We start from the raw sequence: 44,775 nt of genomic DNA on the forward strand, positions 1-44,775 counted from the left end.
TAGCCAGGGTGGTCCTGGTACTGATTGATAAACCTGAGCTCTGGCAGATAATCTGTTTGTTGAAGGCTGCGCGCCACTTTATCAAACACAGCAGCGGTAGTCGTGCGCGAATACTGTGGATAGAGCGGTAAGACAATCACCTTTCGGCAACCCTGATCATTGAGCATCGACAAGGCTGACTGAATACTGGGGTTACCGTACGTCATACCGAGTGCAACCGGTATGTTCAGCCTTTCTTCCAGCGCGTCGCGTTGTCGCTGCGAATAGACCATCAGCGGCGAGCCTTCCTCAAGCCAAATCGACTGATACAGTTTCGCAACCTTAGGAGAACGGATAGGAAGAATTGCCCCGTACAACGCCGGTCGCCATAGCCATTTAGACAGATCGACAACACGGGGGTCACTCAAAAATTCACCCAGAAAACGCTTTACAGCCGCTGGGGTTGCTTCATCCGGTGTACCCAGATTGACCAAGAGTACGCCAATGCCTTTATTCTCCATCATCACCTGCAGTTCATCTTGTTATTCAATGACAGTGATAGTGTACCATTAAGCGGTTGATTTGCCCTGGGTATCGCAGTCTTCAGCATAAAAAAAGCGGAAGGCTGTTAACCTCCCGCTTTTTGACCATACAGTCTGCTAACCCGATTCGGTTAATCGCATTGACTGTGGAACATCACTGATATTCGATTAAGCTAAAGCTTTTGCCAGCTCTGCACTGACATCAGCCACTGGCTGTGTACCATCAATTTTGATGTAGGTAGTGTTGCCAGCATCTGCTTCTTTGCTGTAATAGCTGATCAGCGGAGCAGTTTGATTATGGTATACACCCAGACGTGCACGAACTGTTTCTTCTTTGTCATCTTCACGGATAACCAGTTCTTCGCCAGTGACGTCATCTTTACCTTCCACTTTCGGCGGATTGTAAACGGCATGATAAGTACGGCCTGACGCCAAATGTACACGGCGGCCCGCCATACGTTCGACAATTACGCTGTCTGGAACGTCAAATTCAATGACGTAATCCACTGCCACGCCAACTTCTTTCAGGCCATCAGCCTGAGGAATAGTGCGTGGGAAACCGTCCAGCAGGAAGCCTTTTGCACAGTCGTCTTCAGCAATACGCTCTTTGACCAGACCCAGAATAATATCGTCAGACACCAACTGACCTGCGTCAATCACGGCTTTCGCTTGTTTACCCAGCTCAGTACCCGCTTTGATTGCCGCACGCAGCATATCACCCGTCGAAATCTGAGGAATACCAAATTTCTCCATGATGAATTGTGCCTGTGTGCCTTTACCTGCACCTGGAGCGCCCAGAAGAATGATGCGCATCTTGATCCCCTTTTCTAGTAATTAGCCGGAGTTTTTGGAAAGTCAGAAAAATACACTGATTAGACCATACTCGCAAGTCCGCGTCTCTGGAAGCTAAACGATTACATTCTTTATCAGCATACTCTTTGAAGCAAAACGGGCGCAGATTGCCTCTGCGCCCGTGGTTTATTATGGCTGCGCCAACAGTTTATTGACTGCCGCCAGGAACTGGGATGGATCTTCCATCGAACCCCGTTCAGCAAGCATCGCCTGCCCCAGTAACATCTCAACCCAGCGGCCAAATGCATCTTCGTCTGCTTCATCGGCCATACGATTCACTACCGGGTGTTTCGGATTCAGCTCAAAAATGTACTTCACTTCCGGCGCTTCGTGACCAGCCGCAGCCAGCAGTTTCGCCATCTGTGTTCCCATTTCATTTTCATCCGTCACCACCACAGCCGGTGTATCCTGCAGCTTGAACGTTGCCCGGACATCTTGCACACGATCACCCAAATAGGCTTTGGTGCGCTCGATAACCGAAGCAAATTCTTCTTTTGTCTGCTGCTGCGCTTCTTTCTCTTCTTCGTTTTCAAACTTAGAAAGATCCAGACCAGCCTTGGTAATTGACTGGAACGGCTTACCGTCAAATTCCGGCAGATGACCCATCAGCCATTCATCAATGCGGTCGTACATAAGCACCACTTCCAGGCCTTTGGCACGGAACTGCTCCAGGTGCGGGCTGTTTTTCGCCGCCTTGAAACTGTCTGCGGTAATATAATAAATCTTTTCCTGACCTTCTTTCATCCGGCTGACGTAATCTGCCAGAGAAACGCTTTGTTCAGACGTATCGTTATGGGTTGAACTGAAACGCAGCAACCCGGCAATTTTCTCGCGGTTGGCAAAATCTTCCGCCACACCTTCTTTCAGCACTTGGCCGAACTCTTGCCAGAACGATGCATACTCATCTTTCTTCGCCAGTTTTTCCAGCATGGACAAGGCACGCTTGGTACAGGCTTTGCGCAGCGCCTGAGTCACCTTGTTGTCCTGCAGAATTTCACGGGACACATTTAACGGCAGATCATTCGAGTCAATCAGACCGCGCATAAAGCGCAGGTACATCGGCATGAACTGCTCGGCATCGTCCATGATAAACACACGCTGAACATACAGTTTCAGGCCGTGCTTGCTGTCGCGGTTATACAGGTCAAACGGCGCTTTGGACGGAATATACAGCAGACTGGTGTAGTCTTGCTGGCCTTCCACACGGTTATGGCTCCAGCTCAGTGGCTCAGCAAAGTCATGGGAGACGTGTTTGTAGAATTCTTTGTACTCATCATCTGAAATATCAGATTTACTGCGGGTCCATAACGCCTGTGCTTTATTGACCTGCTCCCACTTTTTACCGGTCTCCTTGCCTTCCTCATCGTGCTCAGCCGTTTCCATCAGCACAGGAATGCCAATGTGGTCTGAATATTTACTGATGATATTGCGCAGGCGGTACTCGCTGAGGAATTCTTTTTCTTCTTCACGCAAATGAAGAATGATCTCGGTACCACGGCCCGTTTTCTCGATATCCTCAACCGTATAGTCGCCTTCACCGGTTGAGTGCCAGCTTACCGCCTGCTCGACGGCCGCACCGGCGGCACGGGTATTGACAGTCACTGCATCGGCAACAATAAACGAAGAATAGAAGCCGACGCCAAACTGACCAATCAACTGAGAATCTTTGCTCTGATCTTCACTCAGCTTCGAGAAAAAGTCTTTAGTACCGGACTTGGCAATAGTCCCCAGGTGCTCGATCACCTCATCGCGGGTCATACCGATACCATTGTCACTGATAGTGACAGTGCCCGCTTTTTCATCAAACGACAAACGCACTGCCAGCTCGCCATCATTTTCATACAGCTCAGGAGCTGAAAGGGCACGAAACCTCAGTTTGTCAGCCGCATCAGAAGCATTGGAAATCAGCTCCCGTAAAAATATCTCTTTATTTGAGTACAATGAGTGGATCATTAAATGAAGCAATTGCTTCACTTCTGACTGAAAACCACGTGTTTCTTTATTTTTCTCTAAAGTTTGCTCGCTCATTTGAACTCCGTAATCCAGGTTTACCTCATTACTGATACCTAGATATGGTCAGTTCAACTTAAATCAAGCCTTAGCGTGAAAAAATCTAAGATTGCCCTCAAGTCAGCATCTTAGCTATTCAATGAACGGTCGGACGACTATGATATACGAGTCACAAGTCACCAAAAGGCTGGTAATGGATCATACGCATTGTAAATTTCTGATTGGCAACAGATTTACTTTCTCCCCCCAACACAACAGCCTGGCTGACAATCTTCAGCCGGAAGAAACCATTTATTTAGGTATCAATGAAAGCCGGGCATTGCATTTGCTGCTGGATGAACCGGGCACCATAATCTCCCGTCAGCGTATGCATGATTTTATCTGGCGCGAGCAAGGGTTTGAGGTGGATGACTCGAGCCTGACTCAATCGATTTCAACCTTGCGTAAGTACCTGCAGGACTCAACCCGCTCGCCAGCCTTTATCAAGACGATACCCAAGCGCGGTTATCAGATGATAGCCAGTGTCGATCGTATTGACGCAGCCCCTGCCCCTCCAGCCGATATCCCCAATGGTGTACAGACTGATAACAATGATGGCTTCATTGATTCGCCCAAACCATTTCCGGTATCTGCAAGCCTGGCTGAGGATACACCTGACACAACGTGTATACAGCCAGCGACACAGATAACGCACGCCCCGGCAACACGCCGGTTTTTCCAGCCCAGGTACATGATCAGCGCCCTGGCAACCTTCATACTGTGTATTGTATTACCGCTCTGGGCATACCTGGCACCGCCACCTTCATCGAGCGCCTTCTATAAAGCCTTTATGATCAATGATATTCCCGTGCTGATTCCCAGTGAGGTAGAGGTTACCGGGAAATGGCGTCCACTCATCAGGCAATGTGTCTCCGCCCAGATGCTGAACAATGACAACAAGCCGTCAGCAGCACCGACCAAAATCATTGTCACAGGCGGGGCGCATAATCAGCTGTGGATTAATCTGATTTATACGCGGGCTGATTACCGGAAAAATATGACACTGACGATAGTGACACTTGACAGAGAAAGGGATCTGCCATGTTCAGTACACTAACCCAGCCGGGCAAAACGCACAGATATTACTTGTTCATCATCATTGCATTAACAAGCCTGGTGACCCTGGGCAGCCTTTACTATTTCTTCAGCAGTGACCATAAGATTTCCCGTTTTCTTACTTCGCATAACTGGCAGTCTTACGCGGTCACAGATGTGGCTTCAACAGAGGTGCCCGGGCTCGAAATTCTTAAAAAGGTCATTGAAACCAGCCATATTGTCTATATGCCTAACCAGTCATATTCCCGGGTAACCCGGGTGACTCTGATTAATGAGGAGCAGGGCCAGCTTCACCTGACGATTACTGAATATGGCCGGTGGGAAGTCAGTGGTGGTTATCTGCAGATTCGGCCGACGCACTTTAATGAGCTGAAAACAGGTAATGAAAGCGCATTCAGCAACAAGCAGATTACCGCTATCAACCAGTATTTTCAGCTCAATGCGGAACAAAGTAACCGGATTGATATCATGAGTGAAAAAGCCGTGCTGTTAACCGGACTGAATACCCGCTCTCAGGTGCTGAACGCCAACCTTTAACGAAAAAAACCGACGGTAATCGTCGGTTATTCATAACAGGTCAAGAATATGGCAAAGCGGCTTTAATACAGTTTCTGCCGGCCTGCCAGAGAATGCGACAGTGTTGTCCCATCCACCAGCTCCAGCTCACCACCCACAGGTACACCATGTGCAATCCGGGTCGCAGGTACCTGATAAGCCTGACAAAGCTCGGCAATGAAATGCGCAGTAGCCTCACCTTCAACCGTGGGATTGGTGGCCAGGATCAGCTCGGCAATGTGTTCATTTTGCAAACGGTATTCCAGCACATCTAACCCGATATCGCTCGGACCGATGCCATCTAATGGCGACAGGTGTCCCATCAGCACAAAATATCGGCCTGAAAACTGACCTGTCGCTTCAACGGCCATAATATCTGCCGGACTTTCCACCACACAAATCTGGCCATTTTCCAGACGACGGGGATTTTCGCAGATAGCACACACGTCTTCTTCAGTGAAGGTACGGCAATCGCGGCAATGGCCTATTTCGGTCATGGCTTTTCCCAGCACATCAGCCAACTGCAACCCACCCTGACGGTTGCGTTGCAACAGGCTGAAAGCCATACGCTGCGCTGATTTTGGCCCAACACCGGGCAGGCAGCGCAGCGCGTCCATCAACTGCTCAAGTAACGGACTGGTACGCATTGATTAGAATGGCATCTTGAAGCCAGCAGGCAAGTTCATGCCGCCGGTAACACTGGCCATTTTTTCTTTCTGCGCTTCTTCAATACGACGTGCCGCATCGTTAAAAGCAGCCGCAATCAGATCTTCCAGCATTTCTTTATCGTCTTCCATCAAGCTGTCATCCAGCTCAACACGACGAACGCTGTGACCGCCGGTCAGGGTCACTTTTACCATGCCGGCACCCGCTTCACCTGTCACTTCCATGTTGGCGATTTCTTCCTGCATTTGCTGCATACGCTCTTGCATCTGCTGCGCCTGCTTCATCATGTTCGCCATACCACCTTTACCAAACATATCTTCTCTCTCTATCGGTCTGGTTAATTTATAAGGGTCTTACGCTCTCTTCATCAAGTACAGCACTGAATCGCTGACAGATGAAAGTCACGTGAGGATCCTGCTGCAGACTTGTCTTAGCCTGATCCAGTTTCTGTTGATAAATGTATTCCCGCCATTCCAGGGGAGTACGTCCATTATCACCAGGCTTGATGTGTAATTCTATCTCTTGTCCCAGTATCTCAGCCAGTGCTGTGCTTAACTGAGCCCTGGCTTTTTGTGTATCCAGATGCTGCTGAGACGGACGCAGATACAAAGTCAGGTCACTACCCTGCTGCTCCATCGCAGAATTTAATGCTAATTGCTGTACCAAACGATCGGTATTTAACCGGGTCACCAGTTCTGACCAACTATCCTGCTTTGCCGCTTCACTGACAAGCAGTTCCGCCATTTCAGGTGTTTTTTCGTGCTCCAGCGCTTGCTTCAGATCAGTGGGCGCGATCGCCTCCGGCAATTGCGTGTCAGGCTCGGGCTGACTCGTCGGCTGCCACTGATAATCCTCAGCTTTGGCTGGCTCAACTGGCTGTTGCTGAGCGACCGGCGACACGTGATTTGCGCCTGCTGGCTGAGAACGGCGACCAGCATGCTGGCTCGTGATCCGTTCCAGCACACTGGAAGCAGGTTTCTTCACCGACGCCGGCTCAGTCTTTTTTGGCTCGACAGGTTCCTGGCCTCGCCGACTCTGGCTACGCAAGCGATTTCTTGCCGCCAGTAGCCCGGACGCCGGTGATGCAGCCTGTGTCATTGCCGCAGGCTGAGGTGCCGTTTGCGGCTCAGGAGCATGATCAGGCGCCATTGCTGGCTCACGAACTGATGCAGGATCGTGAACTGTTGCTGGCTCGGAAGCCGCTACAGGCTGCGAAGGTGAGTCACCTTCAGATACAGGCCTTACCGCTTCTGACTGCACTGCCGGTCGAACCGCTGAAGTGTCCGGAGGTGCAGTTCTTGGCTGAGATGCAGCCGGACGACCAGCTGGTACTGATGCCGGTACAGGAACCGCCTGAGGAGTTAATGCGCCCGCCGCGACAGGACGGAATGCCAGCATACGCAACAGCACCATTTCCAGTCCTGTACGGCCATCCGGTGCCAAAGGTAAATCCTGCCGGCCCTGCAATGCGATCTGGTAGTGCAGCTGCACATCCTGCGGCGACATTGATTTGGCCAGCAGAACGATTCTGTCGGCATCAGGTGCGGACAGATCCAGCGCGGCAGGTAACACCTGATACATAGCCACACGATGAAGCTGCGCGGCTAATTCACTCAGCAGGCTATCCCACTCCACACCAACAGTGGCCAGCTCTGCCAGGCAAGCCATTGCAGGCTCGACCTGGCCCTGAGCCATTGCTTCCAGCAAATACAGCGCCTGCTCTGTATTGAGCGTACCGAGCATAGCCGCAACTGAGTCTGACTGTACCTGGCCGTTACCCAGAGCAATCGCCTGATCGGTGAGGCTGAGTGCATCTCGCATGCTGCCTTCTGCAGCACGTGCCAGCAGACTCAGCGCTTTGCTGTCGAAGGTGACACTTTCTTCGGTCAGGACATGGCTCAGCTGTTGCTGTATCTGGGCATTATCCAGATGTTTGAGGTGAAACTGCAGGCAACGGGACAGAATCGTCGCAGGCAGTTTTTGAGGATCTGTGGTCGCCAGAATGAATTTTACGTGCTCTGGCGGCTCTTCCAGCGTTTTCAGCAAGGCGTTAAAACTGTGACGAGACAGCATATGCACTTCATCGATCAAATAGATCTTGAAGCGCCCTCGCGCCGGTTTGTACTGTACGTTATCCAGCAGTTCCCGGGTATCTTCGACCTTTGTTCTGGAGGCGGCATCTATTTCCAGCAGATCAACAAAACGTCCCTGCTCAATTTCCAGACAAGTATGGCACTTGCCACAGGGGGATGCTGTGATGCCCTGTTCACAGTTGAGCCCTTTGGCAAACAGGCGGGCAATGGTTGTTTTCCCCACGCCACGGGTACCACTGAACAGGTAAGCATGATGAAGTCGGTTATGTGTCAGCGCATTGGTCAGGGCTGTCAGGACATGGGATTGGCCTACCACATCATCAAAACGATGCGGCCGCCATTTCCGAGCCAGAACCTGGTAACTCATGGTGATAAATCCTACAGAATCCGATCAATCAGTGACGGTGATCCGCCAGACTGAATCCAGTCGACCATGCTAGCACAGGGAGTGAAAAGGCGCGAGAGAACTCAAGGGGATGTTTCCTTTCCAGATTGTTACTGACAACATTTTAACCTGAAAATCCACATCCCCCAGATTTAAACAGAACGGGTCAATCAATGACCGTCAAAATCGCAGATACTAAAGACATTGAGGCCAATATTACGCAACCGCTGCTGACCACCAATCTCAGGCAGGTTAATGACAAAAGCCGCATCTTCCACAATACCGCCCAAACGGCGAACCAGTTTCGTGGTAGCTTCAATGGTGCCGCCGGTTGCCAGCAGATCATCGACCAGCAATACTTTATCGCCTTCAACAATGGCATCTACATGGATTTCCAGCGTGTCCTGGCCATATTCAAGCTCATAACTTTCGCTGATCACATTGCGCGGTAATTTACCCGGCTTGCGTACCGGCACAAAACCGACACCCAGCGCCAGCGCCAGCGGGGCACCAAACAGAAACCCCCGAGCCTCGGTCCCAACGACCTTTGTTATCCCTTTGTCACTGAACTGCTGAAGCAAAACTTGCATCGTTGCACCATACGCGGCCGGGTCTTCCATCAGGCTGGTAACATCGCGAAACAGTATGCCTGGCTTAGGATAATCCGGAATCGTTTTGATGCTGTTTTTGATCAAACTGAAATCGTCTTGGACAAGGGTATCTTGGCTCATAGTCTTTTCCACCGGCTGCATAATTACAGCAGTTTGTTTAGGTATTTGACGCCTGTTATCAGGCAGTTTAGGCGCAAATAGTAGTGATTTTTACGGTAAGGGGCAACTTTCACTCTGAAATGTAAGAGCTCACAGGGGTTAACGGCTTTCACCACGTCCGGAACATTGCGTTTCCCTGACAGGTAAACGGTTAAACCAAATCAGCAGAACGATAGCAATTACAAACAGTAAAACTTTGACCCAATAGACAGGCACGATGAAGATAGATAAAGCAAAACTGAGGGTTATGGTCAGATTGGCACGCCGTTTGACTGCCCGGCTGATGGCATGATGCTGATGCCAGTTATCCAGTACGGGACCCAGCTTAGGATGACTGTGTAACCAGGCGTGTATTCTGGGGGAGCCACGCATGAAACAGGCGCTGGCTAACAATAAAAAGACAGTGGTAGGTAAAAGAGGAAGGAAAATGCCCAACACGCCTAAGATTACGAAACACCAGCCGGAAACCAGCAACAGGGTTCGCCAGATCAGTTGTTTCACATTCCCTCTCTTTTACTTTCAGCCTGTTTCAGGCTTTCCGCTACTGACGGATTAATTGCTCAGAATACCCAGCCAGGTCAGGCTTGCAGGTAATGTCGGCAGCAGCATAGCAATCAGAAAACCGATAAAGTAATTAAGATTATACGGTTCTTTGAAATCATGTTCCATTGTATCTTCCTTTTCCAAAATTTAACGTACTGAAAAATAGAAAAAAGTGGCAAAGTGGCCACATAAAAACAGCAAGGAACTATAAAGCATTCTATTGACAACAAAAACCGACAAAAAGAAGGGTTATTCTGCTGTTGCTTTGACATAAGTCAGTATTGGCGTGACGTTTAGGCATACACTGTGACTCAGTTTACCTAGGAGTCTCTCTATGAATAGTGATTACCTGCAACAGCAGTCCACTCGACTGGAGCAAGAATATGAGGCACTTTCAGTGGAACTCTATTCAGCGCTGAATGCTATTCGTGCTGACAGCACAGAAAAAAAACAGCCCGAAAAAACCATCAATGAATTGCTGACGCTGGCAACGCATAGCACCGAACCGGCACTGGGACGCAAAGCACGGCGCCTGGAAGCCATTGATGCCGCATTATGTGCAATACGGTTAGATTTGTACGGCATTTGTACCGACTGCGAAGAACCGATTGATACAGCCACCCTTGAGCAGGATCCCGCGCAGCCCCGCTGCCATCAGTGCCAGTCACACAGTAAATACCACCATCAGCGCTCATAACCTGCCCCCTCACCTGATAGTGGTATTGTCCCTAGCGTTTCGCCTTTATGGCTGGTTAGCCATCCATGCCTTGAAGGCGGCTTTCTCTTCGGGTTTCGCTTTGCTGTACCACAACTTAAGCTGCGCCAGCGAATCACCGGTAATTTCCACTTTGCCATCTTGCCCGACTGCCACAGCCGCTTGCTGCAAATCAACGGCATAACCCTGCTCAAAGGTGATAGCGTGCTGCCGGTTGTACTCAGACACCAAGGCTTCCATATCACTGAATGCCGCGACGCCATCGCCCTGCAATTCAACAAAAGGTAAAACACGCTTGCTGCCATCGGCCATCACCAGCGTCCATTCCGGGCCGCGTTGGAAATAAGCCTGAGCCTGACTGAGAGCAACCATGGCAGGCAGTTCAATACGGGCATCCTGCGCCGGCATAGTTAATTCAAATAAATAAGGCCGGGTAGTATAAATGGTGTTCTTGCTGCCATTTTTCAGTTCGGCATCGTAGCGCAAGACTACCTGATGCTTACCCGCAGGCAGCTCTACCTCTGTCGCGCGTGACCACAGCGATGTGCTCACTTCTTTACCATCTACCACCAACAACTCAATACCATTGCTTACCGACAGGGTTGCTGCCTGCACATGCGTCGCCAGCAGCGATGCAAATAAAATAATTTTTTTCATAGCCAATCAGTCTTGTTGTGTTGTCAACCAAAACAAAAAGCCGCCCAAACGGCGGCTTTTGCAATATCTGTTGTATCAGGTAAGAACCGTTCTTAGAACAGTACTTCCATACCCGCTACGTAGCCCAGATCATAGTCAGTGTTGTCACCGTCAGCCCAACCCAGCTCTGCGTACAGCTTCACGTTGCTGTGCAGCTGGTGAGTTACGTTTGCGTAAACGTTGTTGGTTTCATCAGCTTCAGCATAGACATAACCCAGGGCAAAAGTGTTTTTACCCATGGTGTATGAACCAGCGGCTTCAATCAAATCAGAATCAGCGTTGTTTACTTCGACATTACCAAAAGAGGCTGCCAGAGCAACAGCACCGAATACATATTCAGCTTCGATGTTGTAACCGTCAACTTCGTTACCAACTGCGCCTACATCATCAGAGGTGTAGTAGTAACCACGTACGTCCAGACCGGCGAAACGCGCACCCAAGCGTGCATCAGTGATGCCACCGTTGTCGTCTTTGTTAATGTCGTGAGAAGCGCCGAAGTAGAACTGGCCGTTGTCGTAAACATACTTAACAACTTCACTGCCCTGAGTTTTACCCAGATCCAGTTGCTCCAGACCCATTTCGTAGTCTTTACCGATACCTGCGTCATCAGAGATCAGGAACTGACGACCGAAAGTCAGCGTACCAAAGTCAGCGCCCTGGAAACCAGCATACAACTCGTCATTGAAGAAATCATCAGGCTTGCCGTTACCTCGACCTTTATCATCAGTGTTAGACAGGTCAAAGCTCAGACCGGCAACCACGTTCAGGTTGTTGTTAACCGGGATAGTGGTGTTCAGTGTAATGTCACCATCATCCAGACGGATAGTTGGATCTTCATCAGAACCTTTTGCCGCGATGTCTTGGATGAACTGAACTTCAGCAGAACCAGACAAGTCGACGATAACGCCGTCTTGGTCCAGCAGGTTTACAGAAGCGTTTGCAGAGCCTGCAGCCAGTACAGAGAGTGCAATTAGCGTTTTTTTCATGATATCCACTGCCTTTTCTTATGGATGGAATTCCTATTTCCAGAATCCCTATTGTTTTTTTATATCCCTTCCCGGCAGCCTGTGTTCGGTTCAGAAAACCTGACCATACAAAACCATGCCGGGATGGCGTAACTTGCGGAACTCATCCTGACAGAGAAATTATTACCATGTCAAATTCTCACTGTGTAACAACAAATTTTTCATACACCCTTAATTTTCAATTACTTAAGATATTTATTTAGCAGAAATTTAACAAAGATACACTTAGCACACGCAATTTAATGGTTACTTAATAGAATCAAATAAAAGAATTTATAGCCACAAAAGTATTTAAATACACATAAATGCAGAATATTACACCTTAAAACCCACAACTTTAAGGTGATTGAATCAATCAAGTAGTTAACAGCACACCATTCAACTGGGGTTCAATCTTATTTCGTGAGGAGAATCCCATTTCAAGTTAAAAATGCGCGAGGATCAGCGAGAAGCTCCACGGCCAGAGCTTCGTGTTATAATGACGGCCCCAATCCAGATTAAGTTTCAATCATGCTTCACAACCAGATAAAAAGTGATATTAAACAGTGCTATACCAACCTGAGTGCACAACTTGAGCATTTTATACCCCGTCGTGCGCAAAACTATCTGGTTGCTGAAATCGCTAAAACGCTATCGGGCGAATACCATGATAAACAGCGAATGCTGGTTGCAGAGGCGGGCACGGGCATCGGCAAGTCCCTGTCGTATCTGATTGGCTGTATCCCGTTTGCACTGTTCAATAACAAAAAAGTACTGATCGCGACGGCAACCGTTGCCTTGCAAGAGCAGCTGGTTCATAAGGATTTACCGCTTTTCAGGCAAATTTTTCCGAAAGAATTTAGTTTTATTCTGGCAAAGGGCCGTCAGCGTTACTGTTGCAGTCATCGTCTTGAAGCCAGCTGTGCCGGTCAGGACGACAGTCAGCTGGCGCTCTGGCAGGAGAAACCGAAAAAGTCTGACCTCAGTATGCTTAAACGCATGCTTGCCGCCTGGCAACAGGGAAAGTGGGATGGCGACAGAGACAGCTGGCCGACTGTGGTGCCGGATCGCGTCTGGCAGCAAATCGTATCGGATAAGCACAGTTGTAATTCCGGCATGGCCAAACACCGCAGCTGCCCTTTTGCGAAAGCCAGAGAGCACATGGATAAAGCCGATGTGATTATTGCCAACCATGCGCTGCTGATGGCCGATCTGGAATTAGGCGGCGGCATTATATTGTCAGAGCCTGAACACACCATTTATGCGATTGACGAAGCGCACCACCTGCCACAAGTGGCAAGGGACTTCTCTGCCGCGGCAGCCAGCCTGAAAGGTGCCAGTAACTGGCTGGAAAAGCTCAATCAGTCGGTCAGTAAGCTGGCTGATCTGGCTGATGTCCAAAAGGCCGGCCGTTTTCAAAATACGCTGCAGGAATCTATCCAGCACTTAGTGCCGACGTTACGCCAGCTGGCCGGTCAGGTCGACCCTGCGGTATTCAGCAAAGACGGCAGTTACCGTTTTCCACACGGCGAACTGCCTTCCTGGCTGACAGAAGAGGCTCAAGGATGCCGGGATGCCAGCAAAAAAGCCAGGCAATCTCTGGCAAAAATGCATGACATGATCACTGAACGTCTGAAAGATGACGAAGTACCGGCACGTAGCGCAGAACCGGCTTTGGCAGAATCTGGCCACTATCTGCAGCGGCTTGAAAATCTGGAGAAAGTCTGGTCGCTCATGGCACAGCCCATCAAAGATCAGGGCGCTCCGTTAGCGCGCTGGCTGGAAAAAAATCCGGAACAGGACGGGGATTTTATCGTTCAGGTGTCACCGCTGGAAATCGGCTATCGACTCGATCAGCTTTTGTGGAGCCGGGCAGCAGGTTCCATTTTAGTGTCGGCGACACTCAGGGCTCTGAATCAATTCAGCTACTTCTGTCGTCAGGCCGGTATCAGCGAAACGGAGGGGACACGCTTTCTTGCCCTCGCCTCGCCGTTTGATTACCAGAATAACGGCCGGTTGGTGATCCCGCAGATGAAATGTGAGCCGCAGGCAGAGCAGTTCACTGACTTACTGATAGAAACCCTGCCTGAGTATTTTGAAGGGGAGACCGCCAGCCTGGTGCTGTTTTCTTCCTACTGGCAAATGAACAAGGTCGCGGAAGCCTTAAAGCCGCTTTGTCAAAAAAACAGCTGGGAACTGCTGGTACAGGGAGAAGAGTCACGTACAATCCTCCTGGATAAACACAAGAGCAATTGCGAACAAGGAAAAGCCAGCATTCTGTTCGGCACCGGCAGCTTTTCCGAAGGCCTCGATTTACCCGGGCATCTTCTGAGAAATCTGGTGATCACAAAAATACCGTTTGCGGTGCCTACCTCACCGGTTGAAGAAGCGCATGCGGAATACATTGAAAGCCGGGGTGGTAATCCCTTTTTACAGATTGCCGTACCGGAAGCCAGTAAGAAGCTGATCCAGTCTGCAGGCCGACTGCTGCGCAAAGAGCAGGATTTTGGTAGAGTTGTGCTGCTCGACAGACGGATCATCACACGGCGCTACGGCAAAGCACTGCTCGATTCCTTGCCGCCATTTAAGCGCGTAATTGAACACACCATCAAAGAAAAATGAATAATTAATGATTGAAATGATAGATCCGGGCATGTGGCTCATTCTCGGTCTGGTAGCCCTGGCTGCCGGATTTATTGATGCGGTCGCCGGCGGCGGCGGCATGCTGACAGTCCCGGCCTTGTTGTCGTTAGGATTGCCACCGCACATCGCATTAGGGACCAATAAACTGGCGGCGACTTTTGCCTCCTCTACCGCCGCGCTGACCTACTATAAAAAGCAGTTGTTTTCCCCGGCTTTCTGGAAAGCCTCATTTGTCGCGACCCTGATTGGCGCCGTGACAGGTACGCTGGTTGTTAACATCATCAGTACTGGCTGGCTGGAGAAAGTGCTCCCGCTGATCATTCTTGCAGCGGCAATTTATACGATCTGGCATCCGCACCCCAAAGCCGACAGTCACAAGCTGCCTGAACCCAACGCCAGTCTGAAACGTAAACAGTGGCTGCAGGGCACGGGGCTGGGCTTTTATGACGGCTTGGCCGGACCGGGAACCGGCGCGTTCTGGACGGTGTCGAGCATGGCGCTCTATAAGCTGGACATTTTGCTGGCATCCGGCCTGGCCAAAGCCATGAACTTCACCAGTAACCTGACCTCACTGATAACTTTTGCCATACTGGGTCATATCAATGTTGCCCTCGGGCTGACCATGGGCGTCTGCCTGATGCTCGGCGCCTATATTGGCGCGCACTCTGCCATTCGCTTTGGCAGTCAGTTCATTCGCCCGGTATTTGTGACCGTGGTGGTTATTCTGGCCATCCGGCTGGCCTGGCAAGCCTGGTTATAAACAGGTAAGAGGAAAAACAGCTATGACAAACGACCTTCATCGCCTTTCTGATCTGGTCGACAAGCTGCTCTCTCCTGCCGAAGCACTGGATCATCAGCGCAGAGAAAGCAGTAAACCCCTTTTTGACAAACAATTATTTCACGGCCAGTCGCGCTTGCTGGTTCCCTGTATTCGCGAGATTCAGCAAGAGATTGCGGCACTGAAAAGCGAGCAGGCATCAGGCCGGTTACACGCCACCAGAGCCAGTTATGTCTGCGAAAAAATTCTGGCTCAGATCCAGGCAGTACAGCGGGAAATGGCCACCAAACAGATTCGTGAGTCCGAGCCGAAATACCAGGTCAAACAACGTAAAAGCCTGCACGAGCTGTACGATGAACTGGCACAGCATCAGGACTGGGAAAGGCGGCTTGCCGCTATGGTGAAAGATAAGGCGTTTGCGCTGGAGCAGGCACCACAGGCCAGTTCACGCCAGCCTTTGCAACAACAACTGCTCGCGCTGGAAGGCCGGCTTGCCCGCTGCCAGCAGGCAATGACACGCCTTGAAAAGGCGATCCTCCAGCTTGAGCGTAAAGGGTAACTATGCTGCCACTTGTCTATCATCCTGTGTACTCTGAGCTGGTTCTGCCAGCAAAGCACAGATACCCTATTACCAAATATCAGCGCTTGTTCCTGCACCTTACTCAGGAAAAACAGATTGAGACATGGGCCGATGTGGCTTTTTTCCAGCCGGAAGCTGTCACGCCCGACGCCCTCAAAACGCTGCATCAGGCCAACTATATAGACAGCCTGATAAACAACACTTTACCGGCAGCAAAAATGCGCCGTATCGGCTTTCCCTGGAGTCCGCAGCTGATAGAGCGGACCCTGACATCGGCAGGCGGAACCAGAATGACTGTGGATTTGGCCTGTCAGTACGGTATCAGTCTGCATTTAAGTGGCGGTTATCACCATGCGCACTATGACTTCGGCAGCGGTTTCTGTCTGGTCAATGATCTGGCATTTGCAGCCCGTCATGCCCTGACGCTGCCCGGTATTGATAAAGTCATGATCATTGACTGCGATGTCCACCAGGGTGACGGCACCGCCACCTTGCTGGCCGATGACGACAACATCCTGACCTTTTCTGTCCACTGCGACAAAAACTTTCCGGCGCGCAAACCTGACTCTGACATTGATTTAGCCTTACCGCGCGAAACCGGCACCGATGAATATTTATCGGCCTTTAAGGCTGTGCTGACACTGGCGCTGGCACAGCACCGGCCTGATCTGGTGATCTATGATGCAGGGGTGGATATCCACCAGCACGATGCACTCGGCTATTTTAACGTCACCACTGAGGGTATTTTTCAGCGGGATCATTTTGTCATCAGCCAGTGCCACGATAACAACATCCCGCTTGCCGCTGTGGTAGGAGGCGGATACCGTGACGATCACCAGCAATTGGTTAATATCCATGCCCAGCTCTTCTGGGCAGCGCTGGCTGTCCATCAACCCGATAAACAAATCACTGCGCCAGCTGGCACTGTCGACTTTCAGGATGCATGATGAACAAAAAACAACAGCAACAGTCAACCGGACAACACACAGTGAAACATTCGCTCACCGACGCCCCGAAAGAGGTTCAGCTGGCAGTGGATTTGATCTATCTGCTGGAAACCAACAAGGTTGACCCCGAACTGGCACTGGCCGCGCTGGAAATAGTAAAAACCGATCTGCAGGCGAAGTTGCAGCGAAAAAGCGATGAGTAAACTTACCCGTCAAAATAATGACGAAACATTAAATTAAACCCGTCGTTTAATGATCCCGCTTTTTATTTATCCTAAAACGTAATATATCAATTCAGATTCATTGTGTTCTTCTCTAAGATATCTGCTCAGATTGATAAAAATAATGAATCAGCCAGTATCAGAACGGATACCTGATGATGGTTTGCTTTTCCAGGGATAATTAAGAATGACCAAACTATGCAACCTGTCTATTGTTAATGGACTGAAACTCACCAGTATTGCCAGCCTGCTGCTATTAACCGGCTGCGCCTCAGACTCGGCATCTGTTGCCAGCCCAAAAACTGAAACCAATGCCAGCGCCACCAGCCTTGAGCCATTAAAAGACATACAAGCAAAGATCAAAGCCGCCGAACAGACTTTTGCGCAAAACCAGGCGCTCAGCTGGTTTGCAACTGACAGTATGGATGAGGCCAGACAAGCGCTGGATGAGGCCCTGGAATACTTCAGTGAATATGGCTTAGATTCAGGTAAAGCGAACGACAGTATCGGGATTTTCACCTCAACAACCTACCTGCAGGCCACACAGGAAGCCTTAACCCAGTTCAATCAGCATATTGAAACCGCCAATCACACGCGTGCTGAAGCCACGAAAATACTAAGTGAAGCGTTCAGTAACCGCACTGAGTTAAACAGCATCAGTGCTGCTGCTTATTTCCCTCAGGCAATGGCACAAGCAGAAAAAGAACTGAAAAAGCTCGTTGATTACATCGCTGATAATAACAATGACAAAGCCATTAACGGTCAGGCGGATTTATTGCGAAAACAACGTGCTTTAGAAGTGGATACCGTGACGACCATTTATCTGGCTGACAGCCAGAAAGAGCTCAAACGCCTCCAGGCCGAACAAGCCGGACAACATGCCCCCGAAACACTGAGACATGCCGAGACGACGCTCAAAGCAACAGAAGCTTTCATTACCGCAGAACCTCGCGCGAAAGACGCTATTCAGGAAAAAGCGGACGCAACAGCTTTTGCACTGGCACACGCCAGACATATCGCGCATGTTGTTAAACAGCTCAAAGCCATGAAAACCAGTGATTACGAGCGCCACATTCTGAGCTATGAAAACATTCTGCTGGCGTTCAGTCAGGAGCTGGGGACGGAAGATCTGCGTAATCAGCCCATTTCAGAGCAGGGCAAAACACTGGTGTCCGCTATTCGTGACACGCTGAATGAACAAGGCGATGAAGCCAGACACTTAGCAGAAGCCAAAAACAAACTGGCAGAGCAAACTCAACGCGGTGATGAACTGGCAGTCTCACTGGTGGCAGCAAAACAGCAGATTGCAGCACTTCAAAGCCAGTATGCAGTAGAAAAAAACCTGTTGATACAACAAATTGCCCAATTGACCGTCAATAACCTGCCGGCAGAAAAAACGACCCAGTCGCCACCATCTCCGGCCACCGCTGTTCAGCCCATTCAGCCGGTAAAACACGCTGAAACCTCGCCACAGCTGCCCAGTGACAACTCTTCCACTACCTCCGGCGAACTTGTTTCGCCTGCGGTACAACAGGATCAGCCCGCCGCATAATCCTTCAGGATTGACGGATAAAGCCGCTCAGTATGAGCGGCTTACCCGCAACGAGATGATCGGCTAAGAGCGAATGAACTTGTTATAAACAAGCAAGACAATAAACGCCCCTAAGGTCGCGGTGATCAGGCTGCCAATATTCACCCCAGTAACCGGCCCCAGGCCAATTAAGCTGCCTACCCAGCCCCCGACAAAAGCACCGACAATCCCCAGAGCCATAGTCACAATCCAGCCCCCGCCGTCTTTACCCGGCATCAGCCATTTGGCCAGTGCACCTGCTATCAGGCCCAGAATAATCCAGGAAAAAATACCCATTTTTCACTCCTCTCGTCGGAATTCACTATGTTCAAAAGAAGCTTAGCTGAGTTTACGAGATATGATGTATTGGAATTAATGCAGATTAAAAAGCGATCCTTTCATAAAATAAAAACCCGATAATCGCTTACCGGGTTTTTTCGTTAGTCTCTCAAGGAATACGTTTATTTGTTATCAATGACCGATCAGTTACAAGGACCAATCAATGCCCAAGGGCCACCCTGATCAGGCTGATTGCCATCCGTCCACCATTTGGCTTCATAAATATTGCCTTCATAGATCGCCTGCTGGCCTGCGGTATAAATCTGTCCATTAACCCAAGGGGCAGGGCAAGATGAACCCGGCTCAAAGCTCACGACCAGAGTCTGATTTGCCGTCACAGCTGTGAAGGTGTAACTGCTGCTCACAGGCTGAGCGACACCATTAACAGTCACTGAACTGACGGTATAACCGCTGTCTGGTACAAAGTTGACAGTAAAGTCATCACCACCTTTAGCAGACAGCACACCGGATGCATCAGGAGCAGGTGAAATTGTACCACCGCTGCCACTGACACTTGCGCTGATATCAAAGTAAACAGGGATATCAATGGTCGCCTCTGTATAACTGCCAGTGAAACCGGCGAAATTGCTGGCAGACAGCGCAGTCACATCCGTATTGTTGAGTACCAAACGCTTCTGATTTCCCTGAGCAAATGGATCCAGTAACGTTATTACAGTGTTTGCGCCTTCCTGAGTCAGCTTCACTGCACTGAACGGAATCGCTTCATTGCTGGGCGTAGTGATGACAGTTTTCGCCGCATCAAAACTATTTACAACCAGCTCAACATTCCAGCCCCAGGTAACACTATTGATTGGCACAATGTAGCCCAGACGGTCATAACCTCCTGTCACATTAACAAACATATACGGGGTTAGATCAGCCAGGGTCAGTCCCACCAGCTCGTAAGAGGCATAAATACCGCCATCTTCGGCCTGAGGCCCGATAACGACAGAGCTTGTTGTCTCAAAAGCTTTCAGGTGCTTAAAGCCGATACCCGCTGTACCTTCAATCTTATCAACCGCCGGATCAAACCCGGTAACCACTTGCTTGCCTGAGTTCCAGGCCAGCGCATAGACATCCGATTTAACAATAACCTGCTCTGTATTGGCCTGGACATCTGAGGCATTAACTCCGGTTAAGATCACTGTCTGTCCGGAAAATTGCAGCTCAGTGCCACCAGCAACCGACGACACGACCAAACCAGCCAATGGATCCGCAGCTTGCCAGCCGCGCAGCACGATAATGTCATCACCAACGGTAAAATCGTTCACTGTTGTGACCGCACCCGTTTGCTCATTCAGCAGAATCTGATCTTTACCGCCACCGGTAATCACAGTGTCATTACCTTCACCGGCAGTCAGCACTTCATCGTAAGGTGAACCCTCGATGACATCGTTCCCCGGGGTATCAAAAATTGTGTTATAACCGCCGAACTTATGCACATATTTGGTAATACACGTTCCCAGCTCGTCACAGGTAATCTGATCATTGGTCAGTAATGCGGCAGTCCCCCAGGCGCCACGTAAGTGGGCTGCAGCCAGAATACCGGACATTGTTGCCTGAACCTGAATCGGATTGCCGTCATCGTCTGTACCCGGCCAGCTTTTTGCCAGAGCCTGTCCCCAGCTCATGTTCGCGTCATCAAGTAACTTGCTGATCACTTTCACGTTAAAGTGCATTGCATCGCGCATTACCAATTCTTGCTTTTCAGGCAGACGCAAATCAGCCAGAGAGTTCACACCATTTTTACCGACAAATGTGCCTTCCCAGCGGTTATTATCTGTCACATAAACCTGATTGCCCCCTGAACCTTCGATTTCTGCTAAGGCTTCGGTTTTACAGCCAATCCAGGTTGAATCAGGGACAAACATATAGAAACTGTCGTAGTCAGTACCATCAATGTTTACCACATTAGGGCTGTAATAACCGGCATCAATCAGCACCGCCTCACCTAACTGATAACCGATGAATCCCCATGCATTCATGGAGTTATACTGCATCTGCCGGAACATTTCCGGATCGTTGGGTGTGTTCGGGTTATAAATATTATCAATACCCAGTTTGGTAAAGAACTGGCTGATAGTCGTTGGCTCAGAGATCATCACACCTGTAGAGCAATCACGCACCAACCGGCCTGGTACTGTCACTTGCGCATAGGTATACACTGGATTATCAAGGTTCTGGGCATAAAAATCTGCCAGAGCAGGATTAATCCCCGACTCAAAATCACGCAGTGAATCCAGAAACCCCTGAATTCCGCTTGCTTGTGCCTGTCCACTGAGTGCTGACGCCACCAGCAAAGTGACGAGTCCATATTTCGTGTTCAACATATTTTCCCTTTCTACTTTTCCTACGAGGCAAAACCTCTCCCGAATCTCCTAATCGCAAAGCGCTAGGAGGCCACCCCGCTGGCTCACGCCAGCAGGAAACTTAATATGTGTAAATTCGATTAGACAGTGAGCAGTCAGCTCACCCGGCTAACAGCACAGCCGTGTCCGGCTGCGTGATCACCCGCCAGTACCCTGGCTGCAGCGGCAGCACTTTCAGGGCGGGAAGAGTGAGCACAGAGGTAGTGAGAGACGGTGGGATAACGCAGCAAGTCATAAGGGCTGCGCAGCGCCACAACGATCAGATTACTGAAGTCCTGACTGAGTTGCTGAACCAGTTGCTGAGCCTGCGTCTGGTCAAAGTCTTCACCGGGTAGCGGATGATTTTCTGTGACCACCACCAGGTAACCATCGCTACAGTTGTCAGGGAGCTGTTCGACACTGACTTCCTGCCACACGGCTTCCGTCTGGCGCAGGGTTTGAATGAAAGCCTCATAAGCAGGCTGAGACTGGTTAGGGCCAATCCCTCTGGGATTCATCAGGTTATGATAGCTGGCATCTGGCGTGGCATTGACAACATACAGCTTCTGACCACTGATATCTAAGCCACCACGCACCCAGGTCACTGCCGATTCTGCGGCCTGCCTGGCCACTATCTGGCCGGCTGGCATAGAGACTTTGTGAAATAACGGCATGGGCAACAGCTTATCCAGTTTAAAGCGCACCACTTTTTGTAATGCCTCATCAATCACTTGTTCTGGAAGTTCGCCAGATTTCACGGCATCTATCACACCGTGAATCATCGCCAGTTGCTTATCCAGATACGCCTCTGAGTGATCATAGTGCTCTTCAGAGAGCATGATCATGGTAATCCCTGCCTGCATCGCTCTGACAGCAGCCTCGACCGGCGTATAATGATGCTGGATAGCGCCCATGTTCATGCTGTCGGAAATAATAATGCCTTCAAATCCCATATCCTTGCGCAGCACCTGCTGCAAGATAATTGATGACAATGTCGCCGGGTATGTGTCATCGAGCTGCGGATAAAGAATGTGGCTGGTCATCACCAGATCCACGCCGGCATTGATCGCCGCCTGAAACGGCGCCAGATCGTTGGCTTTCAGCTCGTCGTAAGATTTACCGACGCGGGGGATATCTCTGTGGGTGTCCCCTTGCGTATCACCATGGCCGGGAAAATGCTTGGCGCAGGCTGTTATTTCGCCTTGGTGTAATCCGCGAACCGCGGCGGCAGAATGCGCGCTGACTTTCTTCGGCTGATCGCCAAACGAACGGGTGTCAATAATCGGCGATTCAGGATTAAAATTCACATCACAGCAGGGGCCAAGGATGCAGTTAAAGCCGGCATAGCGCATTTCATCACCGATCACTTTATACATACGCTCCGTCCCCGCCACCGCATCCGGTACCCCCAGAGCCAGATTGCCCGGCCCTGTTGTCGACTCTCCCACCAGGACACCCCAGGCACCTTCCTGATCCACTCCCAGTAACAAAGGTAAGCGATGATGGTGCTTGACGATGACATCCAGAGACTGATTCAGCTGATGCGCTTCGGTAAAGGTTTCCGCGTTGTCCTGACTTAAGTAACAGCCGCCCAGGTTATACTCTGCCACCATCTGGCGCGCCGCCTCGGCAGATTTGCCGGGAAACGCCAGAATAAACAGCTGGCCAACTTTTTCCTTGAGCGTCCAGCTGGCAATCAGCTCTGCCACTTTTGTGTCTTCAGCCATGTTTCTCTCCCTATCATCCTTAATAAAAATCAAATCATTATTTCTTACGTAACTGACGTATCTGGCCCATAGTGAAAGTCACCGCCACGATCACAATAATGCCGCGCAGGATCAGCTGCTGATCGACATTCAGGCCCATCAGAATCAAGCCGTTGTTCACCATTCCCATAATGAGCGCCCCGATCACAGAGCCGATAACCGTCCCTTTACCACCAAACAAGTTGGTGCCGCCTATGATCACGGCAGCAATCACCAGCATCAGGTCGTTCTCACCTAAGGTGTACCGGGCACTGTAAAGGCGGCCTGAATACAAGATACCGGCCAGTGCCGCCAGAAAGCCGTTCAGCATCAGCACATACAGCTTGATACGGTTGACGTTGATCCCCGAATACATGGCAGAGACTTTATTACCGCCGGTCGCCAGTACATGTTTACCAAAAGTGGTATTACGCAGCACAAAGGCGCCGATAACGGTGACGATAATGGTCCAGATAAACAGGATGGAAAACGGGCCTATGTCGCCGGAGCCAAAGATGAAGGTATAGGTATCATTATCAATCGGAATCGACTGCAACGATGTAGACCAGCGGGCAATACCGGTAATAATGCCTGTAGTACCTAACGTGACCAGGAAAGATGGAATACCCACCTGAGTAACAAAAACCCCGTTCACAAAACCTATCATGGTGCCCACCATCAGAGCGGCAGACATTGCGAGCAAAATACTGTCGGTTTCCTGCAATGTCAGGGCTGACACTATGGCGGCCAGGGCAACCGTGGCACCAAAGGACAGATCAATCTCGGCGGCACTCAGCACAAAAGTCATCCCCACTGCCATGATCGCGATAGTCGCAGTCTGGCGGGCAATGTTCATCAGGTTCATCGAGGTCAGAAATCCTTTGTCATGCAGCATCACCGAAAAGAAAATGAAGATGCCGATAAAGACAAAGTAAATGATGTAATCGCGCCAGTTAATACGGCTTGTACGTGGCGGCTGAAGTGTTTTCTCGTTCATTCGCAATCCCTTATCCTTACTGCACTGCTGCCAGCAATGCTTCTTCCGTCATACGCTGGCCACTGAAATGGCGAACGATACGCCCCTTATTGACCACATAAATTACATCGCAGAAACTGCCAACTTCGGCATATTCACTGGACACAAAAATCACGCCATTACCCTGAGCGACATACTGATTCACAATTTTCATGATTTCGTATTTCGCATTGATATCAATGCCGAAGGTCGGATCATCAAGCAGTAGCACTTTAGCGTCTGTAGACAGGCATTTGCCAATCACCACTTTCTGCTGATTACCGCCGGACAAAAAACGTACCGGCTGAGACACGCCAGTGGTCTTCACGCCCAGCCTTTTAATGGTCTCTTCCACCATTGACTGGCCTTTGGCTTTATCCAGCACCATAGATCGTGAAATCCGGTCAAACGACGCCATCAATACGTTGTCTTCGACAGAAAAATCCAGCACCAGCCCCTGCGAACGGCGCTCTTCCGGCACCATGTTGATCCCGTTTTCTATCGCCTGCCGGGGGGAGTGAATATTCGCTGTCCGGCCGTTCACCCGTACTTCGCCGCTCTGTATCGGTGTTAAGCCATAAATGGCTTCCAGAATTTCCGTTCTGCCGCTACCCAGCAAACCCGCTAGCCCCACTACCTGGCCCGGCATCACCTTGAGTGATACCGCATCAAGATCGCAGGTCGTAACATTGCGCAGCTCTAATAACGGCACTGTCTCTGATGTGGATGTGGCCGGACGGTCCCAGATAAAATCCGTGTCGGTTTTACTGCCCAGCATGGCTTCGACCAAGGCATCAACCGAGGTGTCAGCCGTTTGGGTTTCCAGTACGGTATAGCCATCCCGCAGCACAGTGACCGCATCACAGATACGCATAATGTCACTCATGTAATGCGTAATGTAGATAATTGAAATGCCTCTGCTTTTGAGGTTTCTTATCACAGTGAACAGTGCATTGATTTCATTATTCGACAGTGAAGCCGTTGGCTCGTCCAACACCAGAATACGGGCATCCATTGCCATGGCTTTGGCAATCTCAATAAACTGCTGCTCGCCGACACTTAAGGTCTCAATTTTTTGTCTGGGATCGATATCCACGCCCAAGGTTGCCAGAATTGGCTCAGCCTGGCGTACCCGCTCACGGTTGGAGATCAGCGCAGAGCGCTGGTTTGAGTGAGTCAGAAAAATATTGTCTGCCACACTAAGGCTGGGGATCAGACTGAGATCCTGATAGACCATAGCGATCCCTTTCGCTTGCGCGTCTTTCGGGGTGGCGAAATGGCTCTCTTCGCCAAAGAGACGGATTTCGCCGCCATCGCGCTGATGAAAACCATTGATCAGTTTGACCAGGGTCGATTTACCCGCCCCGTTCTGACCAACCAGGGCATGTACTTCTCCGGCTTTCAGGGTGAAATTGACCTCTTTCAGCACCGGATTACCATCAAAGCCTTTCTTAAGGCGACGGGCTTCAATTGCATTCACTTCCATTGAATACCTCTTCATAACGGTATGCCGACAGCAAGCTGGCATACCTGCAAACCGAATTTAATTACCCAGTGCTTTTCGCACAGAAGCCGGTGCTTCGCGGCGTAACGCCTGCTGCCAGGCATCAGCCAGATTTTCGCGGGTCACAGCACTGGCACTGACAGTGACAAAAGGTGGTGTGTATTCACCCAGTTTTGCCAGAGCGCCCATACGCGCCAGTGTCTGACCCAGGTCATAGGGCAAATCGGTGACGATACCGGCAACGTTTCGGCCTTTGGCCATATCCAGCGCATTGGCAGCGCCGAGATCCATGGTCACGACTTTGATATCTTTACGTCCCGCGGCGCGCGTTGCCGCGACTACACCTTCGGCAATGCTGTCCCAGGGAGCATAAATGGCAGTCATGTCCGGGTACTGGGTGATCAGTGCCGAGGCAACCACCTCACCGTCATTCGCATTGGCAATACCGCGCTTTGCCACAATCTCAATATCCGGGTAATTTTTCTGCAGATTGGTCAGTACCGCCTGATCACGCTGGTTGGTGACGTAATAATTGGCTTCGTGATAAATAAACCCGACTTTGCCTTTATTACCCACCGCCTTTGCTAGCATATCGGCTGCCAGTTTACCCATCTGGAACAAGTCATCCGTCACGATACCGGCATAATCTTTGCCATGTTCAAAACCACTGGGTAAATTACTGATCAGCACCAGTTTGCTGCCCTGCTGTACTGCAGGTTTAAACGCCGCGGCGCCAGACACAGGGTCGACCACCAGCGCAATCAGAATGTCAGGCTTCATAGCCATAGTGGTTTCGACATCGGTTTTTTGCTTATTGGCATCAAATTCCGCATCGGTCACGGCCACCACATCAATATTGAGTTCAGCAAACATGTCTTTCGCGCCATCAATCAGCGCATTAGACCAGTCTGATGTGCTGTGCATCAGAATCGCTGCGGTGTAATCCTTGGTTTTAATCGCATTTTCCTGTGATGCATTTAAAGTCACATCAGTATAAGACGTTGCTGTTTCTCCGTTTGGTCCTTGTGTTGAAGTCACTTCCGCCATTGAGGGCATGGCCACTGCCAATAGAGCAGTGAAACCTAAGGTTTGGCATGCCTGAGCTATTTTCTTCAATTTCATTCCCTGTCCCACCTGTGCTTTGAGTATTACATGAGTATTAATATAGGTGTTTTTTAGGTATTTAATGCGATCAAGATCTCGACACATTGTTTTTACATAGTGATAACAATCACAATAACAGCTGAAAAACAACGAACTACTCATTAACCGGACAAATAACACGAGTTAGATACGTAATGACACGAGATAAAACACCCACCAAACACCTACAAACAAAAAAGCAAGGTGATTGATAGGTAAAAGCTGGGTATCATGGCAGGGTAATACTGGCCAAGGCCGCGGTCAGTAGAAAACGAGGTAATCAGGAAACATGAGTCAGCACACCGCCAATCAAAACAGCAGTGCAGCCAAAGTGACTGCCGGCATTTATCAACAGCTTCTGGCGCACCACGACATCTACTTCATTGCATTTGATCAGCATGAGCAGGTGATTGCCAGTAACTACCCGGTTGCGACGCTCACTCTGAAGCAGTTGGATGATCTTGTTTTTCTGGTCGGCCCGGCCAATATTGCGCAGATCAGATCAGTGCTGTTGCAGCAAACCGAGCAGTGCCGGTTTTCTGTCGCCAATCTGGCCTTTGAGACGCTGTGTCTGCAAGATGGTAATACGCCTGCTGTCTATTGCCTGCACATCAAAGCCAAGGACGATAATACAGCTGAGCCTAAACTGTCTGCCATTGAGCAGGATTATAAAATCATCAACGAACTTGCCAGCTCCCTGAGTTTCCTCACTACGGCATCGGAGAATCACCTGCCTGAGCATTTACAGCAGGAAGTACGCAATACCCATTTACCGGAAGTGGAAGCCCGCCTGAAACAGGTGCAGGATCCCGGGCTGAAAATGTGCCTTGAGATTGTGAAATCCAATATGGAAAGCCTGCTGAACGATGTACCGGGGATGAATAGCCGTTTGCTGGAGGTGCTGACCCCGTCAGAACTGCAGGTTGCAGAATTCATCCGAGGCGGAATGTCGAGTAAAGAAATTGCGAGTACCCTGAATGTGGCGCGCAAGACAGTGGAAAACCACAGAAACAGCTTACGCAATAAACTGGGGATTACTAACAGAGGGGTAAATCTCAGGAATTACCTGTTAAGCCTGGAAAAGAAATAAGCATCCCTGATACAGAATTGTCTGTGTCAAACGTCTGACTTAACACCCGCTAGCAGTACGCAGGCGTTTCGGCCACTCAGCCGTACCGGACGACAACATAACAATCTTCCCTTCCCGTGCTTCACCCGAATGATGGGAAAGCACACTACCCAGCAGCGGTTCGACTTTCATAGGACTGCGAGAAGCTGGAATCATATCGATTAAACGGGAGAACTCTTCAAATCCCATCGGTTCCAGATGATTGGCTCGAATTTTCATGTTCATTGCGCTTCTTCACTCCTTTCCTTGGCGGTCATCATCGCAACAAAATATGACAATAATAAATCTCAATGTGACATTTATGTTAAACGTTAATTCCCTGTAAGAAATTGACATATCCCTCAATAAACTGGACATACCTCTTATATCACCACGAGCAAGGTCACAAATATTGAAGATATAAAACATAACTAAAATCAATGTATCAACTAATAGCGACTGAAAAGACGTAAAGATGAGATGATGATTTTTATGTCTTAAGTCTGTTTTAAGTTTCCCTTTCTAAGGTGTGCATACATACCTTCAGGGGAACTTTGCGATGAATCGGCATAATTCTAACAAATCAACCTTGGTGCATATTGATAAAGATCATCCTTTACGTGAGAAAACAGAATCTTATGTTGCCTCCCTGTTCCTTCTGGTCTTAAACATAAGCACAATTTGTCATCTGATGGGACTGGGCATGTCCATCATCCGCAACATCGCTGAACTGGCTGAACTGGCTGAACTGGCTGAACTGGCTGAACTGCATGGCGGCTCTATTTCACTGGAACCACAATCTTCGGCAGGCAAAAACAGTTTCCAGGTCACCTTCCCGCTCAAAACCGGCCACATTCAATAGTGGCCTAACCATATAAGCTGACTATCTGGCCGACGACGCTATCGCCACCTATTCATCTGATTAAAAAACAAAAAACTAAATCAACGCACGTCACAATCACACAAACCGAGCCAAATTAAACCCTACCCGCTTAAAATCAGCTGCCATAATTACTTAGATAGCAAAACGTTTTATCTGTAAGGATTGTATAGCGGATACCCTCATTTATGACTGTCAAAATGGAAGTGAAGAATCTCTACAAAGTGTTTGGCAGTGCCCCTGAAAGGGCGTTTCCATTACTGGAACAGGGGTTAGATAAGGATGCCATTTTTGAAAAAACCGGCCTGACTGTCGGCGTCAAAGATGCCACTCTCACCATTAACCAAGGCGAAATTTTCGTGATCATGGGCCTCTCCGGCTCAGGAAAATCGACTCTGGTTCGCCTGCTTAACCGCCTCATCGAGCCCACCAGCGGTCAGGTACTGCTTGATAACAAAGACATCGCCAACATCTCAGAGGACGAGTTGCGTACTGTGCGGCGGAACAATATCAGCATGGTGTTTCAATCATTTGCTCTCATGCCCCATATGACGGTTATTGATAATACCGCCTTCGGCCTGGATCTCGCGGGGGTCGACAAAGACACCCGTTACGATACGGCACTCCAGGCGCTGACACGGGTTGGGCTGGAAGCTTATGCTGCCTCATACCCTGACGAGTTGTCAGGCGGTATGAAGCAAAGGGTCGGTCTGGCAAGAGCGCTGGCCAATGACCCGGACATCCTGTTGATGGATGAGGCTTTTTCTGCCCTTGACCCGCTGATCCGCACCGAAATGCAAGATGAGCTTATCCGCCTGCAAAATGATGACAAACGCACTGTGGTTTTTATTTCTCACGATCTGGATGAAGCCATGCGGATTGGCGATCGGATTGCCATTATGCAGAACGGTGAAGTGATTCAGATTGGCACACCGGATGAAATCCTCCATCACCCGACCAATGACTATGTACGCTCTTTCTTTAAGGGCGTAGATGTTACCAATGTCTTTACGGCCAAAGACATCGCTCGCAAACACCAGGTTACTGTGATTAAAAAGGGGGAAACGGACGGCCCGCGTGCCGCATTGCAACTGCTCAATGATAATGACAGAGAGTTCGGCATTGTGGTCGACCGCCGTAACCTGTATGTCGGACTGGTATCAACAGACACACTGCAAACGGCCAGCAAAGCAGATCAGACCCTGACTCAGGCTCTGCTGGTCGATACCGTGACTTTCCTGCCTGAAACCCCTGTAGGTGAGCTGATAGGTCGGGTGGCCGACCTGCCCTACGGTGTGCCTGTTGTCGATGAAAACCAGGTTTATCATGGTGTTATTACCAAAGCACGCCTGTTACAGACGCTAGATCGGGAGGCCTGATATGAGCCAGGAAAATCACCCTGAGTCATCCGTACCGGTGACGAACAGTCCCTCATCCGTACCGGCCTCACAAGACCCCTGGTCCAGCACAGATACCAGCAATACCGACCCCTGGGGCAATTCAGCCACTTCGACACCCAATTCCGGTTCCGACTGGCTCAATACCACAGATACAACGCCCGTTGACCCGTCCATCGATTGGATCCATCCGTTCCAGGATGCCCTGATCCCCTTCGACCAATGGGTCGAAGACGGCATCAACTGGCTGGTTGTCAATTTCCGGCCCGCCTTTCAGGCTATCAGTGTGCCGATTGATTACATTCTCACAGCCTTCCAGGCAACACTGCAGAGCACACCGGCACTCCTGATGATTTTTCTGATCATGATCCTGGCCTGGCAAATTGCCGGCCTGCGCATGGGGATTGCCAGTGTGATCTCGATGCTGCTGATAGGGGCTATCGGAGCCTGGGATCAGGCGATGGTCACGCTGGCGCTGGTTCTGACATCCGTTTTCTTTTGTCTGCTGATTGGCTTACCAACCGGTATCTGGCTGGCACGGAGTGAAAAATCGGCCAGAATTGTCAGGCCTATTCTTGATGCGATGCAAACAACGCCCGCTTTCGTCTATCTCGTGCCTATAGTGATGTTATTTGGTATCGGGAATGTCCCTGGTGTCGTCGTAACCATCATCTTTGCCCTGCCTCCGATTATCCGGCTGACGATTCTGGGGATCCGCCAGGTGCCTGAGGAACTGATTGAAGCCGCCCACTCTTTTGGCGCGAACCCGAAACAAATGCTCTATAAGGTTCAGTTGCCGCTGGCCATGCCCACCATTATGGCCGGGGTAAACCAAACCCTGATGCTGGCACTGTCTATGGTGGTGATTGCCTCCATGATAGCCGTTGGCGGACTGGGCCAGATGGTGCTGCGCGGTATCGGCCGTCTGGATATGGGGCTGGCCGCCATTGGCGGGCTGGGTATTGTCATTCTGGCTATCCTGCTCGACCGGCTGACACAGGCAATGGGAGCGTCCGAGCGCGGCCGATCTTACCGTCACTGGTATGAACACGGCCCAATCGGGTTCATTTATCGCCGGTTCAAAAAAGACCAGGCTCCACATCTGACAACACATTCACAACCCTGAGGAGAAGACAATGACAAGGTCCTGGAAGTCACTTTCCCTGAGCACGGCATTATTTGCCGGCGCCTTTTCTTTCCCTGCCATAGCAGCAGATTTACCCGGTGAAGGCGTTACCGTACAGCCAGTACAAAGTACAGTGGCGGAAGAAACCTTCCAGACACTGATCGTCAATAAAGCACTGGAGGCACTGGGTTACGACGTCCGGCCCACTAAAGAGGTGGACTATAATGTAGGCTACACTTCGATTGCCAATGGCGATGCCACTTTCCTGGCCGTGAACTGGGCACCCCTTCATAAAGACAAATTCATCCAATCAGGCGGAGACAATAAATTCTACCGCAAAGGCTATTACATCACCGGAGCCGCTCAGGGCTATCTGATTGACAAAAAAACCGCCGATAAATACGGCATCACCAATATCAGCCAGCTGAAAGACCCTGAGCTGGCAAAGCTGTTTGATGCCAACGGAAACGGCAAAGCCGATCTGACCGGCTGTAACCCAGGCTGGGGATGTGAAGGGGTGATCGAACACCAACTGGATGCCTACGGGCTGCGTGACACAGTCACCCATAACCAGGGTAATTACGCCGCCATCATTGCCGATACCATCTCCCGCTACCGCAATGGCTCACCCATTCTGTACTACACCTGGACCCCTTACTGGGTCAGCGGTGTGCTGGTTCCGGGTAAAGATGTGGTATGGCTGGAAGTGCCGTTCTCGTCATTACCGGGCGAGCGGGCAAAAGTGGATACCGCCCTGCCTAACGGTAAAAACTACGGCTTTGAAATGAACAGCATGCGCATTGTTGCCAACAAACAGTTTGCTGAAGACAATCCGGCTGCGGCCAAACTGTTTGAAATCATGACACTGAATATCAATGACGTCAGTGCTCAGAATATGCGTATGAGTCAGGGCCAGAATTCCCAAAAAGACATAGAAAACCATGTTAACGGCTGGATTCAGTCGCACCAGCAAGTATTTGACAACTGGATTAGCCAGGCAAAAAAAGCCGCTGATGATGCATCTTAATAGCTGAACTATGCAATTAATCTGATAGTATATTTGTCAGGCCAGCCTCTCGTGCTGGCCTGATGAAATCTGTATTAAACCTGAAAGACAAAAACCTCATAATTGCTAAGTGTATTTATTAGCTATATTCTTAATATCATGGTTAAAATTTGACGGTAAATATATGTTCTTGGATTATTTTGCATTGGGTTTACTTATTTTTGTAGCCCTTGTTTTGTTTTACGGCATCATAGCGATTCACGATATTCCTTATGAGATCGCCAAAGAGCGAGAGCACCCTCATCAGGATGCTATTCACTATGCGGGCTGGGTAAGCCTGTTCACATTACATGCTCTGTGGCCATTTTTATGGATATGGGCAACCTTGTGGCGTAAAGAAAGAGGCTGGGGGTTCAAACAGGTTCATGATGAACAAGTATTGCTTCAGACCCAGTTAACCAAAATGGAAATGCAACTCCAGCTACTGCAATCCGAACTTACCGCGTTAAAACAACAACGACAGCCAATGAATAACAGCAATAATAACAGCGAGGGTAATCAATAATGGAAACGTTACTGGTCCTCTCTTACGCGGCCATCTGTATTTTTATCTTCAAAGTTTTCCGGATTCCGTTAAATAAGTGGACAGTGCCGACTGCCGTACTTGGCGGTATCATCCTTGTCGGCGCTCTGGTCCTGTTCATGAACTATAACCACCCCCATACCAGCCTGGGCGGTGAATACTTCGTCTCTACGCCCATATTACCCAATGTACGAGGTAAGGTTATTGAAGTGCCTGTCACCCCGAACTCCCCGCTGGATGAAGGGGATATTCTGTTCAAAATTGATCCCACACCTTTCCAGGCGGAAGTTGACAGGCTGGAAGCCCAGCTTGCAGAAACCCGACAAAATGTACTTGGGCAGGAAGCCAGCTACAAAGCGGCAATGGCAACCCGCATCAAAGCGCAGGCAGAACGCGATCGCACCTATCAGCAGTACCAACGCTATGCGACAGGGTATAAACGCGGCGCTTTCACCAAAGCCGATGTTGATAACCGTGAGCAATTCTACCGCAGCGCCGAAGCGGCACTGGAAGCCGCACAAGCTGATGAGCGCCGGGCAAAGCTGGCTTATGAGTCTAACATTAATGGCCAGAATACGGCTGTTGCTCAGATTCAAGCGCAACTGTCTACAGCCCAGTTTAATCTGGACTCAACAATTGTACGTGCGCCGTCGGATGGCTTTGTGACTCAGGTGTTGTTACGCCCAGGCATGATGGCTGTGCCATTGCCACTGCGCCCAGTGATGACCTTTATCAATACTAATGATGACTTCATTGTTGGTGCGTTTCGCCAGAACTCGCTGTTGCGCCTCAAACCCGGCTTTGAAGCCGATATCATTTTCCGTGCCATTCCGGGGAAAACGTTTAAAGCCGAAGTCATTGATGTATTACCGGCCATTGGTGAAGGTCAGGCGCAAGCACAAGGGACTCTGATTGGCACTGAGCTTTTCTTAAAGCAAGGCAGGCCAGTGGTCAGGCTCAAGATGATTGACGATCTCAGTGAGTACCAACTGCCTTTAGGGGCCAATATGGAAATTGCCGTGTATTCAGATCACGCACACCACCTGGCAGTTATGCGTAAGATATTAATTCGCATGAAGAGCTGGCAGAACTACCTGTATCTGGATCATTAATCTTCCCCCAGCATGCCTGCTATGCGCAGGCATGCTTCACTCTTCTGCCATTACTGCCGACTGAATCTGCTTCTGGGTCACTATCTGACGCACACAATCCAAGATCAGAAAGAGTACTGCCACCCAGATAAAGAGGTAGGTCGGCCACTCTCCGTCGGCAATGCTTTCCCCGAGTACCAAAGACACCACCACCAGCAATACCGGTTCCACATAGCTCAATAATCCGAACAGGCTGAAACTCAGCAGTTTACTCGCCACAATGTAGCTGCCAACCGCAAAAGCACTGATGACACCCAGCCCCATAATGAGCCAGCTAAGATGAGGGTGCTGGGCAAAAACGCTCAGGCTTTCATGCTCAAAAAACAACCACCAGATGGCCGGTGGGATCATGATAGCCATATCAAACCACAGGCCGCCCAGACTGTCTGTACCGAGTTTACGCCGCAGCATAAAATAGCCGGGATAACCTATCGCCACCACCAGCGTTTCCCAATATAAACCTCCCGAAAGCCAAAGCTTATGGGCAACACCGACTGCAGCAAAGAGAACCGCGATTTTTTGCAGCCCGCTCAGTCTGTCCTGATAAACGAAACGGCCCAGCACCACCATCACCAGCGGCATCATGAAATAGCCCAGAGAAACCGGCAGAGCACGGCCATTGATCGGCGCCCACATGAACAGCCAGAACTGCAAACCCAGCAGAAAAGCCGACAGTGGCAAGCCCAGCCATAAGCCAGGTCGCTGGCGGATTTCAGTCACAATAGCCATCACCTGTGGCCATTCTTTGCTAAACAGCAGAAAAGCGGTGAGAAATGGTAAGGTCAGTAACAGCCGCCAGCTAAAGATAGCTTCGCCATTCAGAGGATGCAGCAGGGTCGAGTAGTAATACAGCGCCCCGAACAGACACGACGACATCACTGACAGAAAAACGCCTTTACCCACATTACCCCCTGACATCCGATCCATTTGGCGACAACCTTAAACGCACAGGATGATATCAGCCCGTTGTCGCCAATGGCGATATAAATTTCCGTCAGGGGTTCAGGACGTTGAGAGGATGGGAGCCGGGTCAGTCCAGCGTTTTCTTAAATCGCCAGGAAGCCAGCAGCAACCCGAGCAAGGTAAAACCCAGCAGCCAAAGTGCATCTTTCCACAGCACAGCCACATCGGCGCCGCGCAGCACTATGCCCCGTATCATGCGCATAAAATGGGTAGCAGGCAGAATTTCTGCAATCCATTGGGCAGCTACGGGCATACCTTCATACGGGAACATAAAGCCGGATAACAAAATAGAAGGCAGCAGAATGAACACTGTCATCTGCATGGCTTGCAGTTGAGTCTGGGCAATTGTCGAGATCACCAGCCCCAGAGTCAGGCTGGCAGCAATAAACAACAAGGTGCCCAACAGAATCTGGCTGAGCGGGCCATTAATAGGCACCGCAAAAATGTAATGACCCAGCCCAAGAATAATCACCACCTGAATCAGACCAATAACGATATAAGGAGCAATTTTAGCCAGCATAAGTTCAAGGGAATGCACAGGTGTGGTGATCAGCAACTCCAGATTCCCCCTTTCCCGCTCGCGGACTATCGCCGCAGAGGTGAACAGTATCATGGTCATGGTGAGTATTACGCCGAGTAAACCCGGCACAATATTCACCGCCGTTCGCCGCTCCGGGTTGAAGTACAGCGCGACTTCAAAGGTTGGTGTCATCACACTCGACTGCTGCGCTTTGTAATCCGAGACCAGGTTATCGACCGGCATATTCTGTAATTGCAGCAAGGCAGAACTGACCATAGTATCAGAGCCATCCACCAGCCATTGCCCGGCTTTTCTGTGCTGTGCCAATCGTTGATCCAGATCCCTCGGCAGAACAAGCACACCACGTACTGTCCCGGCAGTAATGGCTTGTTCGCCTTCTCTGGGCGTGGCGTAAGTAGCAACCACAGTGACCACCTGAGTGGCTTTAACCGCTTCGGTAATCACCCTGCCATACTGAGACTGGCTTTGATCCACAATCGCCACGGGAATATTGCGCACATCCGTATTGATGGCAAAGCCAAACAACAACAGCTGTATCAAAGGGATCATCACTACCATGCCAAAGGTAATTCTGTCGCGGGACAACTGGCGAAATTCTTTCACCAGAATTGCTTTCATTCTGATAAGACTGGAGGTGATAACATTCATTACCTGCTCCCTGTGCTGGTCACAAAAACGTCTTCCAGACTGGGGCGAACCACATCCAGCTCAGCCTGAGCCAGTGCCGGCACCTGACGTTTCAGCCAGGCCACGGGGTCAGATTCTTCTGCGCGCACCAAGACCCGCAGACGAATACCTAACTGCGCTGCAGACACCACGGCCGGAATGGCCAGCAAACTGTCTTTAATCTGCCGGAGTCCCGGTGCCTGAATTTCAACCACACTGACCCCCATCTGCTTCATCAGGGTATCAGGCGGGCCGTCTGCCTTTATTTCACCGGCTTCCATAATCGCCAGCCCGTGACAGCGCTCAGCTTCGTCCATGTAATGAGTAGTCACCAGAATGGTGGTGCCAGCGTCAGACAAGTCAAAAAGCTGCTCCCAGAAATCACGCCGCGACTGGGGATCCACCGCGGAGGTCGGTTCGTCCAGAAACAGTAAATCGGGCTTGTGCATCACAGCCGCCGCAAGGGCGAGCCGCTGTTTCTGCCCGCCACTCATGCTGCCAACCCGTTGTTTCATCAATTCATTGAGGTTATAAATGCTGCCGAGCTCTGCCACCCTGGGTTTCAGCTCTCTGCCTGGTAAACCATAAATCTGACCAACAAACTGCAGGTTTTCTTTGACTGACAGATCCTCATACAAAGAAAATTTCTGCGTCATGTAGCCAATTTTCATCCGTAGCGCTTCCGCCTGTTCAGGAATACGCAGGCCAAGCACTTCAATCGCTCCCTCACTGGGGCTCAGCAGTCCGGTTAACATACGCAGCGTTGTGGATTTGCCACAGCCATTCGGCCCCAGAAAGCCGTAGATGTTGCCCTTGGGTACTTGCAGGTTCAGCTTGTTCACTGCGGTAAAATCGCCGAACCGCCGCGTCAACCCTGTTGCCTTGATAGCAAGATCACTCAAGGGGCATCTCCACTTGGACAGGTACGCCGGCTGGCAAGGTCTCGGCATCCGACAAATCGAACTCAGCCAGATAAACCAACCGCGCCCTGTCGTCTTCATTCAGCGCGTAGTAAGGAGTAAAGGCCGGCTCTGTCGCAATCCAGCGCAAAGTGCCTTCATAAGGCTCTGAAACGCCATCGACATACACCTTTGCCACGCTGCCGGGCTGCAATGCAACTCGGTATGGTTCAGGGACATACACTCTGGCATAAGGCTGGCTGTCAGCCAGAATGACGGCAACAACGGCGCTCATGGGCACTCGCTCGCCCAGATTATACGGCAGGCTGTCCAAAATACCGTCGCGAGTCGCCAAGACAGTGAGGTCATTGAAAATCCGCTGCTGCAGCGCCACATTGGCTGTTGCCGCTTCCAGTTCCGCCTGCGCCTGCTGAATGTCTTCAATTCTTTCGCCCCGGGTCAGCTTGGTAAAATTCTCCCGCGCCTCAGCCACTTGCGCCCGAGCACTGTCACGCTCAGCTTTTGCGGTATCCCGCTCGGCCACACTGATCAGTTTCTGCCGCACCAGGCTCTCTCTGCGCAGATAGGTTTTTTCAGCATCGGTCAAACGGGCATTCGCCTGTTCAAGCTGCGCCTTAGCCGCCGCAATATCTTCCACCCGCTCACCGTTAGTGAGCCGAAGCAGATAAGCCGCCGCTCTGGCCTGCTCGGCTTTAACCTGCGCCAGAGTAGCGGCCTGGCGGGTCGTGTCCAGCCTGACCAGCACCATTCCGGCTTTCACTGACTGGCCTTCGGCTACCGGCATGTCGCGGATGATTTCATTTGCCGTCGCCGTCAACGTAATACGATCGCGCTCCAGAGTGCCCAGTGCCAGAGAAGACGGACGACTGTCGCACCCAGCCAGTAACAAGAGTGTCAGCACCATAAATTGCAATGACCCAACAGATTTCATTTAGCGCCACTCCAAGACAGGCTGTAAGGTAAACCTAGTTAAGATAAGGTGAAATTCAATGTGTTAGCACAAGCATGCCGTAATTTCATACTCATTACTGCTGCATATTTCTCACTTCGCGACAGATGAGGAATATGCCCAACAGGCATTGATCATGGTCCAATACTGACGGCCAGCTCATCACTCCCCCTTGTACTGCCAACAAAAGCCATTAGAATGTCGCGCAATGAAATGCACTTCATTATCAAGTAAAAGTAAAATTTTTCTCTGACTTTTAAGGGAGTACCATGTCACTGTTGGGATATTTACGCTGGATAACCTTTTCTCTTTTCCTTTTCACCAGCCCCACAGCTTTTTCCACTACCATCACCGACAGTCTTGGGAACCCGTTTACCCTGGACGCACCACCCCAACGCATTATCACACTGGAGTATGCCTTCGCTGATGCACTGGCAGCTATTGATATCAGCCCCGTGGGGATTGCCGATGATAATGATCCGCTCAATCTGCATCCTGCGGTATTGGCGAAACTGGAGGGATGGGTATCAGTCGGTGGCAGAGCGACGCCCGCTCTTGAACAGATCGCGGCACTGAAACCGGATTTAATTATCGCCGATGTTAACCGGCATCAGGCGATTTATGCCGCGCTCAGCCAGATTGCCCCGACGGTACTGCTGGCATCCCGCGGTGAAACCTACCAGGAGAACCTTGACGTTGCCCTGAAGATTGGCGACATCGCAGGCCATCCTGATGTCATGCAGGCACGGCTCCTGCAACACAAAAATACTATGCAGGGTGCGGCGGACGCACTCAGCCGCTTTCACGGCAAGAGCGTGCTTTTCGCTGTGGCGTCCGAAAATGGCTTATACGCTTATTCCGGGGCCGCCTACCCTGGCGGCGTATTGAAAGCCCTCAAGCTAACGGTGCCCGAGAAAGTCGGCGAAGAAGACAGAGCACTGAGACAGCTGACTTTTGACGATATCGCAAGCATGGATCCCGACATTCTGCTATCCGGCAACATGGAACCTGGCAGTATTCTAGAACAGTGGCAGCAACGGCCTGCCTGGCAATCGCTGAAGGCCGTTTCCAGCGGGCAGCTCATCGGTGTCGACGGTAATCACTGGGCCAGCTGCCGGGGTATGCTGGCATCTGAAGCCATGGCAGACAACCTGCAGCAAGCCTTAACTATGACTCCAGAGCCACAATCCAACGTCTTACCAGTTGAGTGGGATCTCAGTATAGAGCCGGAATAATACATTCTCGTCCCAAGGCAGGATCGGCGCTTTACCCTGGACACGGTAAGGCGTCAGGTTATAGCGGGTGTATGACACCGAGACATTCATGCTGTTCATAACGGGATGGAGAATCGGGTAATGGATCGCCAGAAAGAGTTGGTTTTCCAGCCAGTTATCCTGATCTCGCCACTGCTGCCAGTAGCCTTCCCAGCTAAGTGTATTCTTTACAGAGCGCCGAAAAAACAGCTTCCAGGCTAATGCGTCACTGCTGCGTTTCAGTGCTTCCCGGCTATAGCCTCTGGTTTCTGGGACATCGTCATCGAACTCCAGCCCGTAGTAGCCGGCGCCAAGTGCCAGCCCGACAGCGTCAGCCTGGCGCTGATAATTCACTACAATTCCCAATTGTGCCTGCAGGGCTTCTTCCACGCTGAACACCGTATTCTGAAGCCAGCTGACACCCGTCTGCCAGCCAAGTGTTATGCCGGAATCATCCAGGTTAACCAAAGGTTGGGATAGCGAGCCGCCCGCCATAGTCCAGAAAGGGTCATGATCAGGATCCAGATGATCACTATCGTTATCATAATAAGCAATAATACTGGCTTGGCCAGCCAGACTGTCGGCATTGGAATAGAACAGGCCGAGGCCAAGATTCCCCCCTGGGGTATCCGAGTCTGCCTCGGGTACCCAGGTATCATGCCCCCCTATCGAGGTGGTTGTATGCCAAGCCGCATGAGTCGCAGGCGAAACAAAGCATACCGACACCAAGAGCAATCCAGCCAACTTAACTCTGACACGACACCCGATACCTGTCATTACAAGACTACACTCAACCCAGCTCATTACTGACAGCTTAGTTTGCTCTTGTTGACTGGGTAGTAATAAATGCACTATGTCCAACAGCCTGGACAATTATTAGACTAATGATCTGATTTCGTATTCCGTAGCATTATCGAAGATCTGAGAAATTGTAACAGCCAAGCAGATAAAATCATTGAATCACATTTCATCACTGAGCGAACCCACACCCCAACATTATTCTAAACATTGAGGTGCGGATACTCAGTCAATTATTGTTTAACCGCTGTCATCAGTGGTCGTTTCCACGAGCCATTGAGTACAACTTCCTCAGGTATATATAATCGTAAAACACCATAAAATGAATGATCTGGCGCGGGAAGCCAATTACTTTCCAAATTTTTACCGGGTGAATCCTTCTGAATGTAAAGTGTAACACTGCCATCTTCACCTTTAGTCAGATTTTCTAACATTGGAGAGTTGATCAAATAACGATTCAACTTATTTTCAACTAAAAACTTGTTTTCACCATCATACATAGTTAAAGACCAGAATGCCTTAGCTGGTGGTAAACTCCCTTTTTCAAATCGCAACTGATAGTTATTCTTACTTGCATCCAATGGCTTATTTTCTGAGTCAATAAAGTACCCTAAATACATGGCTTCATCTGCAGAATTACCAAATATTCCTAAAGCAGCACCAGAATATCGATATAAATACTGATTTTTTAATTGTTCTCGCGTACCAAAGAAATCTCCACTCGTTACTTTGTGATTATCGATATAATCTTTCTTAAAAGTAGCGAATTTTTTACGCCCATCATTCATACCATCCTGCAGAGCACTTAGCTGGTCTTGGCTGAGTTCACTTAATGAAAAGTCTTCATCTGTCCCAATACCAATTTTAGATAGTCTTTCTTTGATGTCTTTTTCACTCGATACTGTAGGAGCAAAATCCAGCATAAAATCTAAATAACTGAAGAATGCTGGTGTCGTAGACATATCACTTGTGAGTTTTGGCCACGCTATTCTAGGTTCTTTTTTAGGTTGAGCTTCGTTAAGGTAGTCACTTAACATTTCAACCTTATATTTTGATTGTATTTTTCGAACATTATCAATATCACTGTCATCGATTAACTGAGTTCGATAAAGAGCATAGACAATTTCAGATTCACTGCGAATGACTTTACTGACATTGCTCGGCTTTCCACCCTGCCAGTTTGGACCAGTGACCATATATACACCACCGTCATTACCTGTCGTACGAGTACCAAGGTAGGCAAAGTTTTGTGTGTAAATATCAATTAACTGCACAGAATAGTAACGTTCTGACTCCACTTTAGGCAGCGTTAAAACTATAGGCTCAGCGCGTAAATCCATCCAGACAAACGAGTAAGGGGTATCCGAATTCGGGGTAATAAAGGACGTATCCTTGGGAGTATAAACATCCGAGGTATTACCTATCTGGTTAAAGTCTGCTTTGAAGTTAGAATCGTTCTTATCTACAGCCTGAACATAAAGTGTCTTATACATTTCTACAACGGGATAGCCATAAATATACGCTTCCTCTGCAATTGCCCTGGCTTCTTTTAAATCTTTCGTAAACTCTGCATAGGCAGGTAAACTTGCTGTAAATATCGGTAGAGCCGCAATCAGAGAAAAACACTTTCGACTTAAAATCATCTTAATTCCTTCCTATAAAATATATTCATCATCACGGAATAATGTTAATTCACTACTTCAATATCATTTAACTTCCAGCTCTTGTCGAAATATGCCTCAGTCGGCGCATAAAGACGGAAATATGAAAACCAGTGACGACCTTTTATCGTCTGTATCCAGTTACTTTCAAACCCAGCGGGAGCTGCAGGACCGAAATACAGATCAATAGAACCATCCTGGTTTTCCTTCAACTCATTACGTGAAGATACATCCGATTTCTTTTGTTTATTATCAATCAGGGTTCTGGTATCGATATCATATAACGTCATAGACCAGAACTGTTTTGCTGGTGGGTTTGCTGGTACCGTCAGCTTATAATTCTTACCACCATCTAGCCACTGGCCTTTATCATCTGTATATGCACCAAGATATGTTTGTCCCAACCCAGGGGTGCTCGACATCATACCTTTTGTATTCGTAACGGCTTCATAGAACCAAGCACTTCTCTCCCACAGCTGATCGTAATTCCCAACTCTTTGTGATGGATCATCAATCTGTAAAACTTTATCCCATTGTCTGTCTGACCAATAACGTGCTTTGGGAAAACGCTTCGCAAAAGTATTTGCTTTTGCTATTAGCTCACCAATCTCCGCACCACTTTTGAGTGCTTTCAATTGAGATTCAGTCGGATTAAATGGCTTGTTTTTTTCAATGCCTAAGCTCGCTAACATTGCCATATAAAAACGGTCTCTCTCATTCACGGGTTCTTCCTGAATGATTTGATGAAGCCTTTCCCAGTAATGCATTCCTTTCGGTTGTGTTCCAGACCAGGCTTTACCCTTTGGCGTTAACAACTTAATTTCACTAGGGTTAGATTTCTTTGAATACGGGTAAATATTAAACGAAGATATTAATTTCTTTCCTTGTTCAGGATCCGGATCTAAGACTCTAAATCCGATTAGGTTATTCATTGTCTCAGACTGAACAACATAATAATCACTGCCGTCATCCGTAAACTCGTAACCCGGAGGCAGTAACAAATATTTCCCTCCATTCCCTTTATCTGGCCCTGTTTGCCCCATATCAACAACAGCACGTTGCCAGAAATCACCAATTCCACCAGCAGTCGGGCCTTTAGGCATATCAACTATCACTGGCCCCGTTTTATTGAGGTCAACGAAACTCAATAAATACGGAGTCGTCGCATTCGCTGTCAGTACACCGAGCTTATCTTCATAGCTATCGAGTAGCATTAAGTCGCCATTTTTGGCACCGAGCTTTTGTTGAAATTCATTTTTCCACTGAGCATAAGATACCAAAGGTAACGCCCATAAATAGGTTTGCGTTGCCTGCTGATAGTCTAACTCTTCGAATAGCTGATTGATTGACGATTTACTGGGTAAATCGCTGTTCATTTCAATTTTTCCAAATCGCGTTTCTAAACTTTGAACTGCTTCACTGCTATTTGCAGAAAACGACACTGAGGAAGTTAAAAGTAGCAGTAAGCATTTATCATTAAACATTTTCATGATTAAATCCTTTAAAAAACATGAACGTCTATAAATTCAGTATTTACAATAACAATTAAAACGTTAAGTTAAACCCGCCTAATGTTGTGAACTTTGGCTCACCGGCGCCACTGTGTGATACGGTCCATTGTGGTTCAATGTAAAAGTTCAATATCGTACTGTCCATTTTCCATACTTTCCCGGCACCTAAACCCACTGGGATATAATAATTTCCATTTTCAATATTAAAGCTCCAGATACCGGTAGATCGAACATACCAACCTTCAGGTAAGTTAAAAATACCGAAGGGTTGAAATGTTACCGAGCCTACATCTTCCCGATCATCATCGCCTGCAAACGATTGTTGCCATTGCAAAAGAGCACCAAGTAGCCGCTTCGGGGCTGGGTCAACAATGACTGCGGCCAAACCAGCTTGCCACTTACCAGTACCCAGCTCATCATCGCTTGCGGTCGGGGCTGTTATTAATGGCCCGGCGCCAATTTGCATTGAACCTGCTTTAAATAAGAAAATGTCAAATAAGTTAATATCACCCAGCCCCGTTGTGTAGTCGTCACTTGCATCAGGACGAGTACTCACAGGCACAGTCAGTCGAAATAACTGTGGCACAGCAACAAAATCATTAGGTAAAACTGGCAGTGTACCCCGCAACAAGAAATCATTCGTATATTTATCAGTGCCATAAATATCTGACGTGTAATAGTTTTGCGCATTGAGCCCTGGCGACGGGTTTAGAGGGTTGTTACTTTTATTTGCAACTTCAGCGTTATTGGAAAATGCCGAAAATGATGAAAAGATGAAGCCAAATAATCCGATTTTTTTTGTCACACTCAGCTTACTCATAAGTCGATCCTATTAAAACGATATACACTAAAAAATCAATGTTGCTGTACCCATAAAAGTATTATCACTTTCTAATCTATTCTTACTGCTAATTGAAGGAACCCAGCGCAAACTCAAGGATAGCGGCAGCTCCCCTTTTATTTTTGTATCATAAGTGGCTGTTGGTCCAACAACCCAATCGTAACCTTGAAAACCATTTAAACGATCAGCAATGGGGCCTGTATCATCACCCAATTGCTGAACCGTAGCCAAAACCAGTCCAAATCCGAAACTTTTATTCCATCGTTTTACAGCCAGCATATCTAGAGTAAATAAAGGTGCATTTTGGTAGTCTGTGTCTTTATTTCGTGTATAAAACTGAATGCCCGCTACTGCATCCAACTCAATGCTATACATTGGAATAATTTTGGTATAAGCGATTTGAGGAATAAAAGTCCAGGTGTTAAGGCTTGGATTGGCTATTCGTGAAACATCATATTCACCGGTTGGAGCCCATACATTAAAGCTAAGAGAAAGATGTTCAAACTCAGAAAAATGATAGCCTGCAATTATTGGCGAAAAGTATAAATCATATAAGTCTGATGCCTGCTGTTCTTCTTTACCTGATATCGTTCCCACTTCGTGGTAATTATTAACATCTGTCCATATATAAGGTAGGGTAAAACTTGAAGCAAAGTTCCATCCATCCACACTGCCATCCCATA

43 protein-coding genes (1 of these 43 cut by a window edge) are annotated in these 44,775 nt (G+C 49.3%); 17 read left to right on the forward strand and 26 right to left on the reverse strand.

The features are described from left to right. The 3 genes from hemH to htpG all read right to left on the reverse strand — a co-directional run. On the reverse strand, positions 1 to 500 hold the 5' portion of the coding sequence (gene hemH / locus KCG43_RS07260; RefSeq protein WP_192015053.1) for a ferrochelatase. Its footprint begins 469 nt before the window's first position; only the first 500 of its 969 coding nucleotides appear in the window; it begins with the start codon at positions 498 to 500; the stop codon falls past the left edge of the window. A 189-nt stretch (positions 501 to 689) separates the two neighbouring features. Next, complete coding sequence (gene adk / locus KCG43_RS07265) at positions 690 to 1,334, reverse strand: adenylate kinase (protein ID WP_027252658.1); 645 nt, start codon at positions 1,332 to 1,334, stop codon at positions 690 to 692. A gap of 168 nt (positions 1,335 to 1,502) precedes the next feature. After that, positions 1,503 to 3,401 carry a molecular chaperone HtpG gene (gene htpG, locus KCG43_RS07270; protein ID WP_218384135.1) on the reverse strand — a complete coding sequence of 633 codons (1,899 nt, stop codon included), beginning with the start codon at positions 3,399 to 3,401 and terminating at the stop codon, positions 1,503 to 1,505. Between the two features lie 175 nt (positions 3,402 to 3,576). On the opposite strand from htpG, the gene KCG43_RS07275 reads away from it, so the two are divergent. Further along, on the forward strand, positions 3,577 to 4,479 hold the full coding sequence (locus tag KCG43_RS07275; protein WP_218384137.1) for a transcriptional regulator: 903 nt from the start codon (positions 3,577 to 3,579) through the stop codon (positions 4,477 to 4,479). Continuing rightward, complete coding sequence (locus tag KCG43_RS07280) at positions 4,464 to 5,015, forward strand: regulatory protein ToxS (protein ID WP_218384139.1); 552 nt, start codon at positions 4,464 to 4,466, stop codon at positions 5,013 to 5,015. The genes KCG43_RS07275 and KCG43_RS07280 overlap by 16 nt, the downstream gene beginning before the upstream one ends. A gap of 62 nt (positions 5,016 to 5,077) precedes the next feature. Here the strand turns inward: KCG43_RS07280 and recR are convergent, their stop codons facing one another. From recR to KCG43_RS07305, 5 genes are all read right to left on the reverse strand, one after another. Continuing rightward, on the reverse strand, positions 5,078 to 5,680 hold the full coding sequence (gene recR / locus KCG43_RS07285; RefSeq protein WP_027252661.1) for a recombination mediator RecR: 603 nt from the start codon (positions 5,678 to 5,680) through the stop codon (positions 5,078 to 5,080). Positions 5,681 to 5,683: 3 nt separating this feature from the next. Beyond that, a complete protein-coding gene (locus KCG43_RS07290; protein WP_192014823.1) occupies positions 5,684 to 6,013 on the reverse strand; it encodes a YbaB/EbfC family nucleoid-associated protein in 330 nt (109 codons plus the stop codon). A gap of 28 nt (positions 6,014 to 6,041) precedes the next feature. Then, positions 6,042 to 8,159: a DNA polymerase III subunit gamma/tau gene (dnaX, locus tag KCG43_RS07295; protein ID WP_218384141.1), complete on the reverse strand. Its 2,118-nt coding sequence runs from the start codon at positions 8,157 to 8,159 to the stop codon at positions 6,042 to 6,044. Positions 8,160 to 8,347: 188 nt separating this feature from the next. Then, complete coding sequence (gene apt / locus KCG43_RS07300; RefSeq protein WP_218384143.1) at positions 8,348 to 8,908, reverse strand: adenine phosphoribosyltransferase; 561 nt, start codon at positions 8,906 to 8,908, stop codon at positions 8,348 to 8,350. Positions 8,909 to 9,046: 138 nt separating this feature from the next. Beyond that, complete coding sequence (locus KCG43_RS07305; protein ID WP_303455993.1) at positions 9,047 to 9,448, reverse strand: YbaN family protein; 402 nt, start codon at positions 9,446 to 9,448, stop codon at positions 9,047 to 9,049. Between the two features lie 376 nt (positions 9,449 to 9,824). Here KCG43_RS07305 and KCG43_RS07310 point away from each other — a divergent pair, with 376 nt between their 5' ends. Beyond that, complete coding sequence (locus KCG43_RS07310) at positions 9,825 to 10,187, forward strand: conjugal transfer protein TraR (protein WP_192014820.1); 363 nt, start codon at positions 9,825 to 9,827, stop codon at positions 10,185 to 10,187. Between the two features lie 45 nt (positions 10,188 to 10,232). Here the strand turns inward: KCG43_RS07310 and KCG43_RS07315 are convergent, their stop codons facing one another. Both KCG43_RS07315 and KCG43_RS07320 read right to left on the reverse strand, forming a co-directional pair. Beyond that, complete coding sequence (locus KCG43_RS07315) at positions 10,233 to 10,862, reverse strand: DUF2057 domain-containing protein (protein WP_218384145.1); 630 nt, start codon at positions 10,860 to 10,862, stop codon at positions 10,233 to 10,235. Between the two features lie 92 nt (positions 10,863 to 10,954). Continuing rightward, entirely contained in the window at positions 10,955 to 11,887 is a 933-nt protein-coding gene (locus KCG43_RS07320) for a porin (RefSeq protein WP_218384147.1), read from the reverse strand. A 549-nt stretch (positions 11,888 to 12,436) separates the two neighbouring features. On the opposite strand from KCG43_RS07320, the gene dinG reads away from it, so the two are divergent. From dinG to KCG43_RS07350, 6 genes are all read left to right on the forward strand, one after another. Next, positions 12,437 to 14,527 (forward strand): ATP-dependent DNA helicase DinG, encoded by a 2,091-nt coding sequence (dinG, locus tag KCG43_RS07325; protein WP_218384148.1) that lies wholly within the window; start codon positions 12,437 to 12,439, stop codon positions 14,525 to 14,527. Between the two features lie 7 nt (positions 14,528 to 14,534). Next, positions 14,535 to 15,308: a TSUP family transporter gene (locus tag KCG43_RS07330; RefSeq protein WP_192014816.1), complete on the forward strand. Its 774-nt coding sequence runs from the start codon at positions 14,535 to 14,537 to the stop codon at positions 15,306 to 15,308. A 22-nt stretch (positions 15,309 to 15,330) separates the two neighbouring features. Continuing rightward, a complete protein-coding gene (locus KCG43_RS07335) occupies positions 15,331 to 15,885 on the forward strand; it encodes a primosomal replication protein (RefSeq protein ID WP_192014815.1) in 555 nt (184 codons plus the stop codon). Positions 15,886 to 15,887: 2 nt separating this feature from the next. Further along, positions 15,888 to 16,853 (forward strand): histone deacetylase, encoded by a 966-nt coding sequence (locus tag KCG43_RS07340; RefSeq protein WP_218384149.1) that lies wholly within the window; start codon positions 15,888 to 15,890, stop codon positions 16,851 to 16,853. Next, entirely contained in the window at positions 16,853 to 17,056 is a 204-nt protein-coding gene (rsmS, locus tag KCG43_RS07345; RefSeq protein WP_225445046.1) for a pleiotropic regulatory protein RsmS, read from the forward strand. Before KCG43_RS07340 ends, rsmS begins: the two co-directional genes overlap by 1 nt. 205 nt (positions 17,057 to 17,261) lie before the next feature. Next, positions 17,262 to 18,626: a hypothetical protein gene (locus KCG43_RS07350; RefSeq protein WP_218384150.1), complete on the forward strand. Its 1,365-nt coding sequence runs from the start codon at positions 17,262 to 17,264 to the stop codon at positions 18,624 to 18,626. A 63-nt stretch (positions 18,627 to 18,689) separates the two neighbouring features. On the opposite strand, the gene KCG43_RS07355 is transcribed toward KCG43_RS07350, so the two are convergent. From KCG43_RS07355 to KCG43_RS07380, 6 genes are all read right to left on the reverse strand, one after another. Beyond that, positions 18,690 to 18,941, reverse strand: a complete 252-nt coding sequence (locus KCG43_RS07355) for a GlsB/YeaQ/YmgE family stress response membrane protein (protein ID WP_046219430.1) — start codon at positions 18,939 to 18,941, stop codon at positions 18,690 to 18,692. Positions 18,942 to 19,126: 185 nt separating this feature from the next. Beyond that, a complete protein-coding gene (locus tag KCG43_RS07360; RefSeq protein WP_218384151.1) occupies positions 19,127 to 21,313 on the reverse strand; it encodes a carbohydrate-binding protein in 2,187 nt (728 codons plus the stop codon). Between the two features lie 134 nt (positions 21,314 to 21,447). Then, positions 21,448 to 23,058, reverse strand: coding sequence for a glycoside hydrolase family 3 N-terminal domain-containing protein (locus KCG43_RS07365; RefSeq protein WP_192014810.1), 1,611 nt, complete (start codon positions 23,056 to 23,058; stop codon positions 21,448 to 21,450). A 37-nt stretch (positions 23,059 to 23,095) separates the two neighbouring features. Then, entirely contained in the window at positions 23,096 to 24,073 is a 978-nt protein-coding gene (locus KCG43_RS07370) for an ABC transporter permease (protein ID WP_192014809.1), read from the reverse strand. Positions 24,074 to 24,089: 16 nt separating this feature from the next. Then, positions 24,090 to 25,577 carry a sugar ABC transporter ATP-binding protein gene (locus tag KCG43_RS07375; RefSeq protein ID WP_192014808.1) on the reverse strand — a complete coding sequence of 496 codons (1,488 nt, stop codon included), beginning with the start codon at positions 25,575 to 25,577 and terminating at the stop codon, positions 24,090 to 24,092. A 57-nt stretch (positions 25,578 to 25,634) separates the two neighbouring features. Next, positions 25,635 to 26,651 carry a substrate-binding domain-containing protein gene (locus tag KCG43_RS07380; RefSeq protein WP_192015051.1) on the reverse strand — a complete coding sequence of 339 codons (1,017 nt, stop codon included), beginning with the start codon at positions 26,649 to 26,651 and terminating at the stop codon, positions 25,635 to 25,637. 376 nt (positions 26,652 to 27,027) lie between these two features. Here KCG43_RS07380 and KCG43_RS07385 point away from each other — a divergent pair, with 376 nt between their 5' ends. Then, on the forward strand, positions 27,028 to 27,828 hold the full coding sequence (locus KCG43_RS07385; RefSeq protein ID WP_218384153.1) for a LuxR C-terminal-related transcriptional regulator: 801 nt from the start codon (positions 27,028 to 27,030) through the stop codon (positions 27,826 to 27,828). A gap of 39 nt (positions 27,829 to 27,867) precedes the next feature. Here the strand turns inward: KCG43_RS07385 and KCG43_RS07390 are convergent, their stop codons facing one another. Continuing rightward, positions 27,868 to 28,086 (reverse strand): hypothetical protein, encoded by a 219-nt coding sequence (locus tag KCG43_RS07390; protein ID WP_218384155.1) that lies wholly within the window; start codon positions 28,084 to 28,086, stop codon positions 27,868 to 27,870. A 319-nt stretch (positions 28,087 to 28,405) separates the two neighbouring features. Here KCG43_RS07390 and KCG43_RS07395 point away from each other — a divergent pair, with 319 nt between their 5' ends. The 6 genes from KCG43_RS07395 to KCG43_RS07420 all read left to right on the forward strand — a co-directional run bounded on the left by KCG43_RS07395 (position 28,406) and on the right by KCG43_RS07420 (position 33,950). Then, complete coding sequence (locus tag KCG43_RS07395; RefSeq protein ID WP_218384157.1) at positions 28,406 to 28,708, forward strand: hypothetical protein; 303 nt, start codon at positions 28,406 to 28,408, stop codon at positions 28,706 to 28,708. Between the two features lie 206 nt (positions 28,709 to 28,914). Beyond that, positions 28,915 to 30,105 (forward strand): glycine betaine/L-proline ABC transporter ATP-binding protein ProV, encoded by a 1,191-nt coding sequence (gene proV / locus KCG43_RS07400; RefSeq protein WP_218384159.1) that lies wholly within the window; start codon positions 28,915 to 28,917, stop codon positions 30,103 to 30,105. Position 30,106: 1 nt separating this feature from the next. Then, on the forward strand, positions 30,107 to 31,249 hold the full coding sequence (gene proW, locus KCG43_RS07405; RefSeq protein WP_218384162.1) for a glycine betaine/L-proline ABC transporter permease ProW: 1,143 nt from the start codon (positions 30,107 to 30,109) through the stop codon (positions 31,247 to 31,249). 10 nt (positions 31,250 to 31,259) lie between these two features. Continuing rightward, entirely contained in the window at positions 31,260 to 32,276 is a 1,017-nt protein-coding gene (gene proX, locus KCG43_RS07410; protein ID WP_192014802.1) for a glycine betaine/L-proline ABC transporter substrate-binding protein ProX, read from the forward strand. A 163-nt stretch (positions 32,277 to 32,439) separates the two neighbouring features. Then, the gene (locus KCG43_RS07415) at positions 32,440 to 32,820 is read left to right on the forward strand and encodes a DUF3302 domain-containing protein (protein ID WP_192014801.1); all 381 of its coding nucleotides are present in this window, start codon (positions 32,440 to 32,442) and stop codon (positions 32,818 to 32,820) included. Beyond that, complete coding sequence (locus KCG43_RS07420; protein WP_218384164.1) at positions 32,820 to 33,950, forward strand: HlyD family secretion protein; 1,131 nt, start codon at positions 32,820 to 32,822, stop codon at positions 33,948 to 33,950. Before KCG43_RS07415 ends, KCG43_RS07420 begins: the two co-directional genes overlap by 1 nt. A 36-nt stretch (positions 33,951 to 33,986) precedes the next feature. On the opposite strand, the gene rarD is transcribed toward KCG43_RS07420, so the two are convergent. The 4 genes from rarD to KCG43_RS07440 all read right to left on the reverse strand — a co-directional run bounded on the left by rarD (position 33,987) and on the right by KCG43_RS07440 (position 38,010). Next, positions 33,987 to 34,916 carry an EamA family transporter RarD gene (gene rarD / locus KCG43_RS07425; RefSeq protein ID WP_218384166.1) on the reverse strand — a complete coding sequence of 310 codons (930 nt, stop codon included), beginning with the start codon at positions 34,914 to 34,916 and terminating at the stop codon, positions 33,987 to 33,989. A 103-nt stretch (positions 34,917 to 35,019) separates the two neighbouring features. Next, positions 35,020 to 36,141 carry an ABC transporter permease gene (locus KCG43_RS07430; RefSeq protein ID WP_218384168.1) on the reverse strand — a complete coding sequence of 374 codons (1,122 nt, stop codon included), beginning with the start codon at positions 36,139 to 36,141 and terminating at the stop codon, positions 35,020 to 35,022. Next, complete coding sequence (locus KCG43_RS07435; protein WP_218384170.1) at positions 36,141 to 37,061, reverse strand: ABC transporter ATP-binding protein; 921 nt, start codon at positions 37,059 to 37,061, stop codon at positions 36,141 to 36,143. The genes KCG43_RS07430 and KCG43_RS07435 overlap by 1 nt, the downstream gene beginning before the upstream one ends. Then, complete coding sequence (locus KCG43_RS07440; protein ID WP_370630671.1) at positions 37,054 to 38,010, reverse strand: HlyD family secretion protein; 957 nt, start codon at positions 38,008 to 38,010, stop codon at positions 37,054 to 37,056. Before KCG43_RS07440 ends, KCG43_RS07435 begins: the two co-directional genes overlap by 8 nt. A 287-nt stretch (positions 38,011 to 38,297) precedes the next feature. Here KCG43_RS07440 and KCG43_RS07445 point away from each other — a divergent pair, with 287 nt between their 5' ends. Beyond that, on the forward strand, positions 38,298 to 39,263 hold the full coding sequence (locus KCG43_RS07445; protein ID WP_218384172.1) for a Fe(3+) dicitrate ABC transporter substrate-binding protein: 966 nt from the start codon (positions 38,298 to 38,300) through the stop codon (positions 39,261 to 39,263). Here the strand turns inward: KCG43_RS07445 and KCG43_RS07450 are convergent. The 5 genes from KCG43_RS07450 to KCG43_RS07470 all read right to left on the reverse strand — a co-directional run. After that, positions 39,225 to 40,025, reverse strand: coding sequence for a hypothetical protein (locus KCG43_RS07450; protein WP_218384174.1), 801 nt, complete (start codon positions 40,023 to 40,025; stop codon positions 39,225 to 39,227). The two genes, KCG43_RS07445 and KCG43_RS07450, sit on opposite strands and share 39 nt — an antisense overlap. Positions 40,026 to 40,312: 287 nt before the next feature. Further along, the gene (locus KCG43_RS07455; protein ID WP_218384176.1) at positions 40,313 to 41,722 is read right to left on the reverse strand and encodes a DUF1254 domain-containing protein; all 1,410 of its coding nucleotides are present in this window, start codon (positions 41,720 to 41,722) and stop codon (positions 40,313 to 40,315) included. Between the two features lie 44 nt (positions 41,723 to 41,766). Further along, the gene (locus tag KCG43_RS07460) at positions 41,767 to 43,230 is read right to left on the reverse strand and encodes a DUF1254 domain-containing protein (RefSeq protein ID WP_218384178.1); all 1,464 of its coding nucleotides are present in this window, start codon (positions 43,228 to 43,230) and stop codon (positions 41,767 to 41,769) included. Positions 43,231 to 43,285: 55 nt separating this feature from the next. Beyond that, complete coding sequence (locus tag KCG43_RS07465; RefSeq protein ID WP_218384180.1) at positions 43,286 to 44,071, reverse strand: hypothetical protein; 786 nt, start codon at positions 44,069 to 44,071, stop codon at positions 43,286 to 43,288. Positions 44,072 to 44,098: 27 nt separating this feature from the next. Then, positions 44,099 to 44,775, reverse strand: a 677-nt coding sequence (locus tag KCG43_RS07470) for a transporter (protein ID WP_218384181.1), incomplete at its 5' end; no start/stop codon positions are given.

It is taken from the genome of Photobacterium sp. WH24 (assembly GCF_019204055.1).
Lineage (GTDB): Bacteria > Pseudomonadota > Gammaproteobacteria > Enterobacterales > Vibrionaceae > Photobacterium > Photobacterium arenosum.

Excerpts from the sequence above, each read along its gene's own strand:
- KCG43_RS07330 (WP_192014816.1), top strand. The coding sequence starts at position 14,535 with ATGATTGAAATGATAGATCCGGGCATGTGGCTCATTCTCGGTCTGGTA.
- KCG43_RS07340 (WP_218384149.1), top strand. The coding sequence starts at position 15,888 with ATGCTGCCACTTGTCTATCATCCTGTGTACTCTGAGCTGGTTCTGCCA.
- rsmS (WP_225445046.1), top strand. The coding sequence starts at position 16,853 with ATGAACAAAAAACAACAGCAACAGTCAACCGGACAACACACAGTGAAA.
- KCG43_RS07390 (WP_218384155.1), bottom strand. The coding sequence starts at position 28,086 with ATGAAAATTCGAGCCAATCATCTGGAACCGATGGGATTTGAAGAGTTC.
- KCG43_RS07375 (WP_192014808.1), bottom strand. The coding sequence starts at position 25,577 with ATGGAAGTGAATGCAATTGAAGCCCGTCGCCTTAAGAAAGGCTTTGAT.
- KCG43_RS07455 (WP_218384176.1), bottom strand. The coding sequence starts at position 41,722 with ATGATTTTAAGTCGAAAGTGTTTTTCTCTGATTGCGGCTCTACCGATA.
- apt (WP_218384143.1), bottom strand. The coding sequence starts at position 8,908 with ATGAGCCAAGATACCCTTGTCCAAGACGATTTCAGTTTGATCAAAAAC.
- KCG43_RS07320 (WP_218384147.1), bottom strand. The coding sequence starts at position 11,887 with ATGAAAAAAACGCTAATTGCACTCTCTGTACTGGCTGCAGGCTCTGCA.
- KCG43_RS07365 (WP_192014810.1), bottom strand. The coding sequence starts at position 23,058 with ATGGCTGAAGACACAAAAGTGGCAGAGCTGATTGCCAGCTGGACGCTC.
- htpG (WP_218384135.1), bottom strand. The coding sequence starts at position 3,401 with ATGAGCGAGCAAACTTTAGAGAAAAATAAAGAAACACGTGGTTTTCAG.
- KCG43_RS07420 (WP_218384164.1), top strand. The coding sequence starts at position 32,820 with ATGGAAACGTTACTGGTCCTCTCTTACGCGGCCATCTGTATTTTTATC.
- KCG43_RS07310 (WP_192014820.1), top strand. The coding sequence starts at position 9,825 with ATGAATAGTGATTACCTGCAACAGCAGTCCACTCGACTGGAGCAAGAA.
- rarD (WP_218384166.1), bottom strand. The coding sequence starts at position 34,916 with ATGGATCGGATGTCAGGGGGTAATGTGGGTAAAGGCGTTTTTCTGTCA.
- KCG43_RS07460 (WP_218384178.1), bottom strand. The coding sequence starts at position 43,230 with ATGAAAATGTTTAATGATAAATGCTTACTGCTACTTTTAACTTCCTCA.
- recR (WP_027252661.1), bottom strand. The coding sequence starts at position 5,680 with ATGCGTACCAGTCCGTTACTTGAGCAGTTGATGGACGCGCTGCGCTGC.
- proV (WP_218384159.1), top strand. The coding sequence starts at position 28,915 with ATGACTGTCAAAATGGAAGTGAAGAATCTCTACAAAGTGTTTGGCAGT.
- proX (WP_192014802.1), top strand. The coding sequence starts at position 31,260 with ATGACAAGGTCCTGGAAGTCACTTTCCCTGAGCACGGCATTATTTGCC.
- KCG43_RS07385 (WP_218384153.1), top strand. The coding sequence starts at position 27,028 with ATGAGTCAGCACACCGCCAATCAAAACAGCAGTGCAGCCAAAGTGACT.
- dinG (WP_218384148.1), top strand. The coding sequence starts at position 12,437 with ATGCTTCACAACCAGATAAAAAGTGATATTAAACAGTGCTATACCAAC.
- KCG43_RS07360 (WP_218384151.1), bottom strand. The coding sequence starts at position 21,313 with ATGTTGAACACGAAATATGGACTCGTCACTTTGCTGGTGGCGTCAGCA.
- KCG43_RS07465 (WP_218384180.1), bottom strand. The coding sequence starts at position 44,071 with ATGAGTAAGCTGAGTGTGACAAAAAAAATCGGATTATTTGGCTTCATC.
- KCG43_RS07335 (WP_192014815.1), top strand. The coding sequence starts at position 15,331 with ATGACAAACGACCTTCATCGCCTTTCTGATCTGGTCGACAAGCTGCTC.
- KCG43_RS07350 (WP_218384150.1), top strand. The coding sequence starts at position 17,262 with ATGACCAAACTATGCAACCTGTCTATTGTTAATGGACTGAAACTCACC.
- adk (WP_027252658.1), bottom strand. The coding sequence starts at position 1,334 with ATGCGCATCATTCTTCTGGGCGCTCCAGGTGCAGGTAAAGGCACACAG.
- KCG43_RS07380 (WP_192015051.1), bottom strand. The coding sequence starts at position 26,651 with ATGCCCTCAATGGCGGAAGTGACTTCAACACAAGGACCAAACGGAGAA.
- KCG43_RS07280 (WP_218384139.1), top strand. The coding sequence starts at position 4,464 with ATGTTCAGTACACTAACCCAGCCGGGCAAAACGCACAGATATTACTTG.
- KCG43_RS07370 (WP_192014809.1), bottom strand. The coding sequence starts at position 24,073 with ATGAACGAGAAAACACTTCAGCCGCCACGTACAAGCCGTATTAACTGG.
- KCG43_RS07275 (WP_218384137.1), top strand. The coding sequence starts at position 3,577 with ATGGATCATACGCATTGTAAATTTCTGATTGGCAACAGATTTACTTTC.
- KCG43_RS07430 (WP_218384168.1), bottom strand. The coding sequence starts at position 36,141 with ATGAATGTTATCACCTCCAGTCTTATCAGAATGAAAGCAATTCTGGTG.
- KCG43_RS07395 (WP_218384157.1), top strand. The coding sequence starts at position 28,406 with ATGAATCGGCATAATTCTAACAAATCAACCTTGGTGCATATTGATAAA.
- KCG43_RS07440 (WP_370630671.1), bottom strand. The coding sequence starts at position 38,010 with ATGAAATCTGTTGGGTCATTGCAATTTATGGTGCTGACACTCTTGTTA.
- KCG43_RS07445 (WP_218384172.1), top strand. The coding sequence starts at position 38,298 with ATGTCACTGTTGGGATATTTACGCTGGATAACCTTTTCTCTTTTCCTT.
- KCG43_RS07290 (WP_192014823.1), bottom strand. The coding sequence starts at position 6,013 with ATGTTTGGTAAAGGTGGTATGGCGAACATGATGAAGCAGGCGCAGCAG.
- KCG43_RS07315 (WP_218384145.1), bottom strand. The coding sequence starts at position 10,862 with ATGAAAAAAATTATTTTATTTGCATCGCTGCTGGCGACGCATGTGCAG.
- dnaX (WP_218384141.1), bottom strand. The coding sequence starts at position 8,159 with ATGAGTTACCAGGTTCTGGCTCGGAAATGGCGGCCGCATCGTTTTGAT.
- proW (WP_218384162.1), top strand. The coding sequence starts at position 30,107 with ATGAGCCAGGAAAATCACCCTGAGTCATCCGTACCGGTGACGAACAGT.
- KCG43_RS07355 (WP_046219430.1), bottom strand. The coding sequence starts at position 18,941 with ATGGGTATTTTTTCCTGGATTATTCTGGGCCTGATAGCAGGTGCACTG.
- KCG43_RS07415 (WP_192014801.1), top strand. The coding sequence starts at position 32,440 with ATGTTCTTGGATTATTTTGCATTGGGTTTACTTATTTTTGTAGCCCTT.